Source organism: Streptomyces sp. NPDC006430, assembly GCF_040612395.1.
Classification (GTDB): Bacteria; Actinomycetota; Actinomycetes; order Streptomycetales; family Streptomycetaceae; genus Streptomyces.
On record NZ_JBEXQA010000010.1, the window covers coordinates 210719 to 251395 of the forward strand.

General features: G+C 71.3%; 29 protein-coding genes and 1 pseudogene (1 of these 30 running past the window's edge). 16 read left to right on the plus strand and 14 right to left on the minus strand.

Going from position 1 to position 40677, the window contains the following annotated elements; genetic code table 11:
* Nucleotides 1–626, minus strand: the 5' portion of a protein-coding gene (locus ABZZ20_RS17785; RefSeq protein WP_356870402.1) for an acyl-CoA dehydrogenase family protein. The gene continues 532 nt to the left of window position 1, outside the view; only the first 626 of its 1158 coding nucleotides appear in the window; the start codon lies at nt 624–626; the stop codon falls past the left edge of the window.
* A 56-nt stretch (nt 627–682) separates the two neighbouring features.
* Nucleotides 683–2242: a PucR family transcriptional regulator gene (locus ABZZ20_RS17790; protein ID WP_356870404.1), complete on the minus strand. Its 1560-nt coding sequence runs from the start codon at nt 2240–2242 to the stop codon at nt 683–685.
* 112 nt (nt 2243–2354) lie between these two features.
* On the opposite strand from ABZZ20_RS17790, the gene speB reads away from it, so the two are divergent.
* The 5 genes from speB to ABZZ20_RS17815 all read left to right on the plus strand — a co-directional run bounded on the left by speB (nt 2355) and on the right by ABZZ20_RS17815 (nt 8329).
* Complete coding sequence (speB, locus tag ABZZ20_RS17795; RefSeq protein WP_356870406.1) at nt 2355–3323, plus strand: agmatinase; 969 nt, start codon at nt 2355–2357, stop codon at nt 3321–3323.
* Between the two features lie 4 nt (nt 3324–3327).
* On the plus strand, nt 3328–4995 hold the full coding sequence (locus tag ABZZ20_RS17800; protein WP_356870408.1) for a thiamine pyrophosphate-binding protein: 1668 nt from the start codon (nt 3328–3330) through the stop codon (nt 4993–4995).
* Nucleotides 4996–5087: 92 nt separating this feature from the next.
* Nucleotides 5088–5510 carry a hypothetical protein gene (locus tag ABZZ20_RS17805; protein WP_356870410.1) on the plus strand — a complete coding sequence of 141 codons (423 nt, stop codon included), beginning with the start codon at nt 5088–5090 and terminating at the stop codon, nt 5508–5510.
* A 34-nt stretch (nt 5511–5544) separates the two neighbouring features.
* Entirely contained in the window at nt 5545–7671 is a 2127-nt protein-coding gene (locus ABZZ20_RS17810; RefSeq protein WP_356870412.1) for a hypothetical protein, read from the plus strand.
* A complete protein-coding gene (locus ABZZ20_RS17815) occupies nt 7652–8329 on the plus strand; it encodes a hypothetical protein (RefSeq protein WP_356870414.1) in 678 nt (225 codons plus the stop codon). Before ABZZ20_RS17810 ends, ABZZ20_RS17815 begins: the two co-directional genes overlap by 20 nt.
* Nucleotides 8330–8370: 41 nt before the next feature.
* Here the strand turns inward: ABZZ20_RS17815 and ABZZ20_RS17820 are convergent, their stop codons facing one another.
* A complete protein-coding gene (locus tag ABZZ20_RS17820) occupies nt 8371–8643 on the minus strand; it encodes a helix-turn-helix transcriptional regulator (RefSeq protein WP_356870416.1) in 273 nt (90 codons plus the stop codon).
* On the minus strand, nt 8637–9065 hold the full coding sequence (locus ABZZ20_RS17825) for an ATP-binding protein (RefSeq protein WP_356870418.1): 429 nt from the start codon (nt 9063–9065) through the stop codon (nt 8637–8639). Before ABZZ20_RS17825 ends, ABZZ20_RS17820 begins: the two co-directional genes overlap by 7 nt.
* Nucleotides 9066–9236: 171 nt before the next feature.
* Between ABZZ20_RS17825 and ABZZ20_RS17830 the strand changes: the two genes are divergently transcribed.
* The 3 genes from ABZZ20_RS17830 to ABZZ20_RS17840 all read left to right on the plus strand — a co-directional run bounded on the left by ABZZ20_RS17830 (nt 9237) and on the right by ABZZ20_RS17840 (nt 16062).
* Nucleotides 9237–10004, plus strand: a complete 768-nt coding sequence (locus tag ABZZ20_RS17830; RefSeq protein WP_356870420.1) for a GntR family transcriptional regulator — start codon at nt 9237–9239, stop codon at nt 10002–10004.
* A 150-nt stretch (nt 10005–10154) separates the two neighbouring features.
* The gene (locus ABZZ20_RS17835; RefSeq protein WP_356870422.1) at nt 10155–13988 is read left to right on the plus strand and encodes an ABC transporter ATP-binding protein; all 3834 of its coding nucleotides are present in this window, start codon (nt 10155–10157) and stop codon (nt 13986–13988) included.
* Between the two features lie 640 nt (nt 13989–14628).
* Entirely contained in the window at nt 14629–16062 is a 1434-nt protein-coding gene (locus ABZZ20_RS17840) for a S28 family serine protease (RefSeq protein ID WP_356870424.1), read from the plus strand.
* 81 nt (nt 16063–16143) lie between these two features.
* On the opposite strand, the gene ABZZ20_RS17845 is transcribed toward ABZZ20_RS17840, so the two are convergent.
* Both ABZZ20_RS17845 and ABZZ20_RS17850 read right to left on the minus strand, forming a co-directional pair.
* Entirely contained in the window at nt 16144–18048 is a 1905-nt protein-coding gene (locus ABZZ20_RS17845) for a glycoside hydrolase family 3 N-terminal domain-containing protein (protein WP_356870426.1), read from the minus strand.
* 10 nt (nt 18049–18058) lie between these two features.
* Entirely contained in the window at nt 18059–19015 is a 957-nt protein-coding gene (locus ABZZ20_RS17850; protein ID WP_356870428.1) for a LysR substrate-binding domain-containing protein, read from the minus strand.
* Between the two features lie 119 nt (nt 19016–19134).
* On the opposite strand from ABZZ20_RS17850, the gene ABZZ20_RS17855 reads away from it, so the two are divergent.
* Nucleotides 19135–20106, plus strand: coding sequence for an EamA family transporter (locus ABZZ20_RS17855; protein WP_356870430.1), 972 nt, complete (start codon nt 19135–19137; stop codon nt 20104–20106).
* Here the strand turns inward: ABZZ20_RS17855 and ABZZ20_RS17860 are convergent.
* Nucleotides 20057–20557: pseudogene (locus tag ABZZ20_RS17860) on the minus strand (GNAT family N-acetyltransferase); the annotation flags it as partial. The gene ABZZ20_RS17855 and the pseudogene ABZZ20_RS17860 sit on opposite strands and share 50 nt — an antisense overlap.
* Before the next feature lie 540 nt (nt 20558–21097).
* Here ABZZ20_RS17860 and ABZZ20_RS17865 point away from each other — a divergent pair.
* Both ABZZ20_RS17865 and ABZZ20_RS17870 read left to right on the plus strand, forming a co-directional pair.
* Nucleotides 21098–23341, plus strand: coding sequence for an ATP-dependent RecD-like DNA helicase (locus ABZZ20_RS17865; protein ID WP_356870432.1), 2244 nt, complete (start codon nt 21098–21100; stop codon nt 23339–23341).
* Between the two features lie 182 nt (nt 23342–23523).
* The gene (locus ABZZ20_RS17870; protein ID WP_356870434.1) at nt 23524–24813 is read left to right on the plus strand and encodes a citrate synthase; all 1290 of its coding nucleotides are present in this window, start codon (nt 23524–23526) and stop codon (nt 24811–24813) included.
* Between the two features lie 393 nt (nt 24814–25206).
* Here the strand turns inward: ABZZ20_RS17870 and ABZZ20_RS17875 are convergent, their stop codons facing one another.
* The 3 genes from ABZZ20_RS17875 to ABZZ20_RS17885 form a co-directional block, all read right to left on the minus strand.
* Nucleotides 25207–27498: a heavy metal translocating P-type ATPase gene (locus tag ABZZ20_RS17875; RefSeq protein WP_356870436.1), complete on the minus strand. Its 2292-nt coding sequence runs from the start codon at nt 27496–27498 to the stop codon at nt 25207–25209.
* Nucleotides 27499–27634: 136 nt separating this feature from the next.
* Nucleotides 27635–27874 carry a heavy-metal-associated domain-containing protein gene (locus ABZZ20_RS17880; protein WP_356870438.1) on the minus strand — a complete coding sequence of 80 codons (240 nt, stop codon included), beginning with the start codon at nt 27872–27874 and terminating at the stop codon, nt 27635–27637.
* Nucleotides 27875–28031: 157 nt separating this feature from the next.
* On the minus strand, nt 28032–28778 hold the full coding sequence (locus tag ABZZ20_RS17885; RefSeq protein ID WP_356870440.1) for a TetR/AcrR family transcriptional regulator: 747 nt from the start codon (nt 28776–28778) through the stop codon (nt 28032–28034).
* A gap of 131 nt (nt 28779–28909) precedes the next feature.
* Between ABZZ20_RS17885 and ABZZ20_RS17890 the strand changes: the two genes are divergently transcribed.
* Nucleotides 28910–31186, plus strand: coding sequence for an MMPL family transporter (locus ABZZ20_RS17890; RefSeq protein ID WP_356870442.1), 2277 nt, complete (start codon nt 28910–28912; stop codon nt 31184–31186).
* 102 nt (nt 31187–31288) lie between these two features.
* Here the strand turns inward: ABZZ20_RS17890 and ABZZ20_RS17895 are convergent, their stop codons facing one another.
* The 3 genes from ABZZ20_RS17895 to ABZZ20_RS17905 form a co-directional block, all read right to left on the minus strand.
* Nucleotides 31289–31489, minus strand: coding sequence for a MerR family transcriptional regulator (locus ABZZ20_RS17895; RefSeq protein ID WP_356870444.1), 201 nt, complete (start codon nt 31487–31489; stop codon nt 31289–31291).
* Between the two features lie 295 nt (nt 31490–31784).
* A complete protein-coding gene (locus ABZZ20_RS17900; protein ID WP_356870446.1) occupies nt 31785–32795 on the minus strand; it encodes a Gfo/Idh/MocA family oxidoreductase in 1011 nt (336 codons plus the stop codon).
* 20 nt (nt 32796–32815) lie between these two features.
* Complete coding sequence (locus tag ABZZ20_RS17905) at nt 32816–33730, minus strand: sugar phosphate isomerase/epimerase (RefSeq protein ID WP_356870448.1); 915 nt, start codon at nt 33728–33730, stop codon at nt 32816–32818.
* 80 nt (nt 33731–33810) lie between these two features.
* Here ABZZ20_RS17905 and iolC point away from each other — a divergent pair, with 80 nt between their 5' ends.
* The 4 genes from iolC (at nt 33811) to ABZZ20_RS17925 (ending at nt 39212) form a co-directional block, all read left to right on the plus strand.
* Complete coding sequence (gene iolC / locus ABZZ20_RS17910; protein WP_356870486.1) at nt 33811–34734, plus strand: 5-dehydro-2-deoxygluconokinase; 924 nt, start codon at nt 33811–33813, stop codon at nt 34732–34734.
* A gap of 7 nt (nt 34735–34741) precedes the next feature.
* Entirely contained in the window at nt 34742–35593 is an 852-nt protein-coding gene (iolB, locus tag ABZZ20_RS17915) for a 5-deoxy-glucuronate isomerase (RefSeq protein WP_356870488.1), read from the plus strand.
* A gap of 237 nt (nt 35594–35830) precedes the next feature.
* A complete protein-coding gene (gene iolD / locus ABZZ20_RS17920) occupies nt 35831–37699 on the plus strand; it encodes a 3D-(3,5/4)-trihydroxycyclohexane-1,2-dione acylhydrolase (decyclizing) (RefSeq protein ID WP_356870450.1) in 1869 nt (622 codons plus the stop codon).
* A 13-nt stretch (nt 37700–37712) separates the two neighbouring features.
* Nucleotides 37713–39212: a CoA-acylating methylmalonate-semialdehyde dehydrogenase gene (locus ABZZ20_RS17925; protein ID WP_356870452.1), complete on the plus strand. Its 1500-nt coding sequence runs from the start codon at nt 37713–37715 to the stop codon at nt 39210–39212.
* Nucleotides 39213–39412: 200 nt separating this feature from the next.
* Here ABZZ20_RS17925 and ABZZ20_RS17930 read toward each other — a convergent pair whose 3' ends face one another.
* On the minus strand, nt 39413–40462 hold the full coding sequence (locus ABZZ20_RS17930; protein ID WP_356870454.1) for a DUF916 domain-containing protein: 1050 nt from the start codon (nt 40460–40462) through the stop codon (nt 39413–39415).
* Nucleotides 40463–40677 lie beyond the last annotated feature (215 nt).

Sequence of the window (40677 nt, forward strand, 5' to 3'; positions counted from 1 at the left end):
CCGAGCTTGTCGAGCTTGCGGCCGATCGAGTAGCCCTCGGACTTGGTGTCCACGGCGAAGAGGGAGATGCCGAAGCGGCGGTCGTCCTCACGCGGGGAGGAGGTGCGGGCGCAGACGATCACGCGGTCGGCGTGCACGCCACCGGTGATGAAGGTCTTGGAGCCGTTGAGGACGTAGTGCGTGCCGTCCTCGGAGAGCTTGGCGGTGGTCTTCATGCCCGCGACGTCGGAGCCGGTGCCCGGCTCGGTCATCGCCAGCGCCCACATCTCCTCGCCGGAGACGAACTTCGGCAGGTAGCGCTTCTTCTGCTCGTCGTCGGCCAGCATCTTGATGTAGGGGAGGGCGAGCAGCACGTGCACGCCGGAGCCGCCGAAGTTCACGCCGGCGCGCGAGGTCTCCTCGTAGAGGACGGCCTCGAACTTGTGGGTGTCCAGGCCCGCGCCGCCGAACTCCTCGGGGACGTTGATGCCGAAGACGCCCAGCTCGCCGAGCTTGTAGTAGAAGTCGCGCGGCGCCTGGCCGGCCGCGAACCACTCGTCGTAGACCGGGACGACCTCGGCCTCGATGAAGGCGCGGATGGTCTCGCGGAACGCCTCGTGGTCCTCGTTGAAAACGGTACGGCGCACGGCCGGCTCCTCTCGGTCGCGGCGGTCCGCCGCTTATGTCTAAGCGCTTGCTCATACTAAGTTACCGGCGAGTTGGCCACCGTGTCCAGAGAACGTAGTGCGAACCACAGTTCCATTCGCGTGTCCGGGTCGTCGAGGTCGTGCGCCAGGAGGACGGCGGCCCGCGAGATGCGCTGACGGACCGTGTTGCGGTGCACACCCAGGGCTGCGGCCGTACGGTCCCAGCTGCCGTGGTGGGCCAGCCATGTGCGCAGGGTCTGCCGCTGGCCCGGATTCAGCGGGGCGAGCAGGGCCTCGGCGTGGACGCGCGCCTCCTGCGGATCCAGGAGTGCGCTCAAGCCGCCGTGCGCGTGGCGCACCAACGGGATGCGGGCCGCCTCGGCCCGCTCCAGGGCGCGTCGCGCCTGGACCTGCGCCGTACGCAGTTCTGCGGGCGCGGCCGGGGCGCTCACCCCGAGGCGCCACCCGGGCTGCGGACCGGGTTCCCGGTCGGCGAGCAGGCGTACGGCGGACCCGTGGGCATCCAGGAGTACGGTGCCCAGCTCGGCCGCCAGGGCCTGCGGATCCCCGGTTCCGTGGGCGTGGACGACGTGCCAGGGTCCGGCGGGCAGCGCCTCGGCGGGATCGGCGTCGAGGAGCAGCCTGGTCAGCGCTTGCGCCTCCCGGGTACCGGCCGGGCGCCGCGAGGTGAGCAGGTTCAGCAGGACGGCGGCCACGGAGACGATGGTGTGGTCGCCGGGGGCTCGGTCCGCGGTGGCGACCACGAGGGCCCGGCCGCCACTGAGGGCATGGGCGGTGAGCTGGAACCCGTCGGCGGTCGCGGTCGCCGTGGCGGCGGCTCCGGGGGCCACCCGCAGGGCGAGCGCGCTGAGCGCGCCGAACACCTCCCCGGAGGGCGCGACCCCGGCGGACGGCAGGGCCCCGACCCCGCTGGGCCGGTCAACGCCGGCACTCCCGCGGCCTTCGGCGGGTGTGGGCAGGAGTGCGGCCCAGCCGCCCAGGCTCGCCGCCAGGCGGCGCAGTACGGCCTGGACCGGGTCGGGCCGGGCGGCTGCCGCGGCCAGCGACTGCTGGGCCTCGGTGACCCGGCGCAGTTCCCGGGTCCGGGCCTCCGCCATCTGGCGCCCCACCGCCCGGGCGACCGCGGTGAACGGCGTTCGCGGCGGCACCTCCAGCAGCGGCAGCCTGTGCCGCGCGCAGGCCGTGATGAGCGCCTGCGGAACGGTCTCGTGGACCGGGGTCACGCCGAAGCCGAGAGCGGCGACCCCGGCGCGGGCCAGCCCGCCGACGTAGGCCTCCGCATCCGTCAGGGAGGCGCCGGCGGTGAGGAGGAGTTCGCCGCCAAGGAGATAGGGGGAGGGGTCCGCCATCTCGGAGGCGTGTACGCCGTGGACCTCCGCCCGTGCCGGGCCCGCGAGCAGGCGCAGGCCCAGAGCCTGCTCGGTCAGGAGCGACTGGAGGGTCACGGGCGGGGTGAGTGGCGCGTCGCCCGAAGCGCCGCCCGGGCGGGAGGCGGGGCCGGCGCCCGGTTCGGAGTCCGGTTCGGGCTTCGGTTCGGGCTTCGGTTCGGGCTTCGGTTCGGGGCGGGGGGCATGCGTTTCTGGGGGGATCGGCATGGATGCTCCGTACAGGTCAGGGTCTGCCAATGGATAAAACGTACACTTCGCACCGCGCCGTCCCCGGCTTACGCTCGAAGGACCGCACACCCCTCCCCCCGGAAGGCACCCCATGAGCACGCAGCCGCGCGGCCCCGTCGACTCCTCCCGCATCCCGCGCTACGCGGGCCCGGCGACCTTCGCCCGGCTGCCGCGCCTGGACGAGGTGGGCTCGGCGGACGTCGCCGTCGTCGGCGTGCCGTTCGACTCGGGTGTCTCCTACCGCCCCGGTGCCCGCTTCGGCGGCAACGCCATCCGTGAGGCCTCCCGCCTGCTGCGCCCGTACAACCCGGCGCAGGACGCCTCCCCCTTCGCCCTCGCCCAGGTGGCGGACGCCGGCGACATCGCCGCGAACCCCTTCAACATCAACGAGGCCGTCGAGACGGTCGAGGCGGCCGCGGACGAGCTCCTCGGAGCGGGCTCCCGCTTGATGACCCTGGGCGGCGACCACACCATCGCGCTGCCCCTGCTGCGCTCGGTCGCGAAGAAGCACGGCCCGGTGGCCCTGCTGCACTTCGACGCGCACCTGGACACCTGGGACACGTACTTCGGCGCCGAGTACACCCACGGCACGCCGTTCCGCCGCGCCGTGGAGGAGGGCATCCTCGACACCGAGGCGCTCTCCCACGTCGGTACGCGCGGCCCGCTGTACGGCAAGCAGGACCTCGACGACGACGCCAAGATGGGCTTCGGCATCGTGACCTCGGCCGACGTCTACCGGCGCGGCGCCGACGAGGTCGCGGACCAGCTGCGCCAGCGCATCGGCGACCGCCCGCTGTACATCTCCATCGACATCGACGTGCTGGACCCGGCGCACGCCCCGGGCACCGGCACCCCGGAGGCCGGCGGCATGACCTCCCGCGAGCTGCTGGAGATCATTCGGGGCCTGTCCTCCTGCAACCTGGTCTCGGCGGACGTCGTCGAGGTCGCCCCGGCGTACGATCACGCCGAGATCACCTCGGTCGCGGCCTCGCACACCGCCTACGAGCTCACCACGATCATGAGCCGTCAGATCGCGGCGGCGAAGGCGAAGGGCAACTAAGAGCGTGACGCACGACCACGACCTGGTACTCCGTCCCACCGAAGCCCAGACGGCGGCCGCCCTTGCGCCGCCGCCGGGGCGGACGGGCGGGGACCTGGTCGTGGAGACGCTGCGCGCGCTGGGCGCCACCACCGTGTTCGGGCTGCCCGGGCAGCACGCGCTGGCGCTCTTCGGCGCGGTCGGCCGCTCGGACCTCCGCCTCGTCACCCTCCGTACGGAGAACAACGCGGGCTTCGCAGCCGACGCGTACGGCCGGATCACGGGCGAGGCCGTACCGCTGCTGCTGTCGACGGGCCCGGGGGCACTGATGGCCCTGCCGGCGCTGGCGGAGGCGGCGGCGGCGTCCGCGCCGGTCATCGCCCTCTCGTCCCAGGTGCCCGTGGCGGGCCTGGGCGGCGGCCGGCGGGGATACCTGCACGAGCTGCGCGACCAGTCCGCCTCCTTCCGGGACGTGGTGAAGTCGGTCCACGTGGCCCGCACCCCCTCCCAGATCCCCTCGGTGGTCGCCGCGGCCTGGGAGTCGGCGCTGACGGCCCCGCACGGCCCGGTCTGGGTCGAGATCCCCGAGGACGTCCTCAGCTCGGAGACCCTGATTCCCCAGGTCACCGGCATGGACGCGACCCCGCACGAGCTCGCACCGCGCCCGGAGCTGACGGCGCTGGCAGCGCACTGGCTGTCGCAGGCCTCCCGCCCCGTGATCATCGCGGGCGGCGGTGTGATCCGCGCGGACGCGGCGGGCAAGCTCAAGCAGCTGGCGGAACGCCTCCACGCCCCGGTGGTCACCACCTTCGGCGGCAAGGGCGCCTTCCCCTGGACGCACCCGCTGTCCCTCCAGTCCTGGCTGGAGGACCGCCACATGACCGACTTCCTGGAGGACGCGGACGTCCTCCTCGTCGTCGGTTCGGGCCTCGGCGAACTGTCCTCGAACTACCACACCTTCTTCCCCACCGGCCGGGTCATCCAGATCGACGCGGACCTCGGCAAGCTGGAGTCCAACCACGCGGGCCTGGGCATCCACGCCGACGCCCGCCTGGGGCTCCAGGCCCTGCTGGAGACCGTGGCCGAACGCGAGGACCCGTACGCCCCGGACCGCGTCCGCATGGTCCTGTCGGCCATCGCGGACCGCCTGGCCGGTCAGGACCTCGCCCTGGAACAGGAACTCCTGAGCTCCATCCGCGCCGCCCTGCCGCCCCGCTCCCCGTCCTTCTGGGACATGACGATCCTGTCCTACTGGGCCTGGTCGGCGTTCGACGCGAAGCACCCCAACACGATGCACTCGGCCCAGGGCGCGGGCGGCCTCGGCTACGCCTTCCCGGCGGCCCTCGGTGCGGCCGTGGCGGAGCCGGGCACCCCGGTCCTCGCGGTCTCGGGCGACGGCGGCGCGATGTACTCGCTCGCGGACCTGGCCACGGCGAAGCAGCACGACCTGGACGTGACCTGGCTGATCGTCGACGACGGCGGCTACGGCATCCTGCGCGAGTACGGCTGCGCGACGGGAACGGACCTGCCGGGCCCCGACTTCGTGGCCCTGGCGCAGTCCTTCGGCGTCCCGGCGTCGAGGACCACCCCGGAAACCCTCCGCGGGGACCTGGCCACGGCCCTCAGCGCCCCGGGCCCCTCGGTCCTGGTCCTTCCGACCACCCTCAAGATGTTCGCCCCCACCCACGTCTGATTCGCCCCGCCCAAGTCCTAGGACCAAGGGGCACGCCCACGCCTCGCTAAGGTGGTGGTGATCAGGTCCGGGGCGGTGTCCGAGGGGGAGCAGTGTCGTTCGAGCAGGAGTGGGCAGGGCACAAGCCGGTCACGGCCGAGCCCCCGTCGCCACAGATGCGACTGAACCAGCTCCCCGCCGACCAGGGCGGCGGGCCGGGACTCCTGGCCACGGCCCCTCCGGCGAAGAAGAAGGCGGCCAACACCATCGAGAACGTCCTGCAGCCCGGTACGACGAAGGCCGCGGACGCGGCCGACGAACCGACGCAGGGCGCCGTCAAGGCCTTCAGCGGTTGGGATACGGCGGTGGGTCTGTCGAAGGCCCACACGCAGTGGGACGACCAGGTGAAGCGCCTGATGGGGCGACTGAACTCGGAGAAGACGGCCCTGCGCGGGGCGTCGAACCTGTTCACCGGGAACGACCAGCTGACGGGGCAGAGCTTCCAGCCGGTGCAGTCCAAGGTCACGGGACTCTAGGGGAGGGGGAACAGTGCCGAGCTATCACGAGATCATGCAGACGGACCTCTCCGCGCTCACCACGGCCGCCGAGGGCTGGAAGTCCATGGCGACGCAGTTCAAGACCCTGGAAGAGGTGTACAGGGACGAGGTCCAGAGCGTGTCCTCCGGCAACGGCTGGATGGGCTCCAGCGCCCAGACCGCTGCCACCAACTCCTCCATGACGCGCCAGGAGTTCGCGGCGGCCCAGACCGAGGCGCTGGCCATGGAGTCGCTGCTCCGCGACGCGCACACCCGTTTCACGGACCTCAAGGGCAGGGTGGCATCGGCCGTCTCGGACGCGGTGAACGCCGGTATGAAGGTCTCGGACGCGGGCACCGCGAGCTACGACTACAGCAAGGCCGACCCGGCCTCCGCGAACGCGATCCGCCACGACCCCGACCTCCCGGAGATCGAGCGGTCCTGGACGCAGAAGATCGCGGACACGGTCAAGGCGGTCACCGAATTCGACGCGGACGTCAAGACCGCGCTGCTGAGCGCGTCCGGGGCCGACGGAACCGCGATGTTCGGGTTCAACTCCAAGGCCGTCAACGACGTGGAGGCCGTGGAGGCGCTGGCGCTCACGCAGAAGATCCGTTCGGGCGACGCCTCGCCGGAGGAGCTGAAGCACTACAACGACATCCTCAAGCAGAACTCCGGGGACAAGCACTTCAGCGAGGCGTACCTGCACTCGATGGGCGCGAAGGACACCCTGCTGCTGGCGGACCAGATGAACCTGGCGTCCAACGACCGCGGTGCATCGGCGGCGGACAAGAAGCTCTACGAGTCGATCAACGTCGGCCTCGCGGGGACGATCGCCTCGGGCACCAAGGACCCGGAGAGCTACGCCTACAAACCCTTCGTCAACGGGCTCAAGGAGCAGGGCCCCGAGCTGGTCGCCAAGGGCCTGCGACCGACGTACGGCTACCAGGCGCTGGTCACCCTCATGTCGAACGGCGACGGTTACGGGAAGCAGTTCCTCAACGACATCGGCGACGGCATGATCGAGGCCGAGAAGTCGAAGCCGCACATGTACGACCACGCCTACGACTCCCAGCGCCCGAACCTGGTCTCCGACCCGCTGGACGGCCTGCTGGGCATCATGGCCAAGGACCCGGACTCGGCGACGTACTTCCTCGACCCCGAAGCGCCCGGCAACAAGAACGAGCACCTGAAGTACATGCTCACCGACCGCGACATGCCGGACCCCTGGATCTCGACCGCCGTCGGCCCCCCGATGGAGATGCACGGGGACAAGACGGCGGGCTTGGGCGCCGCCCTCCAGGCGGCGGCCACGGGCCACACGGAGGGCGAGAAGCTCGGCCCGCCCGGTCCGCACACCGAGGGCCAGGCGCGGGTCATGCACAACGCGATCCGTTTCCTCGACGACGAGATGAAGGGCGACGAGTTCAAGGATGACCTGGAGGGCCTGCGCGAGCCGATGGCGAGGGCACTAGTGGACTACGTGGAGGACACCCACGTGATCCTCGGCGGACAGAACTCCGACCTGGGCGGCATCAAGGGCAGCGACGCCATTCACGGTTCGGGAGACAAGGCCCAAATCGCGGTCGGCCAGGGCAGTCTGATCCGAGTCATGCGCGGGATCGCGGACGACGGCCCGTCCTACGGCTTGTTGGTCAAGGCGGAGCAGGTGTACTCGGCGGAGCAGCTCGTGACGGCTGAACGGTACGAGGCCGACCCGCACCGGGCCGGCGTTGACTGGGACAACCGTGCGCATGACATCGGGGCGGCAACGGGTGCCCTCAACGGCATCGGGGCCGACGTCTACAAGGACAAGCAAGACGACAAGGACAAGTGGGCGGAAGGCACGGCCGAGTACACGGCTGCCGGCGTGAACGGCCTCATCGGCGAGATCCCGGTTGTGAGCACCATCGGAGGCTCGCTGATCGACGCAGGCAAGTACAACTGGGTCGAGGGCGTCAAGGACGCGGCTGAGGAGCAGAGCAAGCAAGCTTCCAGCAACAACTACGCGGCAGGTATGGACGGGACCAACGAGCTGTTGGATGCGTGGAGAGATGAACGGAAAATGGGCAAAAACCCTGCGTTCGAGCACGCCAAAGACGGGGCCGGCGACGCGTACTCGGCAGGTCGGGAGGCTGCCCGTGCGCACCTTCGGCCGTGACGTGCTCAAGGCTTTCGCGCGGTCGACGACTGCCCTGTTCTCCGTGGTGATGCTGGCGTCGTGCACCTCGGGCGAGCCCGAGGCGAAGAGCGAGCAGCCGTGTGGGATCAGCCCTTCCTCGGAGGAGGGCGTCCTCCTGCAGGGGATTCTCCGTGCGAAAGAGTTCGAGACGCTGATCTACAACAGCACGGGCGAAGTGGCGACGGCGCTGCGACGCGCACTGCCGGAGGCGAGCCCGGAAAGCCGGATGTCTCCGAAGTCGACGTGCGCCCTGTGGGCGGCCGGCCAGAATGGCGGTGACCGCGTGACATTCAGCTTCGGGTGGGTCTCGCGTGCCTCGAAGGATGTGGAACAGCACCTGCCCAACGGCGTTCCGTTCGAGGCGGGCGGCGCCTTCGGCCAGGCCAACGACACCGATACGGCGTTGTTCGTGGGTTGCGAGATGCCCGGCAAGCTTGGCGGGCCGTCGAAGTCGGCGTGGCTCCACGCGAAGGCTTCCCACAACGTCAGTCCCCCTCGGACGGATATCGACCGGGCGACTAAGGACCGGCAGACCGCACTCACCTACCTCATGGCCCGCCGCGTCACCGAAGCCCTCGGCTGCGAGAACAAGCCGCTGGAGAAGCCCCCCGTGGTGAAGCCGGTGCCCAGTCCGTGAGGTGAGCGGCGGCCCTGACCCGCGTCCGGCCTCGGGCGCGGTCAGGCTGCCTCTTGCTGCTGGGCGGTGAACGCGACCGTGCACGTATCCCCGACGAGCTGGAGGTTCAGCTCGGACTCCATGGCCTGAGCCAGCCGCGCCAGCAGCGGCACGGCCGACATGGTGCCGCCGAGTTCCAGTCGGGACACTTCCGGCTGCGTCATTCCGGCCCGGCGCGCCAGCTCGCTCTGCGAGATCCCGAGCTCGTTCCGCCGGTCGTAGACGGCCTGCCCGATCACGAAGGCGATCCGGACTTCTTCCCGAAGGCTCAGCATGTGGGCGCCTCCGGCATCCAGCCGATCTCGGCCCAGACGGCCTTTCCGATCCCGTGCCGGCGGGGGCAGTAGCCCCAGCGCTTGGCCAGTGCCGCGACGATGACGAGCCCGCGCCCCCGCTCGTCCCAGTCCGCCACGATCTGTGGCGTGAGCTTGACGGCGGGGCCCGCGTCGGCCACCTCCACACGCAGCACCCCGTCGTACCGAGCGAGCCGGACCCCGATGTCCCGCCCCCGCGGTGCGCGGGCGTGCCGTACGGCGTTGGTGACCAGCTCGGAGAGCAACAGCTCGGCCGCTTCGGCGGGGCCCGAGTCGACGCCCCACTCGGCGAGCTGTCCGCGCAGGAGGGCGCGTGCCCGCCCCGGAGCGCGGGGGCCGTGCGGCACGAGCCAGCCGACCTCGTCAGCAGAGGGCAATGCCATGAAGACCTCACCTATCTAGATACCTACCTGCCCCCCGAGGGTGAAAGCCCGCCCCGAGCGCCGTCAAGAGATATCTAGATATGTTCGCCCGATGGTGTGGGAGGGGCATGCGGCGCTTGCCTCACCTTGAGCCCCTAGGCTGTCCGGTCCGAAGTTGGTCGGGAGGACCGTATGTCGAAGGACGCCGCGGGACGGCAGCCCAAGTACCTGCGCATCGCCGCTGCGCTGAAGGACGCCATTGCGTCCGGCGAGTACGGGCCTGGCGACCGACTGCCTGGCGAGAGCGACCTCATGAACACGTACGGCGTCGCCCGGATGACAGCCCGCCAGGCATTCGGCGTCCTTCAGGCTGAGGGGTTGACCGAGGCCCGCAAGGGGGCCGGGGTCTTCGTGCGGGAGTTCAGGGTCGGTATCCGGAGGCGCGGAATCCAACGGCTGGCCGTCGAGGTGTGGAGTGCGGGAGGGTCCATCTGGGCCGCGGACGGCAAGGGTCGCGACCCCGGGGTCGAATTGATCGGCGTCTCCGAGGAGGCCGCGCCTCAGGCCGTCGCCGGTGTGCTCGGTCTGGCGGACGGGGCGCCCGTATGCGTACGACGTCGCAGGTTCCTGCTCGACGGGAAGCCGGTGATGCTCGCGACCTCGTACCTCGACGCTGCCCTCGTGGCCGGCACGCCCGTCACCGAGCCCGACACCGGCCCCGGCGGCATCTACGCCCGCCTCGCCGAGCTCGGCGTCGGTCCCGCACGGTTCCGCGAGGAGGTCCGTTCGCGGATGCCGGGCGCTGACGAGGCCGCGCAGCTCGGTCTGGCCGCCGGGACGCCGGTCGTGCTGGTGTGCCGTACCGCCTTCGCCGCCGACGGCCGGGTGGTCGAGGTCAACGAGATGGTCCTGGACGCCTCCGCCTACGTCCTGGAGTACGCGTTCGACGCGCCCACGTAGGCCGTCGCGATGTCCAGCGGTCGGTGATCCCCTGATCGGGTGCGGCCCCCGTGCCCTGCGCGGACTCCAGTGCGATTGTTGCCGCGGGATGAAATCCGCCGGTCGGGACGTTGGGGCTTCCGGTAGGACAGGCGAACGGGGAGGCACCACGTGGCGGCGGCAGAGACGGCGGCTGGGGAGAAACAGGGCTGGGCCAGGCGGCTGACTGCCTACACCTGGCGGTACAGGGTCAACGTGCTGCTCGCGCTCGGGTCCTCGCTGGGCGGCATGGCCGTCATGGCGCTCGTACCGCTGGTCACCAAGGTCATCATCGATGACGTCATCGGGGACCACAGCAAGCCCATGGGGGTCTGGGCCGGGCTGCTCATAGGTGCCGCGGTCCTGGTGTACGTGCTGACCTACATACGCAGGTACTACGGCGGGCGGCTGGCGCTGGACGTCCAACACGACCTGCGTACCGACATGTACGACACGATCGCCCGCCTCGACGGGCGCCGACAGGACGAACTGTCCACCGGCCAGGTCGTCGGGCGGGCCACCAGCGACCTCCAGCTGATCCAGGGCCTGCTGTTCATGCTCCCCATGACCATCGGGAACTTCCTGCTCTTCGGGATATCCCTCGCGATCATGCTGTGGCTCTCGCCCCTGCTGACCCTCGTCGCGCTGCTCATGGCCCCCGCCCTCTGGTTCATCGCCAAGCGCAGCCGAAAGAAGCTCTTCCCCGCCACCTGGTGGGCCCAGGGCCAGGCCGCCGCCGTCGCCACCGTCGTTGACGGGGCCGTCACCGGTGTCCGTGTCGTCAAGGGCTTCGGGCAGGAGGAGCAGGAGACCGGCAAACTGCGGGCCGCGGGCCGCCGGCTGTTCGCCGGGCGGATGCGGACGATCCGGCTCAACTCCCGCTACACCCCCGCCCTGCAGGCCGTACCCGCCCTCGGGCAGGTGGCCATACTGGCGCTCGGCGGCTGGATGGCCACCCGGGGACAGGTCACCCTGGGCACGTTCGTGGCCTTCTCCACCTACCTCGCCCAGCTCGTCGGCCCCGTCCGCATGCTCGCCATGGTGCTCACCGTCGGGCAGCAGGCGCGCGCCGGCGTGGAGCGGGTCTTCGAACTCATCGACACCGAGCCCGTCATCGAGGAGGGCACGCGCGAACTGCCCGCCGATGCGCCCGCCACCGTCGACTTCGAGGACGTCGTCTTCGGGTACGACCGCGAGCGGCCCGTCCTGGACGGGTTCTCGCTCTCCATCGCCGAAGGCGAGACCGTTGCCGTCGTCGGTTCCTCCGGCTCCGGCAAGTCCACCGTCTCCCTGCTGCTGCCCCGCTTCTACGACGCCGACCGCGGCACCGTCCGCGTCGGCGGGCAGGACGTGCGCGAGCTGACGTACGACTCGCTGCGCGCCGCCATCGGGCTCGTACCGGAGGATTCCTTCCTCTTCTCCGACACCATCCGCGCCAACATCGCCTACGGCCAGCCCGACGCCACCGACGAGCAGATCGAGGCCGCCGCCCGCGCCGCCCAGGCCGAAGGGTTCATCCAGGCCCTGCCCGCCGGGTACGACACCAAGGTCGGCGAGCAGGGGCTCACCCTCTCCGGCGGCCAGCGCCAGCGCATCGCGCTCGCCCGCGCCATCCTCACCGATCCCCGGCTGCTGCTTCTCGACGACGCCACCTCCGCCGTGGACGCCCGGGTCGAGCACGAGATCCACGAGGCACTGCGCGCCGTCATGGCCGGCCGCACCACGCTCCTCATCGCCCACCGCCGTTCCACGCTCGGTCTGGCCGACCGGATCGCCGTACTCGACCAAGGGCGGCTCTCCGACATCGGCACGCACGAGGAGCTGGAGCGCAGGTCCCCCCTGTACCGGCGCCTCCTCACCGACCCGGACGCGCTCGGTGCCGGCTCGCCGCGCACCCCCGACGCGCCCGCGATGGTCGAGTTCGAGCGGGACCTCGAACGGGACATCGAGATCGAGGCCGAGATCGACTCCGAGCCGGTCAACGCCAAGCGCCGGGTCGCGGACGGGGTGACCCCCGAACTGTGGCGGCGCCAGGAGGAGAGCGACGGAGCCCCGGCCCCCGCCGCCGGGACCGGAGCACCCGGAGCCGGGCACTCCATGGCCGGGGCCGTCGCCGGCATGCCGGCCACGCCGGAACTGCTCGCGCAGGTGGCCGCGCTGCCGCCCGCCGACGACGAACCCGCCGTGGACGAGAACCGCGCCGCGGCTGCCGAGGACAGCTACAACCTGCGCCGGCTGCTGAGTGGCTTCTGGGCGCCGCTGGCCATCAGCCTCGGCCTGGTCGCCGTCGACGCGGGCGCCGGGCTGCTGCTGCCCATCCTGATCCGACACGGCATCGACAAGGGCGTCGAGCAGGCCGCGCTCGGCGCCGTCTGGGTGGCCGCGGGCCTCGCCCTCGCCGTGGTCCTCGCCCAGTGGGCCGCACAGTTCGCCGAGACCCGGATGACCGGACGCACCGGCGAGCGGGTGCTCTACGCACTACGCGTCAAGATCTTCGCCCAGCTCCAGCGCCTCGGCCTCGACTACTACGAGCGCGAGCTGACCGGCAAGATCATGACCCGGATGACCACGGACGTGGACGCCCTGTCCACCTTCCTGCAGACGGGGCTCGTCACCGCAGTCGTCTCCGTCTTCACCTTCTTCGGGATCCTGATCGCCCTGCTGGTCCTCGACGTCGAGCTCGCGCTCATCGTCTTCGCCACCCTCCCCGTGCTGGTCCTCGGCACGATCGTGTTCCGCCGCAAGTCGGTCGCCGCGTACGAACTGGCCCGCGACCGGGTCAGCGTGGTCAACGCCGACCTCCAGGAGTCCGTCTCCGGGCTGCGCATCGTCCAGGCCTTCCGCCGTCAGCGCTCGGGCGCCGCCCGGTTCGCCGAGCGCAGCGACGCGTACCGCGAGGCCCGGGTGCGCGGCCAATGGCTGATATCCGTCTACTTCCCCTTCGTGCAGCTGCTCTCCTCGGGAGCGGCGGCAGCCGTGCTGATCGTGGGTGCGGGCCGCGTGGAGGCCAGCACCCTCACCACGGGTGCGCTGGTCGCGTACCTCCTCTACATCGACCTGTTCTTCGCCCCGGTGCAGCAGCTCTCCCAGGTATTCGACGGCTACCAGCAGGCCACCGTCTCCCTCGGCCGGATCCAGGGGCTGCTGCGCGAGCCCACCACCACCCCGCGGCCCGCCGACCCGAGCCCGGTACCGGAACTGCGCGGCGAGATCGCGTTCGAGGACGTGCGGTTCTCCTACGGAACCGCCGAGGAGCGCGGCGAGAAGGGGGACGCACTGGCCGGCATCAGCCTGCGGATACCCGCCGGCCAGACCGTCGCCTTCGTCGGCGAGACCGGCGCCGGCAAGTCCACGCTGGTCAAGCTCGTGGCCCGGTTCTACGACCCGACCGCCGGCCGGGTCACCGCCGACGGCGCCGATCTGCGGGAGCTCGACCTGACGGCGTACCGTCACCGGCTCGGCGTCGTCCCGCAGGAGCCGTACCTCTTCCCGGGTACCGTCCGCGACGCGATCGCGTACGGGCGGCCCGAGGCGAGCGATGCCGAGGTGGAGGCGGCTGCCCGCGCAGTCGGAGCCCACGACATGATCGCCACGCTCGACGGCGGCTACCTGCACACCGTCGCCGAACGTGGCCGCAACCTTTCGGCCGGCCAGCGCCAGCTGATCGCGCTGGCCCGCGCCGAACTCGTCGACCCCGACGTGCTGCTGCTCGACGAGGCCACCGCCGCGCTCGACCTGGCCACCGAGGCGCAGGTCAACCAGGCCACCGACCGGCTCGCGGGCAAGCGCACCACGCTCGTGGTGGCGCACCGCCTGACCACGGCCGCGCGAGCCGACCGGGTCGTCGTCATGGACCGCGGCCGGGTCGTGGAGGACGGCACCCACGCCGAACTCGTCGCCCGCGGCGGCCGGTACGCCGAGTTGTGGCGGACCTTCGTCGGCGAGGACGAGCGGGCAGCCGCCTGAACCGTGACGCATGAGGCGCAACGCCTGACGCATGAGGCGCAACCCGTGCCGTCGACCTGCTCGTGGCCCCCTGGATCTTGCTGTGTGCAACCTTCCGGGGGGTCAATGCGTCGTACGTGCGTACGTGTTACGTACGGCCGATCGGGGGGACAGGGTGGAGCACGGACGGAAGGGGCGCGGTCGGGGGGCCGTGCCGGCAGGGGTGTTCGCCGCGGGACTGGTGCTCTGTGCCGGCGGTCTGTTCGCGGCGCCGCCCGCGCAGGCGGCAACCGGCGGTTGTGCGGGTGCTCTGGTCAAGACGCTGTCCCTGCCGGCGGGCGAGGTACGCGTCTACAAGAGCCGAACCCAGGCCTGCGCCGTGACGGTGGCCGACAGCCCGGGCCGGCGCCGGTCGATGGCGGTGAGCATCCAGCCGCGCGGCGGGGTGCCGATTCGTGACGCAGGGCAATTCACCCGATATGCCGGACCTGTCACGGTCGGCGCCATCAGTCGTTGCGTGTATGTAAGGGGGAGCATCGAGTCCGGATCTGTCGATTCCGGCTGGATTCTGTGCTGAACGAGCGTCCCAACTAGGTCTGGTCAGCCGCATGTTGACCCCGCTAGGTTCACGGGCGACCGAAGTGAACTCAGGGGAGGGCGAATGCGCAAGACGCTCGGCTGGCTGCTGTCGCTCGTGGTGCTGATCGGCACCATGGGGGCAGCCGGCTTCACGGCTCAGGCGGCCACCGCCGCAGGGCCGAACGCCGTGACGGACATCAAGGACGAGATCCTCGCCGTTCCGGGGATGAGTCTGATCGAGGAGAAGCCGTACCCCGGCTACCGCTTCTTCGTACTGAACTACGAGCAGCCGGTCGACCACCGGAACCCGTCGAAGGGCACCTTCAAGCAGCGCATCACCCTGCTGCACAAGGACGTCTCCCGGCCCACGGTCTTCTTCACTTCCGGGTACAACGTCAACACGAATCCGCGTCGCAGCGAGCCGACGACCATCGTGGACGGCAACCAGGTGTCGTTGGAGTACCGATTCTTCACGCCTTCCCGGCCCGACCCGGCCAACTGGGCGAACCTGAACATCTGGCAGGCCGCCAGCGACCAGCACCGCCTCTTCACCGCGCTGAAGAAGATCTACAAGAAGAACTGGCTCGCCACGGGCGGCAGCAAGGGCGGCATGACCGCGACGTACTACGAGCGGTTCTACCCCCGGGACATGGACGGTGTCGTCGCGTACGTCGCGCCCAACGACGTCGTCAACAAGGAGGACTCGGCGTACGACCGGTTCTTCAACAAGGTCGGCACCAAGGAGTGCCGCGACAAGCTGAACGCGGTGCAGCGCGAGGCCCTCGTGCGCCGGGAGCCGTTGGAGGCCAAGTACGCCGCCGCCGCTGCCGAGAACGGCTGGACCTTCAACACCGTCGGTAGCCTGGACAAGGCCTTCGAGGCCGTCGTGCTCGACTACGTGTGGGCCTTCTGGCAGTACAGCCTGCTCGCCGACTGCACCTCCATCCCGACCGCCGCGAGCGCGAGCGACCAGGAGATCTGGGACTCGGTCGACGCCATCTCCGGCTTCTCGGCCTATGCCGACCAGGGCGTCGAGGCGTACACCCCGTACTACTACCAGGCGGGTACCCAGCTCGGTTCGCCCGACATCAAGCAGCCGCACCTCGGTGGCCTGAGCCGTTACGGCTACCAGCCGCCGCGCAACTTCGTGCCCCGCGAGATCCCGATGACCTTCCAGCCGGGGGTCATGGCGGACGTGGACAACTGGGTCAAGAACAACGCCAACCAGATGCTGTTCGTGTACGGGCAGAACGACCCGTGGGGTGCTGAACCGTTCCACCTCGGGTACACCGTCCGCGACAGCTACGTGATGATCGCGCCGGGCGCCAACCACGGGGCGAACGTCTCCAAGCTCCAGGAGGGCGAAAAGGCGCTGGCCACGCAGAAGATCCTGCAGTGGGCCGGGGTCGCGCCGGCCGCTGCGCTCGCCGACGCAGGCCGGGCGAAGCCGCTGGCGAAGCCGGACGCGCAGCTCGACCAGAAGGACCGGGAGCGCGAGCCGCAGCTGCGGCCGTAACCCCCCGCCCCCGAACCGCTCCCGCTGAGCACGGGCCGGATACGCCGCGTCGTACGTCCGTACCTCCGTACGCCCGTACTTCTAGTCGTACGCCAGCCCGTGGCCCAGCGGGTAGCGGCCGGGCACGGGCACCGGTAGGCGGCCCACCGGCCGTACCGACCCCGTGACCACCCGGGCCGCCGCCCGCATCTCCACGTCCGTCCAGGTGTACGTCGCCAACTCTGCCGCACACGTCGGCAGCCGGGCCGCGTCGTACGGGTTGCGGATCGCCACCACGACCACCGGCACCCCGGTGGCCAGCAGCTCCGCGACCAGCGTGCGCTGCGGACTGTCTCCCTCCGGGACGTTGTACGTGCACACCAGCACCGCCGCGTTGCCGGCAGCCGCGGCCACCGCCCGCGCGGGCGGCACGGCCGTCGCCCGACAGCCCAGGGCGGTCAGCTCCCGGGCCAGTACCGTCGTGGGAGGCCCGGTCGTACCGCTGGGGGAGGCCGGGTCGGCCCCGGTCACCAGCACCCGGGGCGCGGCCGTCGGATCCAGCGGCAACAGCTTCAGGGGGTTGGCCAGCAGGGTCGTCGTGCCCGCCGCGATCTCGTCGGCGGCGGCCAGGTGCGCCGGGACCCCCACCACTGCACCCACCGGCCCGGCCGCCGTGTGTGCGGCGTCGAACAGGCCGCGGCGGGCCTTCAGTTCCAGAATCCGCAGTACCGATTCATCGATCCGCTTCTGTGACAGCTCGCCCGTCTCGACCGCCGCGAGCACGCTGCGGTGCGCGAGCCCGAGGTCCGGCGGGTTCAGCAGCTGGTCGCAGCCCGCCTTCAGCGCCAGCACCGGGACTTGGTCGTCCCCGTACTTCTGGCGGACCCCGGCCATGTCGAGGGCGTCGGTGACCACCACCCCCCGGAAGCCCAGCCGTTCACGCAGGATGCCCGTCACGATCGGTCTGGACAGGGTCGCCGGGTCCCCCGAGGGATCGAGCGCGGGGAAGACGATGTGCGCCGTCATGACGGCGTCCACACCCGCCTCCACCGCCGCCCGGAACGGCGGCTCGTCCAACTCCTCCCACTGGGCCCGGCTGTGCCGCATCACCGGCAGTCCGACGTGACTGTCGGTCTCGGTGTCCCCGTGGCCGGGGAAGTGCTTGGCGGTGGCGGCCACTCCGGCGCCCTGGTAGCCGCGGACCTGGGCGGCGGCCAGATCCGCCACCGCCTGCGGGTCGGCGCCGAAGGACCGTACGCCGATCACCGGATTGGCCGGGTTGACGTTCACGTCGGCCACCGGCGCGTAGTTGTGCCGGATGCCCATGGCGGCCAGCTCGGCGCCCGCGATGCGCGCGGCGCGGCGGGCCTCCGCGGTGGCTCCGGTGCCGGCACTGCTGCGACGGCCGGGGGCGCCAGGAGCTCCGGGGGCTCCGGAGTCCCCGTCGCCCGCGCCGTACCGGGCGCCCAGGGCCATCGCCCCCGGCAGCAGCGTCGCGGGCTTGCCGATGCGCGCCACGGCCCCGTGCTCCTGGTCGGTGGAGAGCATCAGCGGGATGCCGGTACCGGTACCGGCAGCCGCCTGCTGGAGGGCGGCCGACAGTTCGGCGATCTGCTGCGGGCTGCGGGTGTTGTGCGCCCAGGCGAAGTAGATGATTCCGCCGAGGTGGTAGCGGGAGACCAGTTCCGCGGCGGTGCGCACGCCGAACATCGTCAGGTTCTTCTCGGCGTCCTCCGGATCGGGCTCGGTCGCCGAATGCCCGTAGGCCCGGGACACGAAGAGCTGCCCGACCTTCTCGGCCAGGCTCATCCCGGCCATCAGCCGGCGCAGCTCCGCCCGGTCGGGCGCCCGACCAGGCGTCCCGCCGGGTGCGCGGTCGCCGGGTTGCGGATCGTCGGCCACGCCGCCCCGGGCACCGCCCACGGCGTACGAGGCGACCCCGGCGGCCGTGACGGCGGCCATGGCGGCCGCGGTGAGCAGGGACCTGCGGGAGGCGTGGTATGACACGCGCCGGACCCTACTGCCGGGCCGTACCCCCGCCGCCGCGGACACTCGGGAGGTCCCCCGGAAGGGGTGCCGCTTCGGCCCAGTGCTCCTGGAGGGCGCGCACGGTCTCGGTGATCGCCGGCCGGCGGGCCGCACCGGTCCGCCACAGGGCGTACAACCGGCGTACGGGTCCCGGTTCCAGCGGTACGGCCACCGCACCCGGCGGCAGCGCGCCGGTGCCCAACCGGGGTACGACGGCCACCCCGAGTCCGGCCGCGACCAGCGCGACGATGGTGTGGTTCTCCTCGGCCACGTGCGCGATGTCGGGCTCGAACCCGGCCGTGCGCAGCGTCCGCACCAGCCAGTCGTGGCAGACCCGCCCGGGTGGCTGGCAGACCCAGCGCTGTCCGCCGAGGTCGGACCTGCGGACGACCGCCCGCGCGGTGAACGGATGCTCCTGCGGCACCACCAGGTCGCAGCGGTCGTCCCCGATGACGGCCTGTTCGATGCCCTCCGGGGCCGGCAGCGGGGCGATGTCCCAGTCGTGGGCCACCGCGAGATCGGTGACCCCCCGGGCCACCAGGTCGACCGACAGATGGGGGTCCACCTCGGTCAGGCGCACCTCCAGCGCGGGATGCCGGCGGGCGAGGTCGGCCAGCACCCCCGGCAGCAGTCCGCGCGCCGCCGAGGCGAATGCGGCCACCGTCAGGAGCCCGCTCGGTTGCCCGCGACGTTCCTCCAAGGTGGTCTCGGCGCGCTCCACGATCGCCAGCAGCTCCTGGGCGGTCGAGGCCAGGTGCCGGGCCTCCTCGGTGAGCGCGACCCCGCGCCCGCGCCGCTCCAGCAGCGTGGTCCGGGTCTCCCGTTCCAGCTTGGCGATCTGCTGGGACACGGCGGAGGGGGTGTAGCCGAGGGCCGCCGCCGCGCCCGCGACCGAGCCGTGGACGGAGACGGCGTGCAGGGCGCGCAGCCGGGAGAGGTCGAGCATGCGGCCCATCGTAGGCACCGCGACGCCGCCGCGCCCCGAGGCATTCGTAAGCAACGCTTCATCCTTATCGGAAGACATCTGCGCTGGTGCTACATGGTCGTGGCATCGATGCTCGGAGCATGCGTCCCGTACACATCGCACTCGCCGTGCTCGTCGCCGCCGTCTGGGGCTTCAACTTCGTCGTCATCGAGATCGGCCTCGGCCACTTCCCGCCGCTGCTCCTGTCCGCCCTGCGCTTCCTCCTCGCCGCCCTGCCCGCGGTGTTCTTCGTCGGCCGGCCCAAGGCCGCCTGGAAATGGATCGTCGCGGTCGGAGTGGCACTCGGCGTCGCCAAGTTCGGCCTGCTCTTCACCGGAATGGCCGCCGGGATGCCGGCCGGACTGTCCTCCCTCGTGCTCCAGATCCAGTCCGTCTTCACCGCCGTCCTCGCCGCCGTCGTCCTGCGCGAGCGGCCCGGACGGGTCCGCGTGGTCGGCATGGCCGTGGCGCTCGTCGGCATCGCCGTCGCCGCCGTGGACGGGGGCACCTCGGGGCCGGTGCTCGGGTTCACCCTGGTCGTCGCGGCCGCCGCCTGCTGGGGCGTGTCCAACGTGCTGACCCGCAAGGCCTCCCCACCCGACGCGCTGAACTTCATGGTCTGGGTGTGCACCGTCCCGGTGCTGCCGCTGTTCGCGCTCTCGCTGCTGCTGGAGGGGCCCGAGCGGGACCTGGCGGCACTGCGCGGCCTGGACTGGTCCGGGGTCGCCGTCATCGGATACGTCGCGTGGGTGTCCACGGTGTTCGGCTTCGGGGCCTGGAACCACCTGCTGGGGCGCTACCCGGCCTCATCGGTCGCGCCCTTCTCGCTGCTGGTCCCGGTGTTCGGGATGTCCTCGGCCGCGCTGGTCCTGGGCGAGGGGATCTCGGGGCTGCGCTGGGCGGCGGCGCTGCTGCTGGTCGGCGGGGTCGCCCTCACGTCGCTGGCCCCCGCCCGCGCGGGGACCCGTACGGGGTCGGGAGCCGGCGCGGGGCTCCGTACGGAGACGGGCGGCGCAGCGGCCGTCAGTGCGGGGAGTTCTCCTGGAGCGGCAGCCGCCAGTCCTGCCCCGTGAGCGTGACCCCGTACGAGCGGTGCGGGCGCTCGGCGACCAAGGTGAACCCGGCGCGCTGGTAGAGGACGCGGGCCGAGGTGAGCACGTCGTTGGTCCACAGGACCAGTTCGCGGTAGCCGACCGAGCGGGCGAAGGCGACGACCGTGTCGACCAGCAGGGCGCCGATGCCGTGCCCGCGGCCCTCCGGCTCCACCAGGAGCAGCCGCAGTCGTGCGGTGCCGGACGAACCGTCATCGCGCACGCACATCACCGAACCGACCGGACTGCCGTCCAATTCGGCGATCCAGACCCGTTCCAGATGTGGGTCGTGGTCCTCTGCGAAGTCCGCGACGATCCGGGCCACCAGGCCCTCGAAGTCCGTGTTCCAGCCGTATTCGGCTGCATAGAGCGCGCCGTGCCGCTGCACGATCCAGCCCAGTTCGCCGGGCTCGGGGTGCCGCAGCCGTACCCGTACGGTGCCGATGTCGTCAGGGGGCTCCATGCCGCCCGAGGATAGCGCGGGGCGGCGGCGCGGGAGCCCGCCCGCGGTGCCTCCCCCGCGGGGGGCTGCTTCCTCCCGCCGCCGAGGGTGGCCACGCCCCGTGGCGGCGGCCTTCGCTGAGCACGTCGTCCTGGAAGGACGATTCACTCACGCCCGAAACGCTCCTTATGTGGCAGTTCAAGGGCACTTCGGGCGTCTACTGGAAGGCACCCAGGTAATGGAAACGTAAAGTTCCGATTCCGTATGCAACCTCGGGCCCCGAGGGTGGGTCGTACCTTGCGTCGGCACTTCCGGGGAGGGATCTGGGGGGATCGGGAAGTCCGACACGGGAGGGGTAACCGTGAGGGGGTCCGGCCGCGAGGCCGGATCCCCTTCTGGGTTGCCGCCCCGGTCACGCCCCGTTCCGGCTCCCTACTCTCCCTCCCTCCCAGTCGTGCCTGCCGTTCCCGGTTTCTTCTGAGTTGTCCACAGGGCTGACGGGCTGTCGGCGCCGGGCGGTAGCTTCGTGCCATGGCAACCAACGGGGCAGTGCAACTGGCGGTGGTCGAGGGGGTGCTCGAACGCATCACCTACGCCAACGAGGAGAGCGGGTACACGGTCGCCCGGGTCGACACCGGCCGTGGCAGCGGGGACCTGCTCACGGTCGTCGGCTCCCTGCTCGGGGCGCAGCCCGGCGAATCGCTGCGCATGGAGGGCCGTTGGGGCTCGCACCCCCAGTACGGCAAGCAGTTCACGGTGGAGAACTACCGCACCGTGCTCCCCGCGACCATCCAGGGCATACGTCGCTACCTCGGCTCCGGCCTGATCAAGGGCATCGGCCCGAAGATCGCCGAGCGGATCGTCGACCACTTCGGCACCGACACCCTCGACGTCATCGAGGGCGAGCCGAAGCGGTTGATCGAGGTGCCCGGGCTCGGCCCCAAGCGGACCAAGCTGATCGGTGCCGCCTGGGAGGAGCAGAAGGCGATCAAGGAGGTCATGGTCTTCCTCCAGGGCGTCGGGGTCTCCACCTCCATCGCGGTCCGGATCTACAAGAAGTACGCGGACGCCTCGATCTCGGTGGTCAAGAACCAGCCCTACCGACTCGCGGCCGACGTGTGGGGCATCGGCTTCCTCACGGCCGACCGGATCGCCCAGGCCGTCGGGATTCCGCACGACAGCCCCGAGCGGGTCAAGGCCGGGCTCCAGTACGCCCTGTCCCAGTCCACCGACCAGGGGCACTGCTTCCTGCCCGAGGAGCGGCTGATCGCCGACGGGGTCAAACTGCTCCAGGTCGACACCGGATTGGTCATCGAATGCCTGGCCGAGCTCGCCGCCGACCCGGAGGGCGTCGTACGGGAACCCGTGCCCGATCCGCAGGGAGGGCCGCCGTTGACCGCCGTCTACCTGGTGCCGTTCCACCGGGCCGAGTTGTCGCTGGTGGGCCAGGTGCGCCGGCTCCTGAACGCCGAGGAGGACCGGATGCCGGGATTCCAGGACGTGGACTGGGGCAAGGCGCTGGGCTGGCTGGCCGGGCGCACCGGGGCCGAGCTGGCCCCCGAGCAGCGGGACGCCGTCAAGCTGGCGCTGACCCGCCGGGTGGCCGTCCTCACCGGCGGGCCGGGCTGCGGGAAGTCCTTCACCGTGCGCTCGATCGTGGAGCTGGCCCGGGCCAAGAAGGCGAAGGTCGTGCTCGCCGCGCCCACCGGCCGGGCGGCGAAGCGCCTTTCGGAACTCACCGGGGCCGAGGCCTCCACCGTGCACCGACTGCTGGAGCTCAAGCCGGGCGGGGACGCGGCCTACGACCGGGACCGGCCGCTGGACGCGGACCTGGTGGTCGTCGACGAGGCCTCGATGCTGGATCTCCTGCTGGCGAACAAACTGGTCAAGGCGGTGGCCCCGGGGGCACACCTGCTGCTGGTCGGGGACGTGGACCAGCTGCCCTCGGTCGGTGCCGGCGAGGTGCTGCGGGACCTGCTGGCCGAGGGCGGTCCGGTGCCCGCGGTCCGGCTGACCCGGATCTTCCGGCAGGCCCAGCAGTCGGGCGTGGTCACCAACGCCCACCGGATCAACACCGGCCTGCCACCGATCACCGACGGGCTGCCGGACTTCTTCCTGTTCCCCGAGGAGGACACCGAGGAAGCCGGTCGGCTCGCCGTGGACGTGGCCGCCCGGCGGATTCCCGCCCGGTTCGGACTCGACCCGCGCCGCGACATCCAGGTGCTCGCGCCCATGCACCGTGGCCCGGCGGGCGCCGGGAACCTCAACGGCCTGCTCCAGCAGGCGATCACGCCGGCCCGGCCGAACCTCGCCGAGAAGCGGTTCGGCGGCCGGGTCTTCCGGGTCGGCGACAAGGTCACCCAGATCCGGAACAACTACGAGAAGGGCGCCAACGGCGTCTTCAACGGCACGGTCGGCGTGGTGACAGCCCTCGATCCGGACGAACAGCGCCTGACGGTGCGCACGGAGGAGGACGAGGAGGTCGGCTACGAGTTCAGCGAGCTCGACGAGCTGGCCCACGCGTACGCGGTCACCATCCACCGTTCCCAGGGGAGCGAATACCCGGCGGTCGTGATCCCGGTCACCACCGGGGCTTGGATGATGCTCCAGCGCAACCTGCTCTACACGGCCGTGACCAGGGCGAAGAAGCTCGTCGTCCTGGTCGGGTCCCGCAAGGCACTCGGCCAGGCGGTGCGCACGGTTTCCGCAGGTAGGAGGTACACCGCGGTCGCTCCCCGGCTGTCCGGCCGCATACCGGTGGGCAACATCACCTAAATGATCGATCATTTGGGGTTCCCGCCACCCGGCGGACGGGGCAGGATGAGCAGGTTGAAGGCACTCAGTGCCGTCAAACGGACCAAAGGCCGACCCCGAGTGCACTTTCCTGCGCCAAATGGGGGAAGGTAGAGGCAGTCAGGGCACCTCGAAGAAGAGGCACTACGTCGGTGAGGGATGACGTGAGCGACAACTCTGTAGTACTCCGGTACGCGGACGGTGAATACACCTACCCGGTGGTCGAAAGCACCGTCGGTGACCAGGGCTTCGACATCTCGAAGTTGAGGGCCCAGACCGGGCTCGTCACCTTGGACAGCGGCTACGGCAACACCGCTGCGTACAAGTCCGCGATTACCTACCTCGACGGTGAGCAGGGCATCCTGCGCTACCGCGGTTACCCGATCGAGCAGCTGGCCGAGCGTTCGACCTTCATCGAGGTCGCCTACCTGCTGATCAACGGGGAGCTGCCGACCGTCGACCAGCTCGCGTCGTTCCGCAACGAAATCACCCAGCACACGCTGTTGCACGAGGACGTGAAGCGGTTCTACGACGGCTTCCCGCGCGACGCGCACCCGATGGCGATGCTGTCCTCCGTGGTCAGCGCGCTGTCGACGTTCTACCAGGACAGCCACAACCCGTTCGACGAGAAGCAGCGCCACCTCTCGACGATCCGGCTGCTGGCCAAGCTGCCGACGATCGCGGCGTACGCGTACAAGAAGTCGGTCGGCCACCCGGTCGTCTACCCGCGCAACGACCTCGGGTACGTCGAGAACTTCCTGCGCATGACCTTCTCCGTGCCGGCCCAGGAGTACGACCTGGACCCGGTCGTGGTCTCGGCGCTCGACAAGCTGCTGATCCTGCACGCGGACCACGAGCAGAACTGCTCCACCTCCACCGTGCGCCTGGTCGGCTCCTCTCAGGCGAACATGTTCGCCTCGATCTCCGCGGGCATCTCGGCCCTGTGGGGCCCGCTGCACGGTGGCGCCAACCAGTCCGTCCTGGAGATGCTCGAAGGCATCAAGAACGACGGCGGCGACGTCGGCGCCTTCATCCGCAAGGTGAAGAACAAGGAGGACGGTGTCCGCCTCATGGGCTTCGGGCACCGCGTCTACAAGAGCTTCGACCCCCGGGCGAAGATCATCAAGGCTGCGGCGCACGACGTCCTCTCGTCGCTCGGCAAGAGCGACGAGCTGCTCGACATCGCGCTCAAGCTGGAAGAGCACGCGCTGGCCGACGAGTACTTCGTCGCCCGCAACCTCTACCCGAACGTGGACTTCTACACCGGCCTGATCTACCGGGCCATGGGCTTCCCGACCGAGATGTTCACCGTGCTCTTCGCGCTCGGCCGCCTTCCCGGCTGGATCGCCCAGTGGCACGAGATGATCAAGGAGCCGGGTTCCCGCATCGGCCGTCCGCGCCAGATCTACACCGGCGAGGTCCTGCGCGACTTCGTCCCGGTCGAGGCCCGCTGACCCGAGGCTCCACCGAGGCCCTGAGCCAAGCGAAAAGCGCCCCGCCGTCGATCCCCCCACGGGTCGACGATCGGGGCGCTTTCCATTTCCCCGGAACGGATTCCCCCCACGGGACCCGAGCCGGGGCGTCGGCGGGGAGTGCACGGGTGGTGCACTCCGGTTGGGTGTCTGCCGGGACCCGCACAGGTCGGGAGGGCCGCTCAAAGCACCCCGTTGGGCACGCGTCCCGGCCGGCTGATGCCTCGGACGTCCCCCAAGACCCCCGCGAACGTCCCCCAAGACGTTCCTGGCACCGCCCCATTAGACCCACTGCGGCGCCGGATGGTTACGTTGCCTTCACTGTGATCTGCGTCTCCTGTGAAGGAAGTGTGCGCAGAGTGGGGAGGAGGGTCCCTAGCGGAAGGATCGCAACCGGAGACTGTTGCTCACCACGAAAACGGAGGAGAACGCCATCGCGGCCCCCGCAATCATCGGGTTGAGCAGGCCGGCAGCCGCGAGCGGCAGGGCCGCCACGTTGTAGCCGAACGCCCAGAACAGGTTGCCCTTGATGGTGGCCAGGGTCCGGCGGGAGAGCCGGATCGCGTCCGCCGCGACCCGTAGGTCCCCCCGTACGAGGGTCAGGTCGCCCGCCTCGATCGCGGCGTCGGTGCCGGTCCCCATGGCCAGGCCCAGGTCCGCCTGGGCCAGTGCAGCCGCGTCGTTGACCCCGTCGCCGACCATGGCGACGGTACGGCCCTCGGCCTGGAGCCGGCGCACCACGTCCACCTTGTCCTGCGGCAGCACCTCGGCGATCACCTCGTCGATGCCCACCTCGGCGGCCACCGTCTCGGCCACGGCCCTGTTGTCGCCGGTCAGCAGGACCGGGGTCAGTCCCAGCGCCCGCAGCCGGGACACCGCCTCGGCGCTGGTCTCCTTGACCGCGTCCGCCACGGTCAGGACCCCGCGCGCCGCCCCGTCCCAGGCCACCAGGACGGCTGTGCTTCCCGCGGCCTCGGCGGCCCTCTTGGCCTCGGCCAGGGCGGCGGGCAGGGCGATGGACCAGTCGGCCAGCAGCTGCTCGCGGCCCACCAGGACCGCGTGTCCGTCCACGACGCCCTGCACGCCGAGCCCGGCGAGGTTCTCGAAGGACTCCGGAACCGGCAGGGAGCCCGCCTTCTCGGCAGCCCCGGCGGCGATGGCCCGGGCGATCGGGTGCTCGGAGGAGTGCTCCAGGGAGCCCGCGAGGCGCAGCAGCTCGTACTCGTCCGTCCCGGCTGCGGTGTGCACGCCGGACAGGGTCATCCGGCCGGTGGTGACGGTGCCGGTCTTGTCCAGGACGACCGTGTCGACGCGCCGGGTGGACTCCAGTACCTCGGGCCCCTTGATCAGGATGCCCAGCTGTGCGCCCCGTCCGGTGCCGACCATCAGTGCGGTCGGGGTGGCCAGGCCCAGGGCGCAGGGGCAGGCAATGATCAGGACGGCCACTGCGGCGGTGAAGGCGGCGGTGGGGTTGTCGGTGATCAGCAGCCAGGTGACCCAGGTGGCGAGCGCCAGCGCGAGGACGACCGGCACGAACACCCCGGAGATCCGGTCGGCGAGGCGCTGGACCTCGGCCTTGCCGTTCTGCGCTTCCTCGACCAGCTTGGCCATCCGGGCGAGCTGGGTGTCGGCGCCGACCCGGGTGGCCTCGACGACGAGGCGGCCGGAGGCGTTGACGGTGGCGCCGGTGACGGAGTCGCCCACGCCGACCTCGACCGGGACCGACTCGCCGGTCAGCATGGAGGCGTCCACGGCGGAACCGCCCTCGACGACCGTGCCGTCGGTGGCGATCTTCTCGCCGGGTCGGACGACGAACCGGTCACCGACCGCGAGCTGCGTCACCGGGATGCGTACTTCCCGTCCCTCGCGCAGCACGGCGACGTCCTTGGCGCCCAGCTCCAGCAGCGCCTTGAGGGCCGCGCCCGCCTTCCGCTTGGAGCGGGCCTCCAGGTACCGGCCGAGCAGGATGAAGCTCACGACGCCGGCGGCGACCTCCAGGTAGATCGCGGAGGAGCCGTCCGTGCGGGAGACGGTGAAATCGAAGCCGTGCCGCATGCCGGGCATTCCGGCGTGGCCGAAGAACAGGGCCCACAGTGACCACGTGAAGGCGGCGAGCGTGCCGACCGAGACGAGGGTGTCCATGGTGGCGGCGCCGTGCCGGGCGTTCGTCCAGGCGGCCTTGTGGAAGGGGAGGGCGCCCCAGACGACCACGGGGGCGGCGAGGGTCAGTGAGAGCCACTGCCAGTTGTCGAACTGGAGGGCCGGGACCATCGAGAGCAGGACGACGGGGAGGGCGAGCGCGGCGGAGACCAGCAGCCGTTGGCGCAGCGCGGACAGCTCGGGGTCGAGTACCGCGGCCCCGGCCGGTGCGGCTCCCGATTCCGGGGCCGGCTCCGGAATCGGCGGTGGGGGCTCCTCGGCGGTGTATCCGGTCTTGACCACGGTCGCGATCAGGTCGGCGACCTCGACGCCGTCGCCGTACGAGACGCGGGCCTTCTCGGTGGCGTAGTTCACCGTGGCGGTGACCCCGTCCATCCGGTTCAGCTTCTTCTCGATGCGGGCCGCGCAGGAGGCGCAGGTCATCCCGCCGATGGTCAGCTCGACCTCGGTGGTGTCGGCCTTCGTGGCCACCGCTATGGGTCCGTCGTGCACGGTGCTGCTGCTCATTCCGGCTCCAGGGGGAGGGCCGGGTCGTACGGAACCAGTATGAGCTGGCCGGCACGACCCGGCGGGTGCTGCGGAGTGCTGCGGGGTACTGGGAAGTGCTGCTGCGCGATCCTGCGGAAGGGGAGGCGCTCGGGGCTCAGGCCTGGGCCCGGCCGGCGAACTCGTACCCGGCCTCGTCCACGGCGGCGCGGACGTCCTCCTCGGCGAGCGGGGCGGCGGAGACCACGGTCACCTCGCCGGTCGCGGCGACGGCCTTGACCGAGCTGACGCCCGGCAGGGCGGAGATCTCGGTGGTCACCGCGCCCTCGCAGTGGCCGCAGGTCATGCCGGTCACCCGGTAGACGGTGGTGGTCTGGGTGTCCGTCTCGGCGGTCATGTCGTTCTCCTCGTTCAAGGCGTATCCGGTCGCCGGGGGCGGCGGTGTCACTCCACCGTCCTCCCGACACTCAACAGACTATACCCCTAGGGGGTATCAATGCGAGAGTTTGCCGCCACTTCCGGCCCGTTCCGTACGCGCCGCGCGCCGATCCCGGTCAGTGGGGGTGGGGCGCGGTGACCATCGGTGCCAGGTAGCGCAGCAGTACGGTCTTCAGTTCGGCGACGTACGCGGCGCGCTCGGCGCCCTCGCTCGCCAGGATCAGGTCGAGCGAGGCCTTGAAGATGCCGAGGATCATGTGGGAGACGTGGGTGAGCTCCTCGGTGCTGCCGTCCGGGCAGAAGGTGCGCAGGATGCCCTCGACCCGGGTCAGCAGCCCGATGTGCAGTTCCTCGTGCTCCTGGGTGATGCCGGGGATACCGGAGCCGTGCATGAGGGCCCAGAAGGCAGGGTTCTCGCAGTTGAAGGCGATGACCGGGTCCAGGACTGCGTCGAGCAGCTCGGGCAGGGGCTTGTTCAGGTTCTCGGGGAGGAAGGCCTGCCCGTGCATCTCGTGGGCGCGCTGGAGCAGCTGGCCGCCGAGCTCGATGGCGATGGCCTCCTTGTTCGGGAAGAACTGGTAGAGCGTGCCCGGTGAGACCTCGGCCTCGCGGGCGATGGCGTTGGTGCTGGCCGCGGCGTAGCCCGTGCGGCAGAACACGCTGGCGGCGGCTGTCAGGAGCTGGGCGATCCGACGCTCCCCACGGGCCTGGCGGCGCGGGCTGGCGGCCTTCTTTGCGGGCTTGGCGGCGTGCGGGGCGGCAGGCGTGGCAGGCGTGGCAGGCGTGGCAGGCGTGGCGGCGACCCTTCCGCGGCCCGTTTCGATGGCCTTTTTGGCGTTATCGGCCTGGGGCCTCTCCGGCATGTCCCGTCCCTTGCTTCTCGTGGGCGATTGACAAACGCGAGAGGGCGCTCGCATTCTTGGGAAACGCGAGCGACTGCTCGTGTTTGCCAGTTTAAGTTGCCTGGCAATCACGGTGAAGGGGACACCGAGTCATGTCCGAAGTCAAAAAACCGCCGTCGCCAGGGGAGAGCGGGCGGTGGACCCGGTTCGTCACGGCCCGGCCGCGGCTCTCGCTGCTGCTCGCCCTCGTGGTCACGGCACTGGCCGTCCTCGCGGGCGGTGGCGTCGCCGACCGGATGGGCAGCGGGGGATGGGAGGATCCGGACGCCCGGTCCACGTACGCCGCCAAGGTCCTGGAGCGCGAGTTCCCCGGCTCCCAGCCCAATCTGTTGCTCCTGGTGGACAGCGGCGCCGGGGCGGCGTCGGCCAGGGTGGACGATCCCGCCGTCGCCGCCGAAGCCGAGCGGCTGACCGCGCAACTCGCCACCGAAGAGGGCGTGGCCGGGGTCAGCTCGTACTGGCGCACGCACCTGCCCGCCCTGCGCTCCGAGGACGGCCGGCAGGCTTTGATCGCCGCCCGCGTGCTGGGCGACGAGAAGACCCGCGCCACGGTCCTGGAGCGGATCGCCCCGCGCTACAAGGGTGAGCACGGGCCGGTGCGGGTCTCCCTCGGCGGGCCGGTCGCGGTCCAGCGCGAGGTGACCACCACCATCCAGGAGGACCTGCTGCGCGCCGAGGTGATCGCCCTGCCGGTGACGCTCGTTCTGCTGATCATCGTCTTCGGTAGCGCCGTGGCCGCGCTGCTGCCCCTGGGCGTGGGCATCATCGCCATCCTCGGCACCAATGCCGTGCTGCGCGGTCTCACCGAGTTCACCGACGTCTCCGTGTTCGCACAGAACCTGACCACCGCGCTCGGTCTCGGACTCGCCATCGACTACGCCCTGTTCATCGTGCGGAGGTTCCGCGAGGAGCTGGCGGCCGGACGGGATCCGGTGGCGGCCGTGGGGGCCACCCTGCGCACCGCCGGGCGTACGGTGCTCTTCTCGGCGCTGACCGTGGCCGTCTCCCTCTCGGCGATGCTGTTCTTCCCGATGTACTTCCTGCGGTCCTTCGCCTATGCAGGCGTCGCGGTGGTCCTGCTCGCTGCGGCTGCCGCCCTGATCCTGCTGCCGGCGGCGCTGGTGCTGCTCGGTGAGCGGGTCAACTCCCTCGACCTGCGGCGCATATGGCGCCGGGACCGGTCCGGGTCCGGCGCCGGAGCGCAGGGCGCAGCCGTCGGGGCGGGGCGGGGCTGGGCGCGGGCGACCGCGCTGGTGATGCGCCGAGCCCCGGTGTTCGCCGTGGCCACCACGGCGGGGCTGCTGCTCCTCGGGCTGCCCTTCCTCGGGGTGAAGTTCGGCACCGTGGACGACCGGCAGCTGCCGGAGTCCGCCCCGTCCCACCTGGTCCAGCAGCAGATCCGCGACGGCTTCCCGGGCAGCCCCGGCGCCGGGTTGATCGTGCTGGCGGAAGGGGCGGCCGACCCTGCCGACCTCGCCGCCTACCGGGACAGGTTGGCAGCCCTGCCCGGGGTGCGGGTGGAGGGGCCGGTCGGCGCCGGGGCAGGGACGGGGTACGCCTACTTCTCGGTGGCCACCGAGGGCGAGGCCGTCGGACAGCAGGCCCAGGAACTCGTCGGCGAAGTACGCAGGGTGGACGCCCCCTTCGACACTGCGGTGACCGGACAAGCAGCGGTTCTCGTCGACGCCCAGAAGGCGATAGCCGAGAGACTGCCGGCCGCTCTGGCCCTGGTGGTACTGGCCACGCTGCTGCTGGTCTTCCTGCTCACCGGGAGCGTACTGATCCCCGTCCAGGCAGTGCTGCTCAATGGGCTGAGTCTGACGGCGATGTTCGGGGCGGTGGTGTGGGTCTTCCAGGAGGGCAACCTCTCCGGACTGCTCTCGTTCACCTCCACCGGCGACATCGAAACCACGCTGCCCGTGCTGATGTTCTGCATCGCCTTCGGGCTCTCCATGGACTACGGGGTGTTCCTCATATCCCGTATCAAGGAGGAGTACGAGCGGACCGGGGACCACGAGGGGGCGGTGCGCACCGGACTGGCCCGCACGGGCGGGCTGATCACCGCGGCAGCTGTGATCCTCGCGGTGGTGATGGTGGCCATCGGCAGTTCCCGGGTGACCAACACCAAGATGCTGGGTCTCGGGATCGCGCTGGCCGTGCTCATGGACGCGCTGGTCGTACGGAGCCTCCTGGTGCCGGCGGTCATGAAGCTCACGGGGAAGGCCACCTGGTGGGCGCCGGGTCCGTTGCGGCGACTGCACGAGCGGTTCGGAGTGAGCGAGGGGGAGTCCGTGATCGTTCCCGAGGCGCCAGGGCAGGCACCCGAGCAGGTGCCGCAACCGGATCGGATACCGGCGGGCAGCCGCTAGCGGGGGGTCCCGGTCGGGGGCGGCCGGGAGTTGTTACGGGCGCGGTGGCCGCTCCCGTGGAAGGGCCAGTCGGGTCCGTCCACCGGAGCGGCGCGGCGACCGTCAGTCCTCGCGGCGGCCCCGGTTGCCGGGGCGGCGGGTCACCCAGGTGCGGATGGTGTCGGCGTACCAGTAGGGCTTGCCGCCCTCCACGTGGTCGGGGGAGGGAAGCAGCCCGTGCTTGCGGTACGAGCGCACCGTGTCCGGCTGAACCCGGATATGGGCGGCGATCTCCTTGTACGACCACAGCTGTCGGTCGCTCATCGACCACACCTCCTTGTCCACGGCGCGGGGCCGGCCGGGAGGCCGTCGGGGGAGCCGGAGCGTGGACACAGACGATCACTCAGGTTGTGTCCGGAGAACGACGGAGGGCGAGGACGGGGCAGGGGCTGTCGACTGGCTGTGACAGAAAACCCGCATAACGAGGATATGTGTGACACAAGGGCGACCCTTGTGACAGAAGCGGCACGCCGGAGGCACGCCGGGGGTGCCCCCGGACGAGGGAGTCCGGGGGACGGTCGAGGGGGTCGAGGGGAGTGGGTGGGGGCCGGAAGGTCGCTCAGCTGTACAGGGCGGGCCGTTCCACCAGCTCCACTGTGGTCCGCACGCCGCTGCGCGCGGCCGCGATCCCCGCTTCCGAGACGGCTGCCGCCGCATAGCCGTCCCAGGCGTCGGGCCCGGCCACCCGGCCCCGCGCGGCTGCGGCCACCCAGCGCCGCAGCTGGCGGTCGTAGGCGTCGGCGAAACGCACGGTGAAGTCCTGGGGGATCTCGCCGTAACGGCGGCCCGCGGACCGGACGACCATCGCCTGCCCGTCGCCGATCTGGGCGCTGCCCGCTTCACCGACCGCCTCGCACCGGACCTCGTAGCCGAACCCGCAGTTGACGAAGATCTCCACGTCGATGATCGCCCCGCCCGAGGTCTCCAGCAGCACCAATCGGGGGTCGCGCAGCCCCTCGGGAGCCGCCGAGCTGGGCGTCGGGGAGAGCACGGACACCGCCGTGACCTCCTGCCCCAGCAGCCAGCGTGCCGCATCCACCTCGTGGACCACGGAATCGCTGATCAGCATGTCGCTGGTGAAGAAGGAGGGCGAGGAAGCATTGCGGTGCCGGCAGTGCAGGAACAGGGGGCGGCCGATCCCGCCTGCGTCCAACAGCTCTTTGAGCCGCTCGTATTCGGCGTCGAACCGGCGCATGAACCCCACCTGCACCAGACGCCGGCCCAGCCGTTGCTCCGCCTCCATCACCCGCAGTGCCCCCGCCGGGTCCGGTGTCAGCGGCTTCTCGCACAGCACGGGCAACTCCCGCCACAGAGCGTGCAGGATCGCCTCCTCGTGGGCGGGCCCGGGCGAGGCGATCAGTACGGCTTCCACCCCGGGTGCGGCTATCGCGGCGGCCGGGTCGGTGTGCGCGCTCGCGCCGTCCAGGCCCGCCGCGACCGCCTTGACCCGGTCCCCGTCCGGGTCGGCCACGGCCACCACCCGAGCCCCACCCACCGTGCGCCCGATCCGGCGGACGTGGTCGGCGCCCATCTTCCCCGTCCCGATGACGGCAATGCCCAGCGTGCTCATGACGTGTTCCCTCCGGGGAGTCAGCGGGCGCCGCAGGAGCGCAGGTAGGCGCGGGTGCGGCGGGCGATCGGCAGGGGCCGGTCGGGCGGGCACGGGTACATGTCCTGCTCGACGATGGCGAAGAGGTCCACGTCGAGGCGCTGGGCAGCCGCCAGCACGGGTTCCAGCGCGGGGACCCCCGCCGGAGGTTCACACATCACTCCCCGGGCCACGGCGGGCCCGAAGGGCAACCGCTCCGCGACGACCTCGGCGAGGATCCGCGGGTCGACCTGCTTGAGGTGGAGGTATCCGATCCGCTCGGCGAAGGTCTCGATGGCCTGGACGCTGTCGCCGCCGCAGTACGCGTAGTGCCCGGTGTCCAGGCAGAGGGACACCAGCGCCGGGTCGGTGGAGTCCAGGAAGCGGGCCACGTTCTGCGGGGTGTCGATGTGCGTGTCCGCATGCGGGTGGACGACGATCCGCAGCCCGTAGCGGTCCTGGATCTCCCGGCCCAGGCGCTCGGTCTGCATGGTCAGTTCGCGCCATTGGGCCGGGGTGAGGGTGCGGTCCTCCACCACCTCGCCCGTCTTGTCGTCCCGCCAGAAGGAGGGGATCACCACGAGGTGTTCCGCGCCCATGGCCGCGGTGAGCGCAGCGATCCGCGACACGTGCTCCCAGGTCTCCTCCCAGACGGCGGGCCCGTGATGAAGTCCGGTGAAGACGGTGCCCGCCGAGACGCGCAGGCCCCGCTTGGCGGTCTCCTCGGTGAGGCGGCCGGGGTCGGTGGGCAGGTAGCCGTAGGGGCCGAGTTCGATCCACTCGTACCCGGAGTCGGCGACCTCGTCGAGGAAGCGGTCCCAAGGCGTCTGCCGGGGGTCGTCGGGAAACCAGACACCCCAGGAGTCCGGAGCCGAACCGATGCGGATACGGGTCAACGCGGGCGGGGAGGACGTCATGACGGCCACCTTAGGGTGCGAGACGAGTGGGAGGACCTTCTGTGACCACCGCGGACGATGTCGCGTTCGACCTGATCACGATGGGGCGGATCGGGGTGGATCTCTACCCGCTGAAAACGGGCGTACCGCTGGCGGAGGCGGACACCTTCGGAAAGTTCCTGGGCGGCTCGCCCACCAACGTCGCCGTCGCGGCGGCGCGGCTGGGACGGCGGGTCGCGGTGATCACCCGGACCGGCGCGGACCCCTTCGGGGCCTATCTGCGGTCGGAGCTGCGGGGGTTCGGGGTGGACGACCGGTGGGTGGGGGAGGTGGCGCGGTACCCGACCCCGCTGACGTTCTGCGAGGTCTTCCCGCCGGACGACTTCCCCCTGTACTTCTACCGACTGCCGAAGGCCCCCGACCTGGAGATCGAACCGGATGAAGTGGACCTGGAGGCGGTGCGCGCCGCACGGGTGTTCTGGATGACGGGGACGGGGCTGAGCGCACAGCCGAGCCGGTCCGCCACCCTGGCCGCACTGGAGGCGCGGGCGAAGTCCGGGACGACGGTCTTCGACCTGGACTGGCGGCCGACGCTGTGGGACGGGGAGCCGGGGGACGCGTACGCGCGGGCGCTGGGCCTCGCCACGGTGGCGGTCGGCAATGCGCAGGAGTGCGCGATCGCGACGGGCGAGTCCGAGCCGCGCGCGGCGGCGCGGGCGCTGCTGGCGGCCGGCGTGGAGCTTGCCGTGGTCAAGCAGGGGCCGGACGGGGTACTGGCGATGCGGCGGGACGGGACGACGGCGGAGGTTGCGCCGGTGCCGGTGGAGGTGGTGAACGGGCTGGGGGCGGGGGACGCGTTCGGCGGGGCCCTGTGCCACGGGTTGCTGGCGGGCTGGGACCTGGCGCAGGTGATCCGCTACGCGAACGCGGCGGGGGCGATCGTGGCGTCGCGGTTGGCGTGCTCGGCGGCGATGCCGTACGCCGAGGAAGTGGAGGAGGTGCTCGCCGGTGCCGGTGCTCTGTGAGCGGGAGATGGAATTCACCCGGCTGCGGGTCCTCGTGCTGGAGCCGGGGGAGACGTACGCGCACGAGTGCGGGGACGCGGAGTGGATCGTGCTCCCGCTGGCCGGTGCCTGCGAGGTCCGCTGCGCGGAGCCGTCCCCGCCCCGCCCTTCCGCCGCTTCCCCGAGTGGCAGGCGCAGCCCCGACGACGGTTCGCGGACGTTCGAACTGCACGGTCGAACAGGGGTGTTCGGGGCCGCCACCGACTTCGCGTACCTTCCCCGCGACGCACGTGCCCGGATCGCTTCCGCCTCCGGCGGGCGGTTCGCCCTCGCCGGAGCGCGCTGCGACAACGTCCTGCCGGCCCGGTACGGCCCGGCGGCGCAGGTACCCGTCGAACTGCGCGGCGCGGGCCACTGCTCCCGCCAGGTCAACAACTTCGCCGCCGCCGACGTCTTCGCCTGCGACCGCCTCATCGCCGTCGAGGTGCTCACCCCCGGCGGGAACTGGTCCTCGTACCCGCCTCACAAGCACGACGAGCACCACCCTGGTGAGGAATCCCGCCTGGAGGAGATCTACTACTTCGAGATCGCCCCGCACGGGGCCACGCCCGGCCTCGGCTATCAGCGTGTCACCCCGTCCCCCGGCGGGAAGACCGACATCCTCACCGAGGTGAGGACTGGCGACGCGGTCCTCATCCCGGACGGCTGGCACGGACCGTCCATCGCCGCCCCCGGGCACGACATGTACTACCTCAACGTGATGGCCGGTCCACCTGACCAGCCCCGGCAGTGGCTGATCCGGGACCACCCCGACCACGGCTGGATCCGGGACACCTGGTCCGACCAGGACGTCGACCCCCGGCTGCCCTTCTACCTCTGATCTTGGCCAGTTCTCCGCCCTTCGGGGCGGGGTGAAGGCCATCCTTGGCCGGGGGCGCGGAGCGCCTGAACCGCTCCATCAGCGCGGAGGCATGGGGCCGGACGGTCACCATGCACCGGACGGTCACCGTGCAGTCGTCAGGCGCGCCAAACGCGTCAAGCCCGCCACCGCAGGGTAAGCAGGAACCTCCCGGCCTTCAGCCAGGAGAGCACTTCAACGAGCGGAGGACGAGACCGGATGAGACTCACCGTCGCGCAAGCCCTCGTGCGCTTCCTCGCCCACCAGTACACCGAGCGCGACGGCCACCGCCACCGGTTGATCGCCGCCACCTGGGGGATCTTCGGGCACGGGAACGTCGCCGGTATCGGGCAGGCCCTCCTGGAGACGGGCCCACGCCAGATGCCCTTCCTCCAGGGACGCAACGAGCAGGCCATGGTGCACGCCGCCGTGGGGTACGCACGCCAGAGCGGACGGCTCTCCGCCCACGCCGTCACCACCTCCATCGGGCCCGGCGCCACCAACCTCGTCACCGGGGCAGCCCTCGCCACCATCAACCGGATCCCCGTCCTCCTGCTGCCCGGCGACGCCTTCGCCACCCGGCCCGCCGATCCCGTACTGCAACAACTGGAGGTTCCGTACGCGGGCGACGTCTCCGTCAACGACGCGCTGCGGCCCGTCTCCCGCTACTTCGACCGCATCACCCGCCCCGAGGCACTGATCCCGGCCCTCCTCCAGGCCATGCGGGTGCTCACCGACCCCGTCCAGACCGGCGCGGTGACCCTGGCGCTGCCGCAGGACGTCCAGGCCGAGGCGTACGCATGGCCGCCCGAGTTCTTCGCCGAGCGCGTGTGGGGCGTACGCCGGCCCCGGCCCGACGAGGTAGAACTCGCGCAGGCAGCAGAGGCCCTACGGGGCTCCGCGCGCCCCCTCGTCGTCGCCGGCGGCGGAATCCGGCACAGTGGGGCCCAGGCCGCCCTGGCGGAGTTCGCCGAGGCCACCGGGATCCCGGTGGCCTCCACGCAGGCGGGCAAGGGGGCCCTCCCGTTCGACCATCCCGCCGACGTGGGCGGCATCGGGCACACCGGGACCGCCACCGCCGACGAACTGGCCCGCGGCGCCGACCTGGTGATCGCCGCCGGGACCCGGCTGACGGACTTCACCACCGCCTCGGCGACCCTCTTCCAGAACCCCGCCGTCCGGTTCGTCGGGCTCAACCTCGATCCGTACGACGCCCACAAGCTCGCCGCCCGCCCACTGGTCTGCGATGCGCGGGCGGGTCTGGAAGCCCTCCTGGCCGCGGCTGCCGGGTACCGCGTGGACCCCGCGTACGTGACGGCGTACACGGAGCGCAAGCGCAGCTGGGAGCGGCTGGTCGACCGGGCGTACGCGGTGCCCGACGAGGACGCGGCGCCCACCCAGGCGCAGGTGCTCGGCCTGCTCGACGGCCTGGTCGACGTCGAAGACGTCCTGATCAACGCCGCCGGCTCCCTCCCCGGCGACCTGCACAAGCTGTGGCGGGCCCGCTCGGTCGACCAGTACCACGTGGAGTACGGGTACTCCTGCATGGGCTACGAGATCCCGGCGGCCATCGGCACCGCGCTCGCGGCCCCCGGCCGCCCGGTCTGGGCACTCGTCGGCGACGGCACGTACCTGATGAACCCGACCGAGATCGTCACGGCCGTACAAGAGGGAATCCCGATCAAGGTGGTGATCCTCGACAACCACGGCTACGCCTCCATCGGAGGCCTCTCCGGGGCCGTGGGGGGCGAGGGCTTCGGGACCGCGTACCGCTTCCGGACGGACGACGGGTCGTTCACCGGCGCACCCCTGCCGGTGGACCTCGCAGCAAACGCCGCCTCCCTCGGAATGGCCGTGATCCGCACCCGCACCATCGGTGACCTGCGGAAAGCCCTCGTCGAAGCGCGTGAGGCGGACCGCCCCACATGTGTCTACGCACAGACCCGAACACCCGACACTGTGTCGGGCCCGCCCCCGGCACAGGCGTGGTGGGATGTTCCTGTGGCCGAGACCGCGACCCGTACGTCGGCGCACGAGGCCCGCGAAGAGTACGACCGGCAAGCCGCGCAGCGACGTCGCCATCTGTGAAGGAGCAATAGGCATGAAGACCGTCAACCACTGGATCGGTGGCAAGACCGTCGAGGGCGCGTCGGGCAACTACGGCCCGGTCACCGACCCGGCCACCGGCGAGGTCACCACGCAGGTCGCGCTCGCTTCGACCGACGAGGTCGACGCGGCCGTACAGGTCGCCAAGGAGGCCTTCCAGACCTGGGGCCAGTCCTCGCTGGCCGCCCGCACCAAGGTGCTGTTCGCCTACCGCGCCCTGCTGGACGCCAACCGCGACGCCATCGCCGAGCTGATCACCGCCGAGCACGGCAAGGTGCACTCGGACGCCCTCGGCGAGGTGGCGCGCGGCTTGGAGATCGTCGAGCTGGCCTGCGGGATCACCACGCAGCTCAAGGGCGAGCTCTCGACTTCCGTTTCGAGCCGGGTCGACGTCGCCGCCATCCGCCAGCCGCTCGGTGTGGTCGCGGGCATCACCCCGTTCAACTTCCCGGCGATGGTGCCGATGTGGATGTTCCCGCTGGCCGTGGCCTGCGGAAACACCTTCATCCTCAAGCCGAGCGAGAAGGACCCGTCGGCCGCCAACAAGCTGGCCGAGCTGGCGTCCGAGGCCGGCCTGCCGGCCGGCGTGCTCAACGTCGTCCACGGTGACAAGGTCGCCGTCGACGCGCTGCTCGCGCACCCCGACATCGCCGCCGTCTCCTTCGTCGGCTCGACGCCGATCGCCCGCCACATCCACACCACCGCCGCCGCCAACGGCAAGCGGGTCCAGGCCCTGGGTGGCGCCAAGAACCACATGCTGGTGCTGCCGGACGCCGATCTGGACGCGGCTGCCGACGCGGCGGTCTCGGCGGCCTACGGTTCGGCCGGTGAGCGCTGCATGGCGATCTCCGCCGTCGTCGCCGTCGGCTCCATCGGCGACACGCTCGTCGAGAAGATCCGCGAGCGCGCCGAGAAGATCAAGATCGGCCCGGGCAACGACCCGACCTCCGAGATGGGCCCGCTGATCACGGCCGCCCACCGCGACAAGGTCGCCTCGTACGTGAAGGGCGCGGCCGACCAGGGCGCGGACGTGGTCCTGGACGGCACCGGGTACACCGTCGACGGCTTCGAGAAGGGCCACTGGATCGGCCTGTCGCTGCTCGACAACGTCAAGACCGACTCCGACGCCTACCGCGACGAGATCTTCGGCCCCGTGCTGTGCGTGCTGCGCGCCGAGACCTACGAGGAGGGCGTGGCACTCATCAACGCCTCGCCGTTCGGCAACGGCACCGCGATCTTCACTCGCGACGGCGGCGCTGCCCGCCGCTTCCAGCTGGAGATCGAGGCGGGCATGGTCGGCGTCAACGTGCCGATCCCGGTGCCGGTGGGCTACCACTCCTTCGGTGGTTGGAAGGACTCGCTGTTCGGCGACCACCACATCTACGGGAACGACGGCGTCCACTTCTACACCCGCGGCAAGGTCGTCACGACCCGCTGGCCGGACCCGTCCGAGGCCCCGGCCGGTGTGGACCTCGGCTTCCCGCGCAACCACTGATCGCACACCCCGTCCCGCACGCCCTTCGCAGGACCGCAGCAGCGAAGGACCGGAGACCAGGCTCGCCCCCCGCAACCCTCACGCGGGGGGCGAGTCCCGCTCCCGGCCCCGTCCTTCGGACCGGGGGCCGGACCTCTGCCGCAGCCGTCGTGGTCAATGGGGCGGCGGCCCGGCGGCCCGGCGGCCCGCGGGTCAGCGGGTCAGCGTGTGCCGGCGAAGTCCGCCGCCGGTTCGGTCCGTTCGCCGTCGTTCACGAGCCGGCCGCGGCGGCGCCGCACGGCCGTGAAGGCGACGGCGGATCCTGCCAGGACGAGGAGCGTGCCGGCAGCGGGCCACGGAACGGCGACGAACTCCGTCTCGGACTCCGGAGCCAGCTCCGGATGGGCCGACGCACCGGCCGAGATCCTCACGGTGACCCAGTCCGACTGCGGTGCGTCCGGCCACGGTTCGGTCAGCTCGATCCGCTGGCCCGGCAGAAGCACCAGCTTCAGCTCGCGAGCCGGCCGGTCCAGCACCGTGCGGCCGAACAGCCCCTCGGCGGATAGGGCCACCTTGGGCTCGACGACCACGTTGCCCCGGTTGACCAGGGCGTACGAAATCGTGGCGCGAGCCTCCTTGATCCACGGCAGCAGCGGCGCGGACCGACTGACCGTCACGTCCTCCACGCTCAGCCCCGGCGTGACGGGCCCCGGTACCCGGAAGTACAACCGGGAGCCCACCTGCCGCTTCACCCCGACCTTGACCTTGCCCTCCTGCTGGACGCCCTCGACGGCGGTGTTGAGGGCGACGATCCCGCCGACGTGGTCGCCCGGGGTCGCGTCCTGCGGGACCTTCACGGTGAACGGGACGTCCTTGCGACCCTTGGGCGGCACCGTCACCGTGGTCGCGGTCTCGGGCGGCAGCACGATCCATGCGCCCACGTCCTTGGGCTTCTGGTCCACCGGGAGCAGTGCGAAGGCGCCGCCGACCGGGGTGTTCACGGCGTCGGTGGCGAAGATCTGGAAGGTCAGCTCCTGGTCGGAGGAGTTCAGGATCGTCGCGCTGTCGCTGATCGTGGTTCCGGCCGCGCCCTGGTGGAAGAAGTACGCGCGGTCGGTCATCGGGGCACCGGCCGGCGGTGTCGGGAACACCCCCCAGGTGCCGTTGTCCGCGGCAGTCGCCGTCGCGGCCGGCAGGAGCAGGCCCGCGACCAGCAGCAACAGGCCGAGGAGCAGGCCGTACGAGGGGATGCGGGTGCGACGGCGGCGCATGGGCGGTTCTCCAGTCGGCGCGAGGTGACGGGACGCGGCGGGGCGGGGGAAGTGGCGGGGCGAGGGAAGTGGCGGGGCGAGGGAAGTGGCGGGGCGGGGGACGCGGCGGGGACGGGAGGGGAGGAGCTGACAGCGAAGGGTGGTGCGGCGCCTCGGGCTTGACCTGCTTCTTCTGCCGGCCGGGGCCGCCGCCCATGCCCGGGATGCCGGGCATG

Excerpts from the sequence above, each read along its gene's own strand:
- ABZZ20_RS17790 (WP_356870404.1), bottom strand. The coding sequence starts at position 2,242 with ATGCCGATCCCCCCAGAAACGCATGCCCCCCGCCCCGAACCGAAGCCC.
- speB (WP_356870406.1), top strand. The coding sequence starts at position 2,355 with ATGAGCACGCAGCCGCGCGGCCCCGTCGACTCCTCCCGCATCCCGCGC.
- ABZZ20_RS17810 (WP_356870412.1), top strand. The coding sequence starts at position 5,545 with ATGCAGACGGACCTCTCCGCGCTCACCACGGCCGCCGAGGGCTGGAAG.
- ABZZ20_RS17820 (WP_356870416.1), bottom strand. The coding sequence starts at position 8,643 with ATGCTGAGCCTTCGGGAAGAAGTCCGGATCGCCTTCGTGATCGGGCAG.
- ABZZ20_RS17825 (WP_356870418.1), bottom strand. The coding sequence starts at position 9,065 with ATGGCATTGCCCTCTGCTGACGAGGTCGGCTGGCTCGTGCCGCACGGC.
- ABZZ20_RS17830 (WP_356870420.1), top strand. The coding sequence starts at position 9,237 with ATGTCGAAGGACGCCGCGGGACGGCAGCCCAAGTACCTGCGCATCGCC.
- ABZZ20_RS17840 (WP_356870424.1), top strand. The coding sequence starts at position 14,629 with ATGCGCAAGACGCTCGGCTGGCTGCTGTCGCTCGTGGTGCTGATCGGC.
- ABZZ20_RS17850 (WP_356870428.1), bottom strand. The coding sequence starts at position 19,015 with ATGCTCGACCTCTCCCGGCTGCGCGCCCTGCACGCCGTCTCCGTCCAC.
- ABZZ20_RS17855 (WP_356870430.1), top strand. The coding sequence starts at position 19,135 with ATGCGTCCCGTACACATCGCACTCGCCGTGCTCGTCGCCGCCGTCTGG.
- ABZZ20_RS17865 (WP_356870432.1), top strand. The coding sequence starts at position 21,098 with ATGGCAACCAACGGGGCAGTGCAACTGGCGGTGGTCGAGGGGGTGCTC.
- ABZZ20_RS17875 (WP_356870436.1), bottom strand. The coding sequence starts at position 27,498 with ATGAGCAGCAGCACCGTGCACGACGGACCCATAGCGGTGGCCACGAAG.
- ABZZ20_RS17880 (WP_356870438.1), bottom strand. The coding sequence starts at position 27,874 with ATGACCGCCGAGACGGACACCCAGACCACCACCGTCTACCGGGTGACC.
- ABZZ20_RS17885 (WP_356870440.1), bottom strand. The coding sequence starts at position 28,778 with ATGCCGGAGAGGCCCCAGGCCGATAACGCCAAAAAGGCCATCGAAACG.
- ABZZ20_RS17890 (WP_356870442.1), top strand. The coding sequence starts at position 28,910 with ATGTCCGAAGTCAAAAAACCGCCGTCGCCAGGGGAGAGCGGGCGGTGG.
- ABZZ20_RS17895 (WP_356870444.1), bottom strand. The coding sequence starts at position 31,489 with ATGAGCGACCGACAGCTGTGGTCGTACAAGGAGATCGCCGCCCATATC.
- ABZZ20_RS17900 (WP_356870446.1), bottom strand. The coding sequence starts at position 32,795 with ATGAGCACGCTGGGCATTGCCGTCATCGGGACGGGGAAGATGGGCGCC.
- ABZZ20_RS17905 (WP_356870448.1), bottom strand. The coding sequence starts at position 33,730 with ATGACGTCCTCCCCGCCCGCGTTGACCCGTATCCGCATCGGTTCGGCT.
- iolC (WP_356870486.1), top strand. The coding sequence starts at position 33,811 with ATGGGGCGGATCGGGGTGGATCTCTACCCGCTGAAAACGGGCGTACCG.
- iolB (WP_356870488.1), top strand. The coding sequence starts at position 34,742 with ATGGAATTCACCCGGCTGCGGGTCCTCGTGCTGGAGCCGGGGGAGACG.
- iolD (WP_356870450.1), top strand. The coding sequence starts at position 35,831 with ATGAGACTCACCGTCGCGCAAGCCCTCGTGCGCTTCCTCGCCCACCAG.
- ABZZ20_RS17925 (WP_356870452.1), top strand. The coding sequence starts at position 37,713 with ATGAAGACCGTCAACCACTGGATCGGTGGCAAGACCGTCGAGGGCGCG.
- ABZZ20_RS17930 (WP_356870454.1), bottom strand. The coding sequence starts at position 40,462 with ATGCGCCGCCGTCGCACCCGCATCCCCTCGTACGGCCTGCTCCTCGGC.